A 57671-nucleotide genomic window follows, 5' to 3' on the forward strand; every position below is an offset into this window, starting at 1 on the left:
GTTTATTAAACCGTATTCTCAGTGATAATGGTATTAAAATCAGTATCAATAAAATGCTGTCAATGTTATCTAATATAAAACAGGTAATTACAATTTACCCCAAGAAAGGCAAGTCAAAAAAGGATCGAGAATGTTTTTCATTAACCAAATTAACGCCTGAGGAAAAAAGGGTTTTAGAGATTTTAGACATCAAAAAGTATGCCCTCGGGGGGTAATACGTTTCTATCCCCTGAAAGTCTTGTGGTTACTGGCTGAGGGGTTATTGTAATCGTTATTTCGTAAACTCACGCTAGACCTAAGGAGGGAATGAAACTTGAGCAAAAAACTAGTCTTACTGCTGGCACTGGTGATGTCCTTTAGTTTAGTGGCCTTTGGCTGCGGCGGGGGCAAGACTAAGATTGAGGTTAAAACCCCGGAGCAGGCGGCCAAGATGGAAGGAGACCCGGTACAAAACCTGGCTGTTAAAGAGAAGGAATGGCTCGGCCGGTTGGATGCCGTCCGTGGGGACATCAGCAAGTCTTATAGCGAATGGGAGCAGGGTAAAACCACCAAAGAGGACTTTATGAACCAATTGAAAAAGTCCAACGGTACCGTCAGGGGAATGAGCAAAGAATATGATCTACATATGGAGGCCAACCCCTTTCCCGCTGACAGGAAGAACGAAGAATTTTACAAAGACGGGTTAGCCTACGGGAATAAATTAAGGAAAACGGCCAATGATTTTATCTTTATGGCCACCGAAGGTATCTTGGACACCCAGACCAAAAAACTGAAACCCCTTACCGATGAGCAAATAAAGGGTTTATATCAGAACTATATGGTAAACAAATATGACGAATACCGGGCCAAGCTGGTTCCGGCGCTGGACAAGGTAAATAAGAAGTAACGGGCGTGGGTGCCATGGGTGCCAGGCACCTAACTTATTAACTTTCTGTGGGGTATCTACTTACCTGGTGTATAGCCTCCCGGTAGGCCCTCCCGCAGGAGTACGGCCCGCGCACTCTGGAAACGGAGTGCTCGAGGAAATCCCTGGCAAAAAACCGCTGCCATGGCGAACCAAAGGGACGGTCCCTCTGGTTTACCCAACCCTGGCCCTCTGCTCTCAGTTACTACGCTCGGAGTAGAGGGCCTAATTTTCCGTGAACTAAGAAAAAAATAAGGAGGGGGTAATGGGTGTCAGGCACTAAACTTATTAACTTATTGTAAATTGTGCTAAGTTGGGTATGGGTTGACAAAATGGAATAGGCTGGGAAATAAATCAACCACCCGGGCTTGCCCCAGATGGTTGAGTATCCACAGTGCTCCCCTTATAATGGTAATTGCTACATCAACATAATAAGGGGGAACTGCTGTGTATACTCATCCTACCGTAATTACGCTGCAGAAGGCAAGCAATGAAACTCGACCAGAGAAAAGTTTATACGCGCAGAGAAATAGCCGCCAAATGTCAGATGTCTCACACCACCTTTTACAAGTTTTTGGAAAGGTACAAGGAACAAGGCGAGAACGGATTGCACGATAAAGAACGTGTACCAGGTATCCGGCCTAATCAAACGCCGCCGGATATAGAAGAAGCTATCCTGCTATCCTGGCTTTTGTCCAGGAACACCCAGCTTATGGACCCAAAAGGATCAGCGCCGAACTGAGAAAATCAGAAAACGGCGGAATTAAAATCGGCGAAACCGCTGTATACGGGGTACTTAGACGCAATGGCCTCAATACCAGGCGAGAACGCCTTAAATGGATTGATTCCCTGCAACCTCCGCAGGAGAAAACAGCCTGGGAGCTGGACAAAGGGGCCAGCCAACACAGGCAGGGGTAATGGGTGTCAGGCACTAAACTTATTAACTTATTGTAAATTATAACACCTCCTGGTATAATTTGGCCGGGAGGTGTTTTTTGGGTAGAGATTTAAGGGTGGAACATCCCGGCACGGTTTATCATGTAATTCAAAGGGGAAATAACCGGGAATTTATATTTGACAAGTATGATGACAAGGCATTCTTGTTGGACAAGATTCGTTTCTATAAACAAAGGGTAGGGTTCACTTTATTCGGTTATGTGATAATGGGCAACCACTATCATTTGATTATTCAGATGCATCATAGCCCCCTGCAGAAGGTTATGCAAATGTTAAACAACTGCTACAGTAAATACTACAACTCGGTTCGTAAAAGAACAGGGCACGTTTTTGGGGGTAGGTATAAGGCCATCCCGGTTCAGGAAGATAGGTATATGTTAACGCTCCTGAGGTATGTTCACCAGAATCCTATTAGGGCCAATATTTGCAAACATCCTTGGGAATATTACTGGAGCAGTGACAACGCATATCGAAGAAGTATTAACGATCTAGTTGACGTAGATATTATGCTTAATTTTCTATCACCAAACCGTCGAAAGGCGGTAGAAAAATATGTGCAATTTATGAGTCTCGAGGAATCAGACGACTTTGAATCTTTAGACCTAATTGGTGACGAAAGTTATGCTCTGGCAGTTAAACCTAAGCGAGAGGTACTTCAACGAAAGAGGTTGGATGAAATTCTTATTGAAACCGGCCTTACCTTAGAGGAATTTAACCTGGTAAAAAGCGGTTCCAGGAAACGAAGCTTGACCTCATGCAAGGAAACATACGCCAAAGAAGCTTTAAAAAACGGTTATACGTTAAAGGAAATTGCCGGAAATATTTCCCTTACAGATGTGGCAATTCATAAACTGCTGCAGAAGGAAAGACATTCGGTATCGACTGATAATTTTGCTGATTAATTGTGAAGATATGTACAAATCTCTATTGTACTATTCCTGTTAGCCCTTGTTTTTAAAACCAATTCCATGGTTAAGATAGTAAAAATATTTATTGCCATAAATTACTAACCATTACTCGACTGAAAACTATCAATAACATTAACTTATAACATGGGTTAAAATAAAGGTGAAAAACATGAAAGCAATCAGAGACCCTGTACATAACATTATTCTATTCCAGGAGTTATGCACTTGATGGGAATAAATGGAAATTCATAACCCCAAAAAGTTTTTTTTAAAAAGACTCTGATAACTGGCAAAAAGACTTGACATTTCTGGAAGTCCCCCATAATCGCTTTGGATGGTACTTTCTACCATCACTCTGGTGATATGGGTGATACGAATGAAGGAACTATGTAAACCGACTTTCGAGAAAAAGGATCATGGTCAAGGTGCCGGAATACCGGTCCTTAAGTCAATCTGGGATTTGTTTGACCTGTCTCTGCTGTTTTCCCAGTCCGGAATACGCAAACACTCCGGGACTCCAGCCTGGCTTCTAGCTTTTGCCTACATTTGTGGTCTGGTTAATCATGCAAGTTCCGCAAATCAAAATGCTAAGTTTTCAACGGAAACACCATTTTTACAACAGCTACTTTCCGGAGGAATAATCTCCCAAAGTGCCTTTAGCCGGTTTCTTTCTAAACCCTTTCAGTGGCTCCGGTTCTCTTTGGGTAGACTTGCTAGGTTACAGGAAAACAACGATAGCCGATTGACCGACGGAGATATCATTGCCTTAGACGATACCAAAGTTGAACATCCTTACGGTAAAAAAATCCCCTTTCTCTGTTGGCTCTTTGACAGTTCGGATAAGCGCCATGTATGGTGCATTAATCTTGTGTCAACCCTGGCTGTCTTAAAAAATGGCCTCGAATATCCCATGCTGTGGCGCTTCTGGGTTAAAACCGACCAAGAGAATGAAAAACAAACCAAGCTCGATCTTGCTAAACAGATGCTCTCAGAGGTGCGTCAACTGAACAAGGCCAGACTCTGGGTTGCCATGGATCGATGGTTTCTATGTAAGAAGTTCCTGAACTGGCTTATGGATGAGAATTTTGACTGGGTTACCAAGGCCAAACGTAACACGGTGCTATTCAGGAAAATCTACGATCCTGTACTAGGAAAGGAACACTACATCAAGCTCAATCCAAAGCAACTACTGCGAGAAGTTTATCCCAGGGTTCGGGTTCTTGGAAGAGGTTCCGTCCTTAGTATTCCCGACATTTACATCAAAGTGCCTACGAGACCTTGACCCGTAAGGGAAAACCCATCACTAGGCAACGGTTTTTACCCATAGCTGCCATTGCAGCCACTTATGAGAAGCCAGCGGCTGAAAGCAGTGTGATTCTTCCAGAGGAAGAATGTCCGGCAACCTTCAAGGATGCGTACCTCTTGATAAGCAACCGAGTCGATGCACCGGAAGAAGCGGCCAGTGTCTATGCCAAACGGTGGAGAATAGAAGTTTTTTATCGCATGGTGAAACAGAATCTTGGATTAACTTCGTGCTATGCTCATTCTGAAACTGCCCATTTCGCACATGTGGAACTCTTGTTCACGGCGAAGACCCTTCTTTGTTACGCTACTTGGGAGTGCAATAAAGAAGGCGCCGAACAAGCCCCATCCCTCTGCGAAGTGGTAAGGTACTTTTTCAACGCCAGCTGTCGGATCAGCTGTTGCGAGCAGTTGATCCAAGTCTATTTTGACACGGCAACCGAGCGTTTTTCAAGGCTTATTGATAAATTTTGGCCGCAATCTTTAGAACTTAGGTTATGGATCTGGGAATATTATCCTGGAACTGCATAACTACTGTTAATAATTGATTGTATAATTGCTTGGTTTTTTCAACCATCATGCTGACAGTAAACTTTTCCTTAACATGTTTCTGACCGTTCGCTCCCATTCTGATCAAACGGTCCCTTTCCCCGATCAATCCGGCCAAAGCCACCGCGAGGGCTTCGGGATCCCTGGACGGCACCACCAGGCCTGTTTTTCCTTCCGCAATGGCTTCCGGGACGCCGCCAACCCTGGTGGCCACCACCGGTTTCCCCGCAGCCATCGCTTCCAAGATGGTCAACGGCAGACCTTCGGTGACCGAGGGCAGCACATAAATATCCAGAACGGACAGGATCTCCGCAATATTTTCCCGCTGCCCGGCAAAGATCACCCTGTTTTGCAGGCCCAACTCAGTGGCTTCCTGTTCCAGGGTTTCCCTGAGGGGGCCGTCCCCTACCACCAGGAAATTTACCTGGTACTCCTTGAGGAGAGAGGCTGCCTTGAGAAAGTAACTGACACCCTTTTGGGGGGCCAGGCGGGCAATGGTTCCAACCACCGGGCCCAATTCCGGAATGTTGAGGCTGCGTCTGACAGACTTGGCATCGACTTTGGCGGCAAACTTTTCTACCTCAATGCCGTTATAAATGGTGGTTAACTGTTTGGCAGGCAGGCCTTCCCGTTCCATTAATTCCTGTTTTAAGGCATCGGATACGGTAATAATTTTATCGGTGAACCGGGCCAAAAACCGTTCCACCGTTGCGAACAGTTTTTTCTTCCACTCCGGCCATTCTTCATAGAAGATACTGTTATGAGCCGTAAATATGACCACCGGTGTTCTGGCCATCAGGGCAGCCAAACGACCCACCAGGGCTCCTTTGGAACTATGGGCATGTAAAATGGTGGTGCCCGATTGATTGAGGTATTTAACTAAACTGTGTACCGCTGCATAATCCCTGGTTGGTGAAAGTTCTCCCACCAGGGGAATGGGGAACGTCTGAACTCTCAGGGCGGTAAGCTCGTCCCACAAAGCCGTATTGGGAGGACAGGCCACCGTTACGTCAAACCTTTTTTTATCCGTATATCGTACCAAATTAATCAGGTGGTTTTTCATACCCCCTGCGGCGGGTCTTACCACGTGCAATAGTTTTATTCTGGACAAACGGTTTCACCCCTGCAACTGTATATCTTTTCCAAAACTACCCATCTCTATGCATCAACCTTTATTCGCCACTTTCTACCGTTTCACCTGCCCATAAAAAACAAAAAGCAGTGACACCACCGCCATTATATGCAAAGGGCCGCCTAAAAAACTTGGCGGCCGGGTAATCAGCTGATTTTGATTGCTTCGGTGGGGCAGCCTTCGGTAGCTTCTCTGGCCTGGTCTTCCTGCCCGTCCGGCACTTCATCTACAATAGCATGGGCCTTTTCCTCATCGTTCCAATCAAAAACCTCCGGACAAACATCAATACAGGCACCGCAGCTAATGCAAAGGTCCTGGTCTACCACTGCTTTCATGGTGACACCTCCATTCAATTTAAACAACCTTATTTTGGCTGTCAATACCGGAAATTATGCCCGTTTTAGGAGAAAGTTAACCGTGAATTAATGCCGGCGGGCAGCGGGTGCAGGTGCGGTTGGTTGTTCAGAAAAAGCTGCTTGATGGCCGCACAACTCAAATATTTTTCTTGTTGTATGGGAATCTTAATGATTATGAGTTTATTTTTTCTAGCAAAATTTGTTTTTCTAGCAAAAATAGAAGAAGAACGGAAGCTCCGCTCTTCTTCAAGAGTGTTACTATCGGCAGTCAGTGGACATACTGCCGCAGCCGTCGGAAGCGGCGCTGCAGGTTTCAGGACACTCAGCGGCGCAATCGGAAGTTATTTCTTCCAATTTTTCCACAGCCCTGGCAGTCCGTTTTTCTTTCGCCATTGATGTAACACCTCCCGTAACATAGGTTATCCGAAACAGGGTCTTAAAAATCCTGGTATTATTACCCAATATTTCAAAAGATCTCTAAAAGATAAAAAGGACCGGATGATTATCTCCGGTCCTTTTTGCTCCCTTTATTTTTTAGCTTTTTATTATCCCGGCTTCCCGTCATGTATCTTACGATAATAAAGCCGGTTAACAGAGAGATGAAGGTTTTTATGAGCAGGTCCCTGGTCAAAACTGCCTTGGCATATTCAATATACCAAAGTCCGCCCACCTCTTTGGTTAATTCTATCTCTACCGTAAATGCCTGCAGGGCGGTTATGGTAAGAAAGATACCAAGAGCGTGGATGAAAAATTTCTTTTTATTCATGGCCTACACCCCGCACTCTTTGTCCGGAAAATTCAATTGATTGATAAAGACTTCCCGGTACCGTTCATCATTGGCCAACTCCAGGTGTCTGAAACGCCTGCTTAGGGCTTCCGCCCTTTCTCTGGCGGTAAAGGAAAGCAGCATCATAATGGCTCCCGATCCTGCAGCATTTCCCACCTGGTGGATCTTCGAACAGTCAACCTCCCCTAACAGGCCGATCCGTAAAGCATTGGCCGGGTTAAGATAATTGCCGAAGCCACCGGCCAGCGATAAGGCTTCCAGGGCAGCGGCCCCAAGGCCGGCCTCTGTTAAAACCACCTGAATACCGGCGGCAACCGCCGCCTTGGCCAGCTGAACTTCCCGAATATCCTTTTGGTCAAGGTAAACACCACCGGACAAAATAAACCGGTTATGGCCATGCTTTTGTTGAAGCCTCTGTTTAATTTTAAAAGAAATCACCGGCGGCAGTTCCGAGGACTTTACCAGGCGCCCGCTGCTGTCGATCATGTGCAGCCGGAGCATTTCCGCAATGGCATCCACCAAGCCGGAGCCGCAAATGCCCACCGGTTTACTGTCCCCAATGACCACCGGGTGAACGTCATAATCCATGGTGACTTTACTGATGGCCCCCGTCCCCGCAAGCATGCCGCAATGAATGTTGCCGCCCTCCAGGGCGGGCCCTGCCGGGGCCGAGGCGGCCAGCAGCTGCTCACCGGCCTGTAAGAGAATTTCTCCGTTGGTGCCTATATCCACCAGCAGTTGCGTAGTGGCGGACAGGCCAAACCCCTGGGCTAAAGCGGCAGCCAGGGCATCCGATCCCACGAAGCCGCCGATCAGGGGCGGCAAATAGCACACAGCCCCCTTAAGGGAAGTGAGTCCCAGTTCAGAAGCACTGCTGTAAAAGGGTCCCCTGGCCGCAGGCTGGAAAGGGGCGGCGGCCAGTCCCAGGACCGGCAGGTTTAATAACAGGTGGACCATGGGCGTGTTGCCCACAATAACAATTTCTCTAACCGAGCAGAGATTCACCCCGGCCTGCCGGCAGCAGTCAAGAAAAAGTTTGTCCAGGCTTTCCGCCAGGGCCTGCCACAGTTCCCTGTAATGCGCATCCCCCTTCAGGGCGTAGGCCAGGCGGGAGATCACATCCGCCCCGTAGGAGAGCTGCCCGTTTTCCCTGGAAGCAACCGCCAGGGGTTGCCCGTTGGTAAGGTCATAAAGATAACCCACCAGGGTTGTGGTGCCCAGGTCCACCGCCAGCCCCGGCAGAGGCCCTTCCGTATCAGCAAGGTTTTCCACAGGAATGCCGGCCCGGTGTTTGACCGCTCCGCGATCATCCAGGAAAACCGCCGGGTCCAGGTCAACCGGTTGGACCTGCCCTTTTTCCAGGATCAGCAAAGGGCTTCCCGGCAGTTCAACGGTCAGGGAGTTCGTTACGGTTGTTTGACAGGCCAAAACCCACTGCTGTGAATGGTCCCCCTGTGTGGACATCACTTTAACCAGGCATTTGCCGCAGCGGCCCGTCCCGCCGCAGGGGGCGGCCAGATTCAAGCCCGCCAGCCTGGCTGCCTCGAGAATGGTTATGCCCGGGGGCACTTCGACACTGCGAGGACCCGGGGCGAAGGTTATGGTAACTTTGTCGTAAGCCAATGGATCATCCCCGTACCGCTAGATTAACTCACCAGTTTCTTGGCTACACTTACCGCTTCAACCGCATCAACGGCATAGCCGTCGGCACCGATTTCCCTGGCATACTGGGCGGTGACCGCCGCTCCTCCCACCATGACTTTGCAGTTGAGCCCATGTTCTTTCACCATGTTGATCAATTCCGGCATGTGAACCATGGTGGTGGTCATTAAGGCGCTTAGGCCGATAATCTCCGCCCGGTGTTCCCTGGCTGCCTGAAGGATTGCTTCATTATCCACGTTTTTGCCCAGGTCAATGACTTCAAAACCATGGTTGGCCAGCATGACGGATACAATGTTTTTGCCTATATCATGAATGTCGCCCTTGACGGTGGCCAGCACGACGGTGCCGACCTTTTTCGAGGGTCCCTTGGCCAGTTCCGGGCGCAGCCGTTCAAAACTCCTGCCCATGGTCTCACCGGCCATCATTAACTGGGGTAGGAAATAAATCCCCGCTCCATACCGGCGGCCTACCTCTTCAATCCCCGGAATCAGAGCCTTATCCAGCAATTCCATAGGACTAAGCCCCTCCGCCAGGGCCGTTTCAATATAGGAGACAATATTATCTTTATCTCCGGAAAGCACCGCCTGGTAGAGAATCTCCAAGGGGGTGGCAGCCACCCGCTCCACTGGCCTGGGGGCTACCTGAACTCCCCCGGCTTGCTGCTCCTGGGCAATGTACTTTGCCGCCCGGATATCCCGGCCTGTCAGCACCGCCGAGGCCCGCAGGGTTTCCATCATGCGCTGCTCCTGGGGATTTAAAATAGCGGCATCCAGCCTGCGGCCAGGGCCATGGCAAAAAAGGCGGCATTGATCAGCCCCCGGTTGGGCAGGCCGAAGGATACGTTGCTGACCCCCAGGCTAGTGGTCAGACCAAGTTCCTTTTTCACCAGGCCAATGGCCCTAAGGGTTTCCGGCACCCCTTCGGGCTGGGCGCTGACGGTCAGCACCAGGCAGTCAATCATCAGGTCCTGCCTGGGGATGCCCAGGGCCTCGGCCCTCTCCACCAGCTTGCGGGCCACCGCCAGGCGCTCCTCCGCCGTGGGCGGGATACCCTCATCATCCAGGGTAAGGCCAATTAGGGCCGCCCCGTAGCGTTTGGCCAGGGGTAAGATGGTTTTCAGGCTTTTTTCCTCACCGTTCACCGAGTTGATAATGGCTTTTCCATGATAGAGTTTCAGCGCATGCTCGATAACCTTGGGATCGGTGCTGTCGATGCACAGGGGCGCATCCACCAGGACCTGGACCGCATGGACGGCCCGCTCCATGGCTGCCACCTGGTCGACGCCCCCGACCCCTACATTGACGTCCAAAATGGCTGCTCCGGCTTCCACCTGGGCCAGGGCATCCCGGCGGGTAATTTCCGTCTTGCCTTCTTTGATTTCTGCCTGCAGGGCCTTTTTACCGGTGGGGTTCAGCCGTTCCCCAATGGCCACCGGCATTCCCCGGGGTTCAATGGCAACGGTTTTCACCCGGCTGGCCACCCGGAGGCCGAATTGCTTGGACCGAACCCTGGGCGGCAATCCCTTGACACTTTGATAAATGGCCCCAATATGCTCCGGGGTTGTGCCGCAGCAGCCGCCCAGGATGGAAGCGCCATATTCCACAAAACGTGCGGCGTAGTCTGCCATAGCCGACGGCGTTTCCCGGAAGACCGTGCGGCCGTCCACCATTTCCGGCATGCCGGCATTGGGGGAGACCAAAACGGGCAGGTTGGTGCTTTGGGTGAGGCCTTGTACCACTTGCACCAGCTCACCGGGACCCACCGAGCAGTTGACGCCGATGGCTGTCACGCCCAACCGCTCCGCCACCACTGCCGCGGTTTCAGGATCGGTCCCCGTGAAGGTACGGCCGGTTTCATCAAAGGTAAAGCTGGCCACCACCGGCACATCGCCGGCATCCGCCGCCGCAATAAGGGCCGCCCGCATTTCACCGATATCACCAAAGGTCTCAAAGAGGATGAGATCAACCCCCGCTTCCACCAGGGCGCAGCATTGTTCGAAAAATTGCCCGTAGGCCTCGTCAAAGGTCATGGAACCAAGGGGCTGCAGAAACTTACCCAGCGGCCCCACCGACCCCGCCACCAGTCCTCTGTAGGGACGGGCCGCTTCTTTGGCCAAACGAACCGCCGCCAGGTTGATCTCCCTGACCCGGTCACCCAGGCCGTAATCCGCCAATTTTAATTGAATGGCGCCGAATGTATTGGTGGTAATAATGTCCGCACCGGCCTCCAAGTACAGTTTATGAACTTCTTTCACGGATTCCGGATGGCTCAGATTCCATTCCTCCGGGCACCAGCCCGCAGGCAAGCCCCTCTGCTGCAGCAAAGTTCCCATGGCCCCGTCGATGACCAGTATTTCGTTCTTTACCCTTTCCCTAAAAGACAACTCCATTCTCTCCTTCCGTCCTGACTGCCCGATATGGACAATTCCCTTGCTGGCAAAAGTTACACTTTTCCGTATCCTTCTGCTGTACCGGGCTCCATCCCACTGCAAAACAAAGGGATTTCACCGGGTTCATTTGAAAATACTCGTTGCAGGTAACAGAAATTTGTTCGCTATCTGCCAGCCGCAGGAACAGCGGTAAACAGTCCATTTTTACACCCCGGTAGCCCGGTCCAAGCCTGGGCGTAGGGTAGAGCCCCTTGACTTTTTGCTGCCCGGACAAAAGCTTAATAACCTGGTTGGCTGCCTCCTCCGCGGCCACCGTTCCCACGGCATCAAGGATCACGGCACGGGTGGCCTGGCCCGTTTGAAACAATTGCTCAACCTCTCTGTCAATAGTTTCTCCAACCGTGACCGCTGCCACACTGACAGCGGTACAACCTTTTAATGTTTTGTTCAACTCCGGCAGGTCAAAAGCAACTCCCCCCAGAGACAGGCGTTCACCTTCCAGGACAACCGGCACCTGGGCCAGGGTCGCGGCAGGATGACACAAGGATTTCCCCAGGAGGATCATTTGATTAATTTGATCCTGCAGGTCCGGGTGCACCCTTTGCTTCTCTGTTGTTCCCAGGCTTCTAAGGACCTGCCGGTATGAAATTTCTACAGGAACCCGAGGCAGCAGCATGAATACCTCCCGGTGCTTAAAATAAAAACGCCCAATAAGGGCGTAGGTGGTTAAAAAACTCCGGCGCACCCTTATCTCTCAGGAACTCTTTCCTGCAGGAGTTGGCACCGCCGCCATCACTTGGCCGGTTGCCGGGCTTCATTGGGCCAGTCCCTCCACCACTCTTGATAAGTTATCGCAGCAATTTTATATTAATGGTAATGTACAACAAAGAAGCTCTTTCGTCAAGAGTCTCCCTTGACGAAGGCGGCAGCAGACTCGCCCGCCAGAAATCCAGTGCTGAAAGCCACCTGCATGTTAAACCCGCCGGTGTGCGCATCCACATCCAACACTTCGCCCGCGAAAAAGAGTCCTTTAACAATCTTGGAGCCCATTGTCCGCGGGTCGACCTCCTTGCTGTTGATGCCACCGCCTGTGACCGTGGCTTCTTCAATGGGCCTGGTACCCGTTATTTGAACGGGCAGACCCTTCATCAAAGCAGCCAAATCCTGAAGGGCTTTTTTATTGAGTTGAACCGCAGGCGCCTCCGGACGGATGCCGGCCAGTGTCACCAGCACCCTGGTCATACGTTCCGGCAGCAGGTCGGCCAAAAGGTTTTTCACGGACCGCCGGTCCCCGGCCTGTACCTTTTTAGCAAGGTCGTGTTCCAGGTCCTCCCGGGGTTGCCCGGGGAGCAAGTCAATTGCCCCTTTCAGGGCAGCCGCAGGCACCTTTTGCCGCTCCAGGGCAACCGTGCGCCCCACCCGCAGGACCCCGGGACCCGACAGGCCCCAATGGGTGAAGATGACATCCCCCGCTTCTGCGGCGATCACTTTACCCCTCTGGTTATAAACGCTGACCGTAACGCCGGGCAGAGAGACTCCCTGCACCTCCCGGTTGATAATCCAGGGGTCGTTACAGGTGACGGCCACCGCCGAGGGAAAAAGCCTGGTGATGCTGTGCCCCACTTCTTTGGCCATTTTATACCCCTCACCGGTACTACCGGTCCTGGGGTAAGACATTCCCCCGGTGGCCACCACCACCGCCCCGGCCAGGCATTTTTTATCACCGGCCCTTACGCCGAGGCAGCGGTTGTCCTGCACCAGCAGCGCGTCCACCCGGGTCTGGTACCGGACTGTCACTGCCATTTGCTGCAGGTGTTTTCCCAGCGCCTGTACCACATCGCTCGCCCGGTCACTGGCCGGAAAGACGCGGCCCCTTTCCTCCACCTTGGTCGGAATGCCCAGTTGGTGCAGAAAAGACCGTAAATCCTGCCCGGAAAACCGGTGCAAGGCACCGTAAACAAACTTCCCGTTGCCGGGTATGTTGGCGATCATTTCATGGATACCGGCATCGTTGGTCAGGTTGCAGCGCCCCCCGCCAGTGATTAACATTTTTCTTCCCAGTGCTTCGTTTTTATCCAGCAGCAGAACCTGCACCCCCCGGGCCGCTGCCCTGGCGGCTGCCATCATGCCCGCAGGGCCGCCCCCTATTACTATAACATCATAGCGATTATTCATTTTTATGCATCCCTACTATCATCTGCCAACTACAAACAATCCCTGCTATATTTTCACACCGCCAGGGTGCCGGTTGTGAATTCAACACAGATGTTGAATTCAACAACCGGCACCTGGAAACAACCTTACACGTTAAATCTGAAGTTAATAATGTCGCCGTCCTTCACGATGTATTCCTTGCCTTCCAGGCGGAATAAACCCTTTTCTTTGGCCTTGGCCATGGAACCGGCTGCCACCAGGTCGTCAAAGGCTACCACCTCGGCCCGGATAAAACCGCGTTCGATGTCGGAGTGAATCTTGCCCGCTGCCTTTTTGGCGTCGGTGTTGCGCTTGATGGTCCAGGCCCGGACCTCGTCTTCACCGGCGGTCAGGAAGGAAATCAGGCCCAGGTAATTGTAAACGGCCCTGGCCAGGCGGTCGATCCCCGGCTCGGTAATCCCCAGGTCCTCCATAAACAGTTGCCGGTCCTCTTCCGGCAGCTGGCTGATTTCCATTTCCATACGGCCGCAAATTTCGATAACCGCAATTCCTTTGGCGGCGGCGTACTTTTCAACCTCTTCTTTGCCGGGATAGCTTCCCTCCCGGAACTGGTCTTCGTCGATATTAATCACCAGCATCATGGGTTTTTCGGTTAAAAAGGCATAGTTTCTCAGGGTCAGTTTTTCCTCATCCGAGAGGCCCAGCTGGCTGATAAGAGATTCCTCTTCCAGGGCTGCCAGGCATTTTTTTAATACTTCCAGCTCAAAGGCATTTTCTTTGGTCACTTTTTTGCCGGACTGAATTCTTTCTATCCTTTTTTCTACCAGATCCATATCTGCCAGCAAAACTTCCACGGCAATGGTTTCGATATCCCGCAGGGGGTTAATGTCGTCCTCCACATGGGGGACATCGGGGTTTTTGAAGGCCCTTACCACATGCACCAGCAAGTCAGCATTGCGGATGGCGCTTAAAAATTGGTTGCCGACGCCTTTCCCTTCGCTGGCCCCCCGGACCAGGCCGGGGACTTCACTGAACTGGATTTGCGCGTAGGTGGTTTTACGGGGTTTATACATGTCGGCCAAAAAGTCTATCCTTTTATCCGGTACTTTGGCGGAAGCGGTAATGGTTTCAGTTTTGCCGCTCAAGAAATTGGAGGTTTCTTGATTGGAATTTGTCAATAAATTAAAAATTGTGGTTTTTCCCACCATGGCAGCCCAATAATACCACTTGTCAGGTTTGTTGACACGATTTGATCACCTCTGTTATTTCGTTACGAAAGGATTTTATCATATATGGCTGTGCTTTACCACTCCGCAATAAAAAAGGGTACGGAGGGGAATCTAAACCGGACAAATGATGGTCTAAAAAATGGCGACCGTTTGCATCCTGCCTGCGGGCGTCACAGAGAAAGACAAAACCCTGTACCCGACCTGGTACAGGGTTTGGCAATTTCCTTTAGTAATTCTCACAATGCAGTTCGTAATGGGCTTGGGCGTGGGCACAGGCTGGGCAGATCTCAGGAGCTTCTGTTCCTTTGTGTACATAGCCACAGTTGCGGCACTTCCACTTTACCTCTTCATCCCGTTTAAATACTTTGCCCTCTTCGATGTTCTTGAGCAGGGCCAGGTAGCGCTTTTCATGTTCTTCTTCCACTTCACCGATTTCCCGGAATACGTCGGCAATTTCATTAAAACCTTCTTCCCGGGCTACTTTTTCAAATTCTTTGTACATACTGGTATATTCGTAATTTTCTCCGGCAGCTGCCTCTTTGAGATGGGTCTTGGTATCAGTGATGCCGTTTAAGAATTTAAAGAGTCTTTTGGCATGTTCCTTTTCATTGTCGGCAGTTTCCAGAAAAATAGCGGCAATTTGCTCATACCCTTCTTTCTTGGCTACACTGGCCCAGTAAGTGTATTTATTGCGTGCTTGGCTCTCCCCTGCAAAAGCTGCCTTTAAATTTTCTTCAGTTTTGGTTCCTTTCAAAGTCATGTTAATCCTCCTTTATAACTTTTATACTAGTAATCTTTAGTCCAGAATTCTCTGGTCAATCCTATATTTCCTTTAATTTTATGTGGATTTAAGGATTTGTTAATTGTTTTGTTATGTTTTATCAGGAGGAATTAAAAAAGATGCTGAGTGAATAATAAAATCAGACTCTTCGAAAAGGGGGAATTAAAATGACAGTACGCGAAGGTATGATACCCACTGTTTTAGGTACTGCCGTAACCGCCGCAGGACTTGCGATCCGTGCTGTTAATCCCGTTCTAGGAGCGGGCGTACTCGGCTTTGGCCTGGCCCACATTGTGTTGGGCGCCATCGACCTGGTTGAACATGAACCCCGGAACATGCGAGAAGAGTTCTAGTGTAATGGGAAGAGGAACATCCTCTTCCCATTGCCTCTAGCTGCTTTTAGGGCTGAAATGCGAACCTTTGCTTACGTTATCTTTATTTAAAATGTAATGTTGTATTTGTCAACATAAAAGATACTCGATAAATGTTATTGTTGTATCATTCTCTGGTTGGATCCAGGACATCAGGTCGGGTTTCAGGCCGTTGGAAATCATCTGCGACAAAGGTTTTTCCACAGGGCCTGTAACAAACTGAGTATTGGACAGACCGTTTAACTTGGAATTACCGGAACAATTTGAGAATGGCTACCCTAATTATTCCGTAAAAAAGGTATTCTAATTTGAGAAACCAGCCGATTTAATTTAAGAATTGGCATTATACCTTACCCCCTACTACTGGCTTCCAAATCGCCTTTGCCTCTTTAATTTCTTCTTAAAAATGTCAATAACAGTAGTTATGCACTTAAAGGAAATAGTTGGTAGTAAGAAAATTAAAAACTCTTTGCATAGATACCACCGATCCATTGCGATCCATAAACGGCAAGTAACCGACTTCCTTTGCGATTATGGGGCCAATCTTGATTTATCAAGGGGTTTATGAGATTTTCTGTAATGATAAAAAATAAATAAATTCCTGCAACTAAAGACATTTACCAGTATGCTGGACACAATTCCGTCCTGAAGACTTCGCTTCGTACAGCATATTGTCAGCGCGCATAATGAGGGTATCAGCCGTATCCGACGGGCAGTACCCAGCCACTCCGAAACTGGCAGTCACACTACCTACGCCCGGAATATTCATGCTGCTCAACTGCCCTCGAAGCTCTTCCGCTAAACCGGCGGCCTTATCCACCGGGGTATTTGGTAAAAGTATTACAAATTCTTCTCCGCCCCAGCGGGCCAGGCAATCTATTTTGCGGATCCTCCCGTTGATCAAGTCTACTAAACTTTTAAGAACCAGATCGCCGGCAGCGTGTCCGAAGCGGTCGTTTATGCTCTTAAAGTGGTCCAGGTCCAGCATTATGAGGGAAAAGGGGCTGCCTGTCCGCCGCGCGCGTTCATTCTCCTGCTCCAAAACCTGCTCAAAATAACGGCGGTTATATGCCCCCGTCAGGGCATCAGTAACAGACAAACGGCGCAGCTCCTCCTCCAGCTTTTTGTACCGGGTAACATCGGCAGCATAATGCAGAAAGGTATCCTCCCCCAAGGGAATCCACCAGGTATCCCAGATGCCCCCTGCAAACTCCACTTCGCTGTTTATTGGTTCATTTTTATCCAATGCCTCGTCTCCACGACAGAAATAACATTTCGTGCCGGGTAAAGGGGTGCCGGATTTTTCAATTGCCTCCCGACACTCGTCTGGATGGGATTTCGTACCATGTAAGCTCCCCCAACAATAATTTCCTACTTTTGTTCCCACCATTTCCGCCGCTTTATTCTGCGCCAGAATACGGCGCTCCCTGTTAATCAACCAGGCCGGGCTGGGAATGCCCTCCAGCATCAAACGGAGCTGCCTTTCTTTATTTCGCAATGTCTTCTCAAACCGTTTGCGCTCGCTGATGTCGCGCACAATCCCCACCGCATGCCAGGCGTCCCTAATCCTCAAAGCAGACAGTGAGAGCTTCACATCAAGCTCCCGCCCGTCTTTATGTTTAGCTTTCAACTCAATTGTTTTCCCTATGACATTCCCTTCCCCGGTTAACTGAAAGTGCTTGAAAGCCTCTTGATAGGTCTGGTAAAAACTTTCATCAGGCACCACCAGCCGGTGCAGGTCCTTCCCCAGGATTTCTTCCCGGGAGTAGCCGAAGAGCTGTTCCCCCGCCGGGTTCCAAAAAGTGACGTTCCCCTGCCCGTCAAGCATGACGATGGCCTCCCGGGCCGAGCCCATAATGGCACTTAAAGTCGCCTCCCTTGCCCGCAGCTCTTCTTCCATCTTCCTGCGCTCTGTCAGGTCGATAATCAGTGCCACGCATACTTTTTCTCCGCTGTGTCCAAACAGCTGCAAGTGTATTTCCGCAGGGTAAAGGGAGCCGTCTTTCCGCCGGTGCACCGTGTTAAACAGGAGCTGTTCCTGCATCCCCCCAACCAGAGGTTCAAGCAGTGCCCTGAAGCTCTCAGGATCAAGTTCTGGCTCCAGGTCAAGGGGCGTCATGGTGCTCAGTTCTTCGATTGTATAACCCAGATTTTTTCTGGCGCCGCGGTTCACCGCAATAAATTTTAAGGTCGCAGGGTGAAAAATATAGATCTCATTTAATGAATTTTCAAATATCTGCCGGTACATGTTCGCATGGGCATTGGCTTCATAAAGATGCAGTGCCATTTCAACTGTGGATACCAGCACATGTTCGCCGGCACCTTTCAGCACATACCCGTAGCCCGTAATCGTACGGATTTTCTCCACAATTTCCTTTTCAGTATGGGCGGTAAGAAATACCACAGGTACGTCTCTGAACTGCTGTATTGTCCGGGCAGCCAGCACCCCGTCCATTCCTTTTCCCAGTTCTATATCCATCAGGATGAGGTCGGGGCACCGGCTGCCAGAGACTTTCTCCACAGCTTCTTCCCCCGTCAGGGCAATTTCGGTCATATACCCGTACTTATTCAGGATATTTGCCGTTATTTGTGCCTGAAACCTGCTGTCTTCTACAATAAGAATCCTCTTGCCTTTAAATGCGTTCACCGATAAACCAACCCCTAAGCATTTATTTCTGAAAATTTTCATCACTGTAGCAGCAGCTTTCAATAAAAGCACTTACTACCTCCGGGTCAAACTGCGTCCCCGCATTCCTTTCAAGTTCAGCTAAAGCTTCTTCCCTGCTCATTGCTTTCCGATAGGGCCTGTCATTGGTCATTGCATCAAAGGCGTCAGCAACTGCCAGGATACGGGATAAAAGAGGGATTTCTTCACCTTTTAACCCACTGGGATAACCCCTGCCGTCCCACCGTTCATGGTGGCACAGGATGTATTCAGCAATGAAAGCCAGCTCTGGCGTATTCTGGGCAATGCGGCAGCCGATTTCCGGGTGTTTCTTCATCTCCTCCCATTCTTTCTCTGTCAAAGGGCCGGGTTTTAGCAGAATACTTTCTTTGATGGCCACCTTCCCGATATCGTGGAGCACTGCCAGCAGCTCCAGTTCGTCCATTTGTTTAGCGGAAAGGCCCAGCCCTTTCGCTATTTTCAGGCTCATTTCCTTTAACCTTTCTGCATGCTCTTCCGTTTCCATGCTTTTTTCAAAAAGGGTGGCCTTCAGGGAGGAAATAACGGCATTTCTGTAACTTTTGCTCTGCAAAAGCTTATTACGGTACATCCATTCCTCGGCTTCCTTCAGTACCTGCCAGATATTTTCTTCGGCTTTATTTTTTGTGGCATAGCCAGGGCAATACTCACCTGAACAGGCCCCTCACTGTCCAAAGCACACTTGTTTTTACTCCTCCTGACAATTTCTTCCGCTGCTTTCATATCGGTCCGGGGCAGCAAAACAACAAATTCGTCCCCGCCCCAGCGGGCGATGATATCCTCCCGGCGGCAGCTTTCCTTTATTATCTCTGCCGCTTTCTTTAAAAGAAGATCCGCTGCCCTATGGCCGAAGACGTCATTGGTCAGCTTCAATCCGTTGACATCACCCATGATGACCGATACAGGCAGCTGACGCGGCGTATCCAGCCGCCTTATTTCTTCTTCCATGAACCTGCGGTTGTAAAGCCCTGTCAGCTGGTCATGATAGCACAAAAAGAGGATTTTTTCTTCAAATTTCTTGCGCAGAATATATTCGGAAATAATCCTTGCGGCAAGCTGCAGCAAATTGATGTCAGCTTCAGACCATTCCCTGTTTTTCAGGCAGTCGTCAAAACCGATAAAGCCGTATAAATCACCTTCCACATAGAGGGACAGCACCAGCAGGGACTTGATCTCCTGGGGTCTTAAGATTTCTTTTGTCTTTTCGTCGGGGATGTCTTCAATGTCCCTGTAGTTTATCACTTCCCTGTTTTTCAGCCTGTCCACCCACCAGGTAAATTCAGCCACAGGGATTTCCTGAAGGTTTTCTTTCTGGGGCGTTATACCGGGTGCCGTCCACTCAAAAGTGTTGCTCGCGGTCTCTTTTCCCCAGTCCGCTTCAAAGAGGTAGGCCCGGCTTACCCCCATGCCCTCGCCCATAAGCCGCAGGGATTCTGTCAGAAAAACTTCAATGCTTCCTTCCTGTAAAGCCAGCTGGGAAACACTGCTGATTATTTTTTCGTATTTCAGCCTCTTTTTGAGTTCTTCTTCGGCCTTCTTTTGCAGGGTAATATCCTTGCCGGAGCCAACCAGGTATTTTACCTTCCCCTTTTCCAGCACCGGCGTCAGGGTGGTCAGCCAGGTCCTTTTTCCGGCGGGGAGGATCAGTGTCTCTTCATAGGTCACGGGCTTTTTACTGTCCACGCACCTTTGACAATTGGTGCTGACGGCTTCACCAATTTCTTTTCCGGCCAGCTCAACGGGGGTTTTGTCTTTTATATCCTCCAGGCTGAACCCTGTCAATTTCCGGTGGGCGGCATTGTTCCTCATGTACCGGAATTCTCCGTCTTCCACCCTGACCAGGAACATGGCATCCTGGGTACCGTTGAACACCATTTCCAGTTCTTTGGACAGCTCCTCGATTTTTTCTTTCTGGGCCTCAAGGTTTTCGATCTGCCGGATTTCTTCGGTGATTTCCTTAAACAAGGTGACAAAATACCCTTTTTCAGGAGAAAAGGCGGTTATTTTGTACCAGCGCTGCAGAGGTTCTGCATACTGGCTGAACTCCTGCCTTTTGCCGGTCAGGGCCACCTTGCCGTAGAAGGCCACCCAGTCAAAGCTGCCCTTCCTGATGCCGGGCAGCACTTCCGTCACCCTTTTCCCAAGGACAGCTTCTCTTTTTAACCCGGTCATTTCTTGAAAGGCGGGATTAACTTCCAAAAAGATATAGTCTTCCGGTTCGCCTTCACTCCCCGTCAGTAATTTGTGAAAGGCGTAACCAAAGGGTGATTTCATTAGAATTTCTCGAAAAAGTTTTTCTTTCATCTTCCCCCACCTTTTCGCATAAAACTACAAAGTGCCAAAGCACAGATCGTCACGCCCCAGGATTTTGCTGCAAACGGCTGCCATAGAATTCGTTGCCCCTTGGGCCTTCTTGGGCCCTTGGCTTTGCGCCCCTGCCTTTCGGCAGGTTTGCCACTAATTTTCATAGCATGTTATAGGATTATGGCTTATACTTTTTTAAAACAAGTTGTTTGGATTTTTTCATCTTTCTCGTTTAATCTACACTATATCCTTTCTTACTAAGCTTATCAATAAATTGTTGCCAGTCATCTTCAGTCGCTACATCTTTGGCTTTACGCAAAGCTACTCTCACAACCTCGTTTGACATGATATATTCCGGGAGATCCGGGGAAACTTCACATCTGCCTTTGCCTGCCAGGTCAAACATGAGGTTTTTATCATCTTCTGTAAGTTTCAGTATTGTGGCAATCTTTTCTAATAGAGGCTTATCCGGTGGGTTTCTCCGGCTTTTCTCAATGTCGCTGAGGTAAGCAGGAGTAATCTCAAGCATATCTGCCATACCGCGTAATGTAATGCCCTGATCAATTCTCTTTTTCGCAATAAATTCTCCAAATCTTATTAATTGTTTATTATCCATGATTCACACCTTCCTAAACACACAAGCATGTAAGCATGTTTGCTAATATAATTGTAATATAAGTAATATATCTTTAGAAGAAGCACGAGAGGAGCGGCTTAAAAAGTATGAAGGTGTTGATTGATACAAATGTTGTATTGGACGTTCTCGGCAAGCGCGAGCCTTTTGTCGAACACTCTACGGCAATATTGATGCTTGCCGGAAGTCAGAAAATCTCAGCTTCTATCACTGCCAATACCGTAACGGACATTTATTATCTGCTCAGGAAACATATTTCAAGCAAAGAAGCTGTCAAAGAGGCGATGCTCGGTTTGATGGATGTTCTGGATGTTGTCGATGTTACCAGGAATGACTATATTAAAGCCTTTGACCTGCTGATAGCCGACTATGAAGATGCTCTGCTGGTGCATTGCGCCAAACGCACCAAGGCTGAATACATCATCACGCGCAACACAAAGGACTTTGTTAATTCTCCGGTAGAAGCCATTGCGCCGGAGGATTTTCTCATTCGCTTTTTCAATGAATAGTCTATCACCAGCGCCCATTTTCACGCACAGTCTTTGTATTGATGCGCCAGATTCGACAAACTTTTTATTTCTCCTGTTCATGTAATACATATTTCATGTTTCTTAATAAAGTTTACTAAGCAGTTGTTTCCGGCGCTCACTCTTGCTGCTCTGGTAAAGTTTCCTCGCCTCGCCGGGTACACCACTCTCGTAGCCATACCTGGCCAGTTCGTTTTCGGCGTAGGCAATCTTGCGGCTGCATCCGAGGACGCGGTCTTATTTATTGACTATATGACAAATCCTCCATTCGGGCTTAATACTTGTCCGGTAATAAAATTTGAATCTTCAGATGCCAAAAAAATATACACTTTGCTACTTCTTGTACTGTACCAAACCTTTGTAAAGGTGTATTTTTTTGAAGCTGTTTGATTTCTTCATCGCTAAGAAAGACATTCATGTCTGTATCGATAATACCCGGAGCAACGCAGTTTACTTGTATATTTGAAGGCCCCAGTTCCTTTGCCAGCGCCTTTGTAAACCCAATTACGGCAGCCTTTGCTGCTGAATAATGAACCTCACAGGATGCCCCTGTGATACCCCAAATTGATGAAACATTGATTATTTTCCCTTTTTTATTTTCTATCATATATGGCAGAACGCATTGACAGCAGTTAAAGATCCCTTTCACATTTATATTTATCATGCTGTCCCAGTCATCCTCCGTGATTTCGGTAAACAGCTTTTGCTGTGCAATACCTGCATTGTTAACCAGGACATCAATCCTTCCAAAATCGTTAGTGCTTTGTTCGATAAGCTTTTCAACTTGCCCTCTATCGGAAACATCAGCTCTATATGCTTTGGCGCTATAGCTCTTTCCTTTAGTTCAGTTAATAATGAGATGGCTTCTTTTTCTGAATGGAAATAGTTAATAATTATATTATAATCATTTTGTGCCAATAGTTCTGCCGTAGCTCGCCCTATTCCTCTTGAACTGCCCGTTATAAGCGCTGTTTTTTTCATAACTTAACCTCCCCTTAGAAGCAAGGTACATTGCACAGAATCGGCGACAATTCTATCAGTAAATTAATAAAGGGATTCAAGAATATGTAACCCCATTCATGAATCCCTTTTGTAATTTATACCGGATTATTTCTCAGCTCTTCGACTGCGGCAACCATATTCTTAAGACTTTGCACTGTTTCTTCCATTCCTCTTGTTTTTAGCCCGCAATCCGGATTTATCCACAGCTTATTTTTATCTAATTTACCCACCATTTTAATAATTGCTTGCCGGATTTCTTCTTTGCTTGGCACCCTTGGGGAATGGATATCATAAACACCGGGGCCAACCTCAGTCCTAAAATTATTCCTCTTCAGTACATCAATAATTGAAAGATCCGACCTTGCGGCTTCAAAAGAAATGACATCCGCATCCATATCGTCAATTTCCTTTATTATATCTTCAAATTCGCTATAGCACATATGCGTATGAATCTGCGTATAATGCTTTACGCCCGAATGCACCAATCTGAAGGCTTTTATTGCCCAGTCCAGATAATGGCTGTTCCAATCCTGCCTTCTTAGAGGCAGCTTTTCCCTTAACGCCGCTTCATCGATCTGAATAATTCTTATGCCACGGTTTTCGAGATCGGTCACTTCTTCTTTGATAGCCAGCGCAATCTGAAAGGCCATTTCTCTTAATGAAATATCCTCTCGCGGAAAAGACCAGTTCAAAATGGTGACCGGACCGGTTAACATACCTTTGACCGGTTTACTTGTTAGACTTTGCGCATACGCAATATATTCGACCGTGATTGGTTTTGTTCTTTTTATATCCCCCCATATAATCGGAGGCTTGACGCATCGTGTTCCGTAAGACTGAACCCATGCTTTTTCAGTGAATAAAAAACCTGATAGGTTTTCCCCAAAATACTCTACCATATCGTTTCTTTCAAACTCGCCATGAACAAGAACATCCAGTCCGATTTCTTCTTGAAGCCGTATGATCTGTGCAATTTTTTCCTTTATCTTATCGTTGTATTGTTCAAAGCTTAAGCTCTTATTCTTATACTGCTTTCGGATTTCTTTAATTTCCGCCGTTTGGGGAAATGAGCCTATTGTTGTCGTAGGCAGTACAGGAAGCTTTAATCTTTCTTTTTGAAGCCCGGTTCTTTCCTCAAAGCGATTGCTCCTTGAAAAATCACTTTCCTTAAGATTTGCAATACGCTGGCGGATTTGCAAATCGATATACGCAGTATCTTCAGCTTTTTCCTTTATGAGTGAAACATTTTGGATATATTTTTTGTTTTGCTCGTAGGAAGCATCGTTAAACAGTTCTCCCAATTCCACGAGCTCATCAAGCTTTTCTTCCGCAAAAGCGAAATGCTTCTTGAATTTTTCGTCCATATTTATCTCGTTTTTCACGGTATAAGGGACATGCAAAAGGGAGCACGATGTATTTAAAACAATCCTTTCCTTATCGATAGAAGCGGCAAGGCTGTTCAAAATACCGATTGTTTTTTCATAACTGTTTCTCCAGATGTTTTTGCCATTCACGACGCCCGCAAACAGAATGACGTCCTTCGGAAATCCATATTTCTTAATTAGTTCAAGATTCTTTTCCCCTTCAATAAAATCCAAACCCAAGGCATCAATTCTTAAGGATATAACTTTTTCATATACATCCCTGATATCGCCAAAATAAGTCTGCAATAACACCTTAAGAGCTTCTTTACTGCTTAACAGTTCCTGATATAGAGAGATGAAAAATTCAATATCCTGTTTATCCAGATCCGTTACAAGTGCAGGCTCGTCAATTTGAATCCATTCAACCTGCATAGCATTAAACTTCCCAAGGATTTGCTTATAAACCTTCAAAATATCAGCGCCACAATCAAAATAGGTTTTATTTGAAGCTGTGACCTTTGACAGTTTCAGGAAAGTAAAGGGACCAATTATCACGGGTTTTGTCCTGATACCTAATTCAAGCGCCTCTGAATATTCGTCAAATGGCTTGCTACTATTCAGCTTAAACTCGGTATTATCATCAATCACAGGAACCATGTAATGATAGTTTGTATTGAACCATTTTCTCATTGCAAGGGCTTTTACATCCCGTCTTTCATCCTGATAGCCTCTGGCCATGGCAAAATAAGTGTCCAGCTCATTGAGGTTTAATGTGCGATAGCTGTCAGGAATGACATTCAACAAAAAGGCTGTATCTAAAAAGCCATCATAAAGGGAAAAATCATTAGAGGGAATAAAATCAATACCTTTTTCGGCTTGAAAAGCCCATTGCAGCTTTTTTAGCTCCGCAGATCGTGACAACAGGTCGTCCTTGGTCGTCTTCCTGTTAAAATAGTCCTCGACCCATCGTTTTAATTCTCTTTGCGCTCCAATTCTAGGATAACTTACAATTGACAGACGTTGCATTTTTGTTTCCTCCTTTAATTTTTTGGAGGAAATAGACACAATTACTGAATAAATCGTCTCTATCTCCATTCCCAAAGATTGAGTTTCCTAGCTTTAAGGCAGGTCTCCTGGCTTCTCATCATCCTACTCTCCTAACCTTCCCACCTTTAAACGGCAGTGGCAATCAAAGATTTCGTCCGAGTTACAGTAGTGGGTGCTGCTCGGGATTTTAACCCGATTCCCTATTATCCCTTCTGCTATCAGAGGGCACCTTATAGCATTATCGACAAATAAGTGTATCCTATATTTTTAAGAATGTCAATCAAATCTTCTGTAAACGATACAGTAAACGATGTTCCGTGTTCACTTATTTACTTTTCCATCAAATCCTTAACCTCAACCCCGGTCTTGAACACGAACACCGCCTCAACCAAGGAACACACGCTGACTTTTTCGATAAGCCCGCGTAACAGAATTGCTTTTGAACCTTTGCTTGATATCAAACGATTACTGAATCAGTTCCTGGTTTCTAAATATTCCAAATCACCGGCTCTACATAGCCGAATTCCTCAATACTCCTACGCAACTTTTCGTATTCTGCATCACCTGGCTTGAGGTCTTTACGAGGATTATATTTTGCCGCCTTTAATTTATCTGTGGATATTTTTTGAATGTCCATGCTCTTTCCTCCAATAAAAAAACGCCCGCATAACAGACGTTTGAGAATCGCTGTGGTTGAGTTGATTATATCAGCCAGACATAATCCTGACGGCAATCCACCATGTAGTCGATGTATACTGTATCATCCTTGATTTGATAGATGAGCAAATACCGCTTATCCACAAGCAGTTTTCTGTATTTGCTTGCGGGCAATACCGGATCGGCAAGCCAGGAACCACGCTCCGGAAACTCCTGCAGGGATTTTGCAGCCTCGACTACATCTATCCTGAGCTTGTCAGCCGCCTGGGTACTGACCTGGGCTAAAAAGCGGGCGTGCTGCACGAGCATTTCTCCCGCTCTTTCCGAGATAATGACATGATACCGTTTATCCGCGCTGCTCATCGGCAGCCTCCTTAATTGCTTTTTTCATCATCTCGTCCACTTCACCGATTGAAAAGCCCTTTTTACCCGTCAATCTGTCCTCCTCGACCGCAACAAGCTGTTCCCGCAGCCTCAGCATGCTTTCACGCCGGGAAAACGTGGCGATATCCATGACCACTAAATCGCCCTCGCCGTTTTTCGTTAGAAAAACAGGCTCTTTGGTGGTCTTGCAGAGCGCGGATATTTCGTTGTAGTTTTTGCGTATTGCCGCAGACGGTTTTATATTCATCACAAACACCTCCTGTAGTAGTAAAATATTACGCTTATCATTTGCTTATTTTACTACGACTATTCCCAAAAAGTCAAGATCACTCCTGTCCCATCAGAAGCTTTCAATTCAATTTGACCGCTTTTTGTCCCGTAAACGCCTCCCAGCGTTTCACCGCCAAGTCGCAGTAAACAGGAGACAGTTCCATCGCATGTCCAAAACAATGCTATTGTTATCCGTCCTGTGCGCGAGGGCGGTGGGGAGTTTGATGAACAAATTCTCGCCGATTTAATCTCTCAGGGACTTTCCGGGCAGGAGCTTCTCGCCAAGTTCAAGGAAACACGCCGTCAAATCCGTCCTGCTGTGGAGCGCTTGCTTGATGAAGCTCGTCTTGCCGCAGATGGTAAAGCACTATTTTCCACATACGAGGATGTTTTTGGTACGGAGGACAAATGATGTATAAGCTAATCATTTTACCTCCTGCTGCTCGCTTTCTAAAAAGCTCAAAGAAAAGCCACTCAAGGCAGCATTTCAAAAAGCTGTTGATGAAATACTCGAAAACCCGTATATTGGCTACCTAAAACGGGCGACCTGTCCGGCGTTTACTCTTGTGATATTTTCTACAACAAAACAAACTACGAGCTTGCCTATACCATCATTGAAGAGAACGACGAAACCGTTGTTTTTTTATACCCAGCGGCCATCCTCTTTTAAGGATAACGGAAGCGGCGGTCTTTGGGGGCATTGAATTCGGCCCGGCAATTTTAATGTGTTTAGCTAGCTGTTCCATTTCTTTTCACCAACCAGTCATACCAGGATTCCATCCCCTGACCGGTCAGGGCACTGACCTCTATTACAGGGAGATGTGGTTTTATCTTTTGCAGATCCTGGTAGAATTCTTGCAAATTAAAATTGGTATGGGCCAAAAGATCTATTTTGTTTAATAAACAAAGGGATGCCCTTTCAAAAGTTGTAGGATATTTGGCGGGTTTATCGCTCCCTTCCGTTACGGAGATGATTACCACTTTTTCATCCTCACCCAGGTCAAAAGCGGCGGGACAGACCAGGTTTCCTACGTTTTCGATAACCAGCAATTCCAGAGGAGTCTCAGGGGGAAACTCGTTCCAGGCCTTATTAACCATGTTGGCATCGAGATGACAGCCGCCCCTGGTATTGATCTGCACCACGGGAACTTCCAGGCGGGCGATGCGTTCCGCATCCCGGGCTGTCATCAGGTCTCCCTCTATGACACCGAGGGCGACCTTATCCTTCAAGTTGCGGATGGTTGTTTCCAATAAGGTAGTCTTACCGGCTCCGGGCGAGCTAATCAGGTTGATGACCCGCAGACCCTTATTATTAAAGAGGGTCCGGTTCTTGCTCGCCATATCTTCATTGGCTCTCAGGACATTTGTTACTACTTTTACCTGCATGTCAATCCACCTCTTCACCTTCAAAATAATCAATCAGGAGATGTCTTCCCTGGACTAGCTCCCCTCCGGTAAATCCGCAGGAGGGCAGTTATAGCCATGCTGGGACCAGGCATATTCCTTTGAACAGCGGGGGCACCTGACCAGGGCTTTCACTTCTTCAATCAGGAGGGTGGCACCGTCAGCCTTGGTATCCTGGCTGATTACCCGGAAAGCAAACTCCAGGGCATCCGGTACCACCGCCATCATTTCACCGGCCAGGATTTTGACGAGGGCGATTTTTTTTATCTCATTTTCCTGCGCTGTTTTTAATAAAACATTAAGCATTTGCTGGGCCAGAGCTAATTCATGCATATTACCCACCTCACCGGGAACGTATATCGTTTCTTATGGCCTGAACGGCCCTTGGTACAGCCCCGGCCACCGGGGGACTTAAGGTTTCGCTGAAAGTAAGGGTATCCATGGCTTCGATGGCATAGATGACGATTTTGTCCGGCAGTTGGATACCCATATTTTTACCAAATTCCATAGCTGTAATCAGGTTGATGTCGTGGACGGAAGCCAGGCGCCGGAAAAACTAGATCTTCTTCCCGGGGTATTTTATTTCCAACTCACTCTTAATATAGTTCAGAATAAACATTCATTTTATTTCCTCTAGCAAAACCAATTAACGTCAAGTCCGCTAACCTTCTGAATGGCTTTCATTTGAGCAACTAATGATGGCACATTATTGGGGTCCGTACGTTTCCATGAGGTTCTTCTAGGGTCAGCATGTGTATTATCTTATCTCCCGGTTGTCTTCAAGAGCCGGAAAGTCCAAACTTCCGGCTTGTAATTTTTGATATATAATTTCAACTGCCCGCTTAACTTCAGTTGATAAAGGAAAACCAAATGCAACCACCCGGGGCTGGATACCTATAAAATAAACTGTCGGAACAATTTCTTTAAGAGCACCAATGAAAAATGAGAGCGGTAAATTGTGCGTAGTCAAAATAAACTGCCCGGCAATATCCTTTTCGGAAAGGAGCCGAATGGTACCCGGCTCAAGCCCCATTTCAGCAGCATCCACAACCACTACCACATCTGGCTTGAGTTCGTTAACCACATGCAGGTAATTCTCGGGGACCGACCCACCATTGATGATCTGCCAGCCCTGAAGCGGCGATTGCTCCAGAGTCCGGGCTAATAATGGCCCGGCCCCATCATCCCCCATCATGTCGTTACCCACCGTGATAATAAGTCGCGTCATAATGACCGCACCACCAGATAGATAGCCGGCTCCCTTTGTATGGACCGCAGCAGCTGCAGCAAGCATTCAGCCCATTTCTTCTCTTCCGGAAGAAATGTTGGAGTAGCATCGGTCAAGGCTTTAATTAACGGCCGTACATGTTCTTTAGTTATTTCCACCTCTCCCCATTTAACTACGCCTTCCATCTTACGCCTGGCCTCTGTTTGAGGAAGCTTCGCTATCCATTTTAAATACTCCTCCCGCGCCATATTCATAACGGGAGAAAAGCAGTCTACCACTCCCACATGATGACCGATGGCCAAGGCATAATATTCTAACTGCTTAACTTGGGGAGGGGCTTCCTTTTCGTCAACAAACTTTTTACTCAGCCGGTAAAATTCAACTTTACCCGACATTACCAGTCACCCTCTCCATTCTAGCCGTAAAAATCCGGTGTAACTTCAAATAAACCTCTACCAGTCGCGGATCTTTTTCTTTCTTTAAAAAACCCTTAACCTTCCGGTCAACCGCCTGTAGATCACCTTCTTCAAGGAACTGCAGGTACTTATCCGCTATCTGCTTGCCGTGCAAGTACCCGCTCAAACGGCGAGCTTCCCGCTCAATGTCTTTACGCAAGTCAGGATGGATATCCGGGTGCCCGGGTTGAACCCGGCTAACCTCGTCTTCCACATGGTGCTCACCTTTAATCGTTTGCTGGAGAAGGTCGAGGGCAACTCCCAGCCCGTAGAGCGTCGCAGCGGGTGTTGGGGGACAGCCGGGAATATAAACATCAACCGGAAAAATACTGTCAGTTCCACCCCAGACGGAGTAAGCATCGTGAAAAATACCACCACTACAACCACAGGTTCCGTAAGCGATTACAATTTTGGGATCGGGAGTCGCCTGGTAGGCCCGCAACGCCGGCAGGCGCATAGGCCTGGTCATAGGTCCGGTAAAAAGTAGCACGTCGGCATGCCGCGGTGAAGCAACCACTTTAATACCCAACCTTTCCGGGTCATAGACCGGCGAGATAGAAGCAAAGATCTCGATTTCGCAACCGTTACATCCTCCACAATCGACCCGGTATACATTCACCGACCGCTTGATAACCTTCTTAAGCTTTTCCTTAAGTTCTGCCAGCTTTGTATCCCGATTGTCATTAAAATCTCCTTTAACGGTTATCATTTTATCCCCTCCCCTGCTGTTGGCCAACCGCCCCGGCAGGGATTTAACAGCTGTCTTAATTCCCTGCCGGCGCTTGCACTGAGGGCATACTTCCATAATCTGCCTGGTGATATGGGAAGCTGAACCCGGTTGCCCAGCCTGTTCCAGAGCTGCCAGTATATATTCCAGTTCCTTTGGCGGGGCGAAGAATTCACCGCATGAACGGCATCGAATCAGTTGAAAGTCCGCCTGGCAACAAAGATCTTCCTTGGCCGTAGCCGCCAGTTCAAAATCCGGAGACAGGGTAATGGCGCCAGGCGGGCAAACTTCCTCACAACGGCCGCAGAAAATACAACGACCGTAAAAAATCTTCCAGGATTTAATGCCTTTTTCTAAATTATAATCCATAGTAATAGCGTTGGCGGGACAGGCAATCGCACACGCACCGCAGGCTATACATTGCTGAAAGTTGTAAACGGGTTTACCGCGAAAGCCAGGAGCAACTTCCAGCGGCTTGAAAGGGTATTCAACAGTAGCCTCCCCCACCTGCAGCGCTTTCTTAAGCAGTTTAAACATCCTCTGACCCCCTTTCAGCAATTAAACTAAAGTTTAAGCGGCGAATACTTCCGCTCCCGGCAGTAGTTTTCCAGTTCATTGTAAGAAACGGTTTTTACATTCTTTTTCCGTACATCTACCACGGTAACCCGTTCGGTACAGGAATAGCACGGGTCAAGACTGGCCACAATGAGTGGTGCGTCAGAGATGGCATTGCCTCTAAACATATACCTGAGGGACGGCCAGTTGTTATAAGTAGCAGCCCTGCATCTCCAGCGGTACAGTTTCTGGTTATCCCCGGTCATTACCCAGTGAACATTTTCACCCCGGGGAGCTTCGGTAGCGCCGAGGGCATAAGTGAAGGGTTTATAGGAGAACCCTTCAACCAGGATAGGCCCGGGAGGCATATCCTGGAGACACCTCTCGATGATATTGAAAGCTTGATAGAGTTCCCCTGCCCGAACCAATTCCCGGGAAAGTACATCACAGCCGTCTTTACTAATTACCTCCCAGGGTACCCGGTCATAGGCAGCAAAAGGATGATCCGCCCGGTTATCCCTGGCATATCCGGAACCCCGCATGTTGGGACCCACCGGACTGAAGTCACGGGCTACGTCCCGTTCCAGCTTGCCCACACCACGGGTCCGCATTAAAAAGTTAGGAGTATTTATCAGGATATCCAACAGTTCATCCAACTCTTTACGCAGTTCTGTAATCAATCGTAGAATTTGATCTCTCTCTTCTTTTAAAATATCCCTGCGTACCCCGCCGACCAAGTTCATACCATAGGTTTTCCGGCCGCCTGTAAGGATCTCGGCCATCTTCATTGCTTTTTCCCTCACTCGGAAGAAGTGCATAAAACCGGAATCAAAGCCCACCAGGTGAGCAGCCAACCCGAGATTTAAAAGGTTGCTGTGCAACCTCTCCGATTCCAGCAGGATAGTCCGGATGTACTGTGCCCGCAGCGGAACTTGAATGCCATTTGCATTTTCTACCGCCTCAGCGTACGCTGTACTATGATTAAATCCGCAGATACCGCAAACCCGCTCGGCCAAAAAGTTAACCTGATCGTAATCCATACGGTTCTCCGCTGTCTTTTCCATACCACGGTGAATGTAGAAAAGGCGGTAATCAGCATCCACAATATACTCGCCGTCCACAAAAAGGCGGAAGTGCCCGGGCTCATCAGAGGTAATATGAAGCGGCCCCAGGGGAACCTCCACAATTCCCTCCCCTTCTACCTCGATGAAATCGTACTTTTCTTCCACAGGCTCAGGACGGTAGCGATAATCCATGGCATCCTTACGAAGAGGATACAGGTTATCCGGCCAATCATCAGGCAGCACCAACCTCCGGGCATCAGGGATTCCCTCTGGCTCCAGGCCGAACATATCACGGACTTCCCGTTCGTACCATACGGCAGCCGGAACCCGTGGGGTGACCGATGGAAACTGGGGATCGTTTTCAGGAATTAATGTCTTGACGGTAATCCACAGATTATCCTGGGGATTTTTATTACCCTCCATGGAAAGAATATAGTACAGGGCAAAACACCCGTTAATACTGCGCTCATCATTCCCAACCATGTTGGAAAGCCAGCCATTGTGGCCGTAATAGAGCTCGGCTACTACCTCCGGAAGATTGTTACGGTCAACAGTAATTGTCAGCTGTTCGGGCGTTTGGTGGGTCACTTCCTGAAGTACTCCGGTACTAAATTTCGCTCGTAAAGCGTCCAGGTATTTCTGCCCTCGTTTATTCTGGCTGCTAAACGACATATTCATCAACCTCCCAAGATAATTTCAACAGATCGCTCCAGTAGCTGGTTCAGGAATTCAGGAATACCGATACCCAAGGTTAATACAATTACCAATAGTGCTACCAGAGGCGCCAACATCAGTAAATTAAGATCCCCTTTTTCTTTTCCTTCCAAAGGAGCCCCAAAAACTGACTTAACAATGAAGTTTAGCATAGCACCAAAAACAACAGCCAGTGCAGCCAGAAAGATGATGGCCACTACCAAATATCCTTCCTTGAGAGCCGCCGCCACTGTCAGGAATTCACTAACGAAAATAGCAAAGGGTGGAGAACCTCCCAGCGATAGAGCACCGGCAATTAGGAGGACACCAGTAACCGGGGCAATCTTCAGCACTCCTTTAATCTTATCCGTATTCCGGGTACCGAACTTATGGACTATGTTTCCTGCCGCACCAAACATAAGAGCCTTGGTAGCGCTGTGATTGACCGTATGGATAAGGGCAGCCATTATGCCCGCCGGGCCGCCTATTCCCAGACCAAATGCAATAATACCCATATTTTCAATACTACTGTAGGCCAGCATCCGCTTGAGGTCCTTCTGCACCAGGATAAAGAAGGCCGCAATCACAACAGAAGCCAGACCCAGGAACAGCAATAAAGTACGCGGGAAATCAAATCCAATAGCCTGCCCGGTCAAAGTATAATACCGGATCACCAGCAAGAGACCGCAATTGAGCAGAACCCCCGAAAGGAGTGCACTGGCAGGGCTCGGCGCTTCGCTGTGAGCATCGGGAAGCCAAGTATGCATAGGTACCAGACCGGCTTTAGTACCAAATCCGATTAAAATAAACACGAAGGCCATCTTTAGAGCGACCGGATCCAGTTCCCCGGCAACCTTGAGTACCTCGGTCCATAAGACGGCTTCGTGCACCTGCCCGGTAAGCTGATACGCATTGGAAAAGATGAGTACCGTACCGAACAGCGCGAAAGCAATTCCGGCACTGCAGATCAAGACATACTTCCAGGCGCCTTCAGCGGACGAACGATGCCGGTAGAAGCCTACCAAAAAAGCAGAAGCAAGGGTAGTAGCTTCTACTGCCGCCCACATTATAAAGATGTTATTGGACAGCACCGTAAGTAACATGGTAAAGATAAACAAATGATATAAACCGTAGTAAAGCCCTAAGTCACCGGGCCTGATCTCGCCCTCCCTGATATCATAACCTAAATAGGCGATAGAGTATGCACCAAGTATAAATCCCAAACCGCCGATAATCATAATCAGGATGGACGAAAGTTCATCCAGGTAAAGGTTTCCTCCCAGGGCGCTAACCGGCCCGCCCACAAGTACCTCTTTGATCAAAAGAGAAGCAACAAGCAGAATCCCGGCAGTAGCGGCAACTTGAATAAACTCCAGGGGACGTCGTAACCGAAAGGTAAAAGAAGCCAACGACGCCACCAGAGGTATAGCTAGAATAATTAGGAGCAATGCTTCCCGGGACATGAAATCACCTACCCTTTCAGCATTTTTAGCTGACCAGCATCCATAGTACCGAAAGCTTTATAAAGTTTTACGGCTATCAGGGACATAATCAGCACAGCAAATACGGCATCGGTAAGAATACCTATTTCCGCAAGTTCGGGCACATTATAGGCCATAATGGCAAGCGTCAGGTGTGAACCGTTCTCCATTAAACAAAATCCCAGCAGCTGTTTCAAGGCATTTCTTCTCGTAATCATGCAGTGAAGTCCCAGTAGAAAATGGGCCAGGGAAACTGCCATAGCCGTTTTGTACTTGAGTATTGCCAGCATATGAAACGGCTGTACCAAAATAAAGGCAAGTCCGACCATTAATGCTGCCAAAATCACCGACCAGGTGGTTCCAACAAGCGGAGGTTCTTCTTCAACTACACCGGTAGTCTTGATTACCCGGAGCAAGATAAACGGCACCAGAAAGGCCTTGGTTATTAGTGTAGTAATACACCAGAGGTAAAGTTGCTCGGCCTCATTTATCACTGCAATTGACAGGAAGATGCTAATTAACACCAGTGATTGTAGACTGTAAAAATAAGCCGAAACCTTCAGCCGGCGGCTTTCTACCACCAAAAGGGAGGTCAGAATAAGCAACACCGCCAGGCTGTTTACAGTTGCTGCAGCAGTCATCTTAAAACACCTCCATCTTTACTCAACTTAACGCCAGATAAAATACAAAGGAAATCAAGGCGATGCCAAATGATAACGATGTAATAACCGTCACATCAGTAATTCGGTACCTGGCTACAGCATTTTCTATCAGCGCAGCCAAAGTATAAAACACCAGCAGCTTACCCAGGAAGATGATGCTCCCCAGTATCAATGAGCCTGAGGTAATATCAACCGCGCCGCCAAACGGCAGGAAAAGGGCTAAAAACAGTGCAACCACAATCACTTGTTTCATTAACAGGGCAAGTTTCATAAGAGCCATGCCGCGCCCTGAATACTCAGTCAGAGGCCCTTCCTGCAGTTCCTGTTCTGCTTCGGCCAAGTCAAAGGGAAGTTTTCCCGTCTCGACAGCAGTAGCAATAAGAAACGCGAGTAAGCCGATGATAAATGCGGGATGCAAAAAGGATATTTGTCCGGAGGCCACCTGAACACTAATTGACCCCAGATTGGTTGACCCGGCTAACAAAGCCAGTGTAAGCAAAACCACTACCATGCAGGCTCAATAAGCACAGCCAGCATCATTTCCCGGCTGCTTCCTGCTGCAGCAAAGGTACTTCCGGAATCCAGCCCCGATAGCGAGAAGAAAAATCGCACTAAAGCCATCAGATATATTACCGCAAATAAGTCGCCAACTAATCCTAGCGGCGACATTAGCGTAATGGATGGAATTATCATAGCCAGCAGCAGAAGAGTTGCGACCAGGATATACGGAGTAGCAGTAAACACCCAACTGGCTTGGGGCGGAACGGTTTCCTCCCGTTTCAAAAATTTAAAAAGGTCGTAATAAGTTTGGAAAATACTGCCCCCTCGACGGCTGTGAATTCTAGCCCGGAGCCGTCGGGATATGCCGTCCAACAGCGGGGCGGCCAGCATAATCAAGGCTGCCTGCAGCAGCCCTACAAGGATTAATTTGCCGTAATCCATATCTGACACCCCTCTTATCTCGTGGCAATGAGCAAGAAGCTCACCAGAATAATGATGATGTAGAGCAAATACAGGTGAATACTGCCAGCCTGAAGCTTCTGGATATAAGTTCCCGTTCTCATGACGGCAGCCACCAGTGGCTTGTAAAGGTAGTCCTCCCATAGCGATGAGGCATGAGACTCGTAATGTACAGGCCCTTCAAAGTAAGACTTAGAAGTAAAACGCGGCCCCTTAACATGAGTTTGAGGCCGGTAAAGAGCCCGGAAAATTACTCTAAGGGGTTGGGCAAAAGATGAAGCGGTATAACCCATACGGGGGTTGTAGGCATAACCGCACGCCCACGGCGCTTCATCCACCCGCCTACCTATGCCAAACCCGCCTCCGAGGGCCACCAGCAGCAAAGGTAAAGTAACTAGACCTACCAGCAGGATGGCCATCAACGGAGTAGAGAGGGTACCTTGAATTAAAAAGCCAGGATACATAATCATCCCTGCAGCGGCCGGTACCGCCGGTTGGTTCAGCAAAGACGCTGCCACGGAAGTAAAAGCAGGAACCAGCCAGGGTGCGCCCACCCCTAAAATAACGATGGCGACCACCAGAACAAACATGCCTGCCACCATGGTTGGCGGAACCTCTCTGGCAGTCTCGGCATGGTGACTGCGGGCCGCACCGGCGAAGGTCACGCCATAAGCCTTAACAAAGCACATGGCAGCCAGAGCGCCTGTAATAGCGAGCATTACGATAACAACAGAAGCAACCAGGGTCACCCACCAGCTGCCTGACTTAGCAGCCAGGAACAGTGAATGATAGGTATACCATTCACTGACAAAGCCGTTAAGCGGAGGCAAAGCTGAAATAGCTGCCGCACCAATAAGAAAAGCAAATGCTGTAAAGGGCATCCTTTTTACCAATCCGCCCAGTTCCTCCATATTTTTGCTATGTGTACGGTAGAGGACCGAACCTGCCCCCAGGAAGAGCAGCCCTTTAAAAGTAGCGTGATTAATCAGGTGGTAAAGACCGGCCATTAATCCGAGCACGGCCAGCATCGGTTGCTCTAAAGCAGCGCCCAACATGCCAACCCCTACCCCCATTAAAATGATGCCGATGTTTTCCACGCTGTGAAAAGCCAGCAACCGTTTTAAGTCATGCTGTGCCAGCGCGTACATTACACCCAAAACAGCCGAGACGGCGCCAGCCAGAAGAACTATCACACCCCACCAGTAGTTGGTAGCGCCCAAAAAGTCCACTCCTACACGGATGATGCCGTAAATTGCCGTTTTGATCATGACACCGGACATCAAAGCGGAAATGTTTGAGGGAGCAGCCGGGTGAGCCTGGGGTAACCAGATATGCAAAGGAATAATACCTGCTTTAGCCCCGAAACCTAAAAATGCCAGAATGAAGGCCGTCGTTTTTAAACCCTCGGAAAGAGGCGCCTCACTGAAGGTTGCAAAGTCAAAACTACCGGTCTTGCTGACGAAAAGGAGAAATGATAGCATAATCAAAGCCGTACCTACGTGGGCCATGATCAGGTAAACCAAACCGGCACCGGTAGATTCCTTTTTCTCCTGCTCAAAACTTACCAGGAAAAACGAAGCAAGAGTCATGAGCTCCCAGAAGATCAGAAAATAAAAGGCATCTCCTACAGTAACTACCAGGATCATAGAACCGATAAAAATATTCATAAAAAATCCCAGCAGGCCCTTACCCTTCCCGCTGTACTCTTCCAGGTAAGACAACGAATAAAGGGCTGTAGCAGCAGTCAGCAGTGAAATGACCAGTGCCATAAAGGCAGACAGCTGATCTACTCGGATAACAAATTGTGTAAAGGGAATAAATCCGGTGAAATTCAGCGTAAAGCCCGCCCCGCCGGCCAATACCGGGATGGCCCACGCCATCCCGGTAACAGCCGCAAGGAAAGCAGTTATAGCAGCAACGTAGTTGGCATGCCTGTCCATTTTACCTAATAGCAGCGAGGCACCGGCCCCAGCCGCATAAAGGAGTATGGACATTATAAAAAGCTGTTCAGCAACCATAGGATTTACCTCCCACTTCTAAGGATGGAAACCGCTCTAATGGTGTTAGCGCCCCTCTTAAGCTTACTGAGCCGCTCTATCTCCTCACCTTTAACCTCTTTCAGCGCTTTGGTCGGGCAGACTTGGACACAAGTGGGGCCACCCTCTGTGAAAGAACAAAGATCGCATTTAGTGGCAATGGTTTTCTGTCCGATTTCCCCGGCTAGCAGAGGAATCAGGTGAGAGTTAACCAGACCGACTTCTTCAACCGAGGGAGCTCGGGTGCCCTGAATCTCAATACAACCGAAGGGGCAGGCCAGAGCACACATCTTACAGCCAATACAGAGACCTTCGTTTATTTGCACCATCTGGTCCTTGATCTCGATGGCTTTAACGGGACAAACTTTTGCACAGGGAGCATCCTCGCAGTGCCGGCACTGAATGGGCATCGTTCCTTCAGAAGTATGGGTAACAAAAAGTCGTGGGAAAGGCTGCAGCCCGTAATTTTTATGGATAAGGCACAGCCGGCCATACAAGTATAGCAGCCCAGGCACCGGTCAGGATCAGCAATTACAAAACGATTAGGCATCTGCTTTTCCTCCCTTCCCCATCGCCGGTCCGGTAATCTCCTTTTCCAAGCCGACCAGGTACTTTTCTTTTTTCTCCTGGCGGATGGCCCGGGCTTCTGTTGGTGATATTTTTTCCACTTTGGCAGCCGCAACTTTTAATTCTGGCGTACCGGCAATATTGTCGGTGGCTGTATTGGTCAGCTCATTACTGCAAGCCTCCCAGTAGTGGAATGTCATAAAGACGGTGTTTTCCGGAACCCGCTCGGTTACCCAGGCCCGGGCCACCACAGAACCCCGTCGTGGATACTTTAATATACTCACCGTCGTTTACGCCCAGCTTCTTAGCATCGCAGGGATTTATCTCTATCATTTCCCCCGGCGCAACCTGGTTAATAGCCCATGATTTACGGGTCATAGTACTGGTATGGTAATGATATACCCGCCTACCGGTGGTAAGGGTAAAGGGATATTCTTGGTCGGGTAGTTCGGCAATACTGCCCACAATTACCTTTGCCGCGCCTTTCACATTATTGGGCTGTTTGGAATCATGCTTACCGGGATCAAACAGCACCGGATGAAGGTTAGCCTTGCCGGACGGTGTCAGGAACTTACCTCCCCGGTACAGGATTGGCGTCCCCGGGTGGTCCTCAGACGGACAGGGCCACACAATCCCCCGTTCCTTTTCCAGACGCGCGTAGCTGATACCGCCAAATTTTTCCGGAACCAGCTTCCGCAATTCATCCCAGATTTCCTGGGGATGGCGGTAATTCATCCCGGTATAACCCATTTTCTGGGCCAGCATCCCGAAAATCTGCCAGTCGGGACGTGCCTCACCCGGCGGGTCAACAGCCTTGCGCACCAGCTGTACCCGGCGTTCGGTGTTGTTAAAAGTACCATCTTTTTCTCCCCAGCAAGCGGCAGGCAATACCACGTCAGCCAAGCKTGCAGTCTCAGTAAGGAAGATATCCTGGACCACCAGCAGATCTAAGTGCTCCAGAGCGTGGCGCAGGTGCTCCGAATCCGGATCACTCATAACAGGGTTTTCTCCGAAGACATACAGGGCACGAACACGATGCTTCAAAATAGCGTCGGGAACCTCTGTCAGCTTGAGTCCGGGGGTTGACGGCAACTTGACCCCCCATACTTTCTCAAACCGAGCACGGTTATCTTCTTTTGTTACATCCAGGTAGCCAGGCAGGACAGTAGGCAGGCCACCCATGTCACAAGCCCCCTGAACGTTATTTTGACCTCTCAGCGGACATAACCCGGCCCCGGCGCGGCCCAGGTTACCGGTAATCACAGCCAGGTTGGACAGGCTTACCACATTGCCTGTACCGTGGCTGAACTGGGTAATTCCCATGCAGTACAAAATAGCCGCTGCCTGCGCCCGGCCGTAAATGCGGGCCGCCTCGACCAAATCTTTTTGGGGAATCCCCGTAAGCTCCTCAACATAGTCCGGAGTATACTCTTCCACCGCTTTAGCCAGTTCATCAAATCCCTCAGTATGCTCCCGGATAAAGTCGGTCTTGGCAAGTCCTTCCTTGATAATTACGTTAATCATCCCGTTAATGAGCGGAATGTTATATCCGGCAGGTACCCTCAGCCAGATATCTGCTTTGTTGGCCATCTCTGTCATCCGCGGATCTGCCACAATCAGCCTGGCGCCGCGTTCCTTGGCCTTCAAAACATGCCGGGCTATCAAAGGATGGCACTCGGCAGTATTAGAGCCAATTATAAAGATAACGTCTGAATGGGCACTAAGTTCAGGAATTGAATTCGTCATTGCCCCGCTGCCCAATGTCATCGCCAGACCGGCGACAGTGGGCGCGTGTCAGAGGCGAGCGCAGTGGTCCACATTATTGGTCCCCATTACCGCTCTGGCAAACTTTTGAGCTATATAGTTGTCTTCACTAATAGACCTGGCTGAAGTAAACAATGCAAAGGCGTCCGGCCCGGACTCCTGCTTGATCGTCTTTAACCGCTCGGCAACGTAGTCCAGCGCCTCATCCCAGGAAACGGAAACAAAACTTCCCTCTTTTTTAACTAAGGGCGAGGTCAAACGGCGGGAATCCTGGACATATTCATATCCGTAGTAGCCCTTGACACACAATTCCCCTTCATTGACAGGGTGAAGCTTGTCCGGCTCGGTACCGGTGATTTTTCCATCCTCGATATTCAGGTAGATGCCGCAACCACCACCGCAGAAAGGACATATTGTCAAAACTTTTTCAGGTTTCTCATGTTTCATAACTAAACCTCCTTAAACTTATTAAGGTTGTAACAACTAGGATCAGGTTGCATCTGCAACGTTTGCGTTCGATTTCACCTTCACTTATAATGGCCCATCTTAGTGAAAATTTTTGAATATCAAAATACAAAACCTTTAAAACTGTTCGACTTACTTAACCGGAGTTACAACTCTAAAGCAACCTTTAGGCAGCACCCCAACTTCATAGAAAACCATACAAAGCTTGAGATGGTAAGGCTAAGAAACTAACTCATCTAGTTGCCTTTCTTGATGATGCTTTGCGTCTTGTGCCTTAGAACCCATACGAGCAGTTTTATCATGTCTATTTTGGATAGTTTTGTCGCTATGAGTATCCCGGCCATGACAAATCCAGTTCAGCCAACCCACAAACAATGCTCCCCCGATAATGTTACCTATAGTTACCGGAATCTCATTTGTTACTAAAAATCCATACCAATTTAGATTCTTTAAAGCCTCTACACTCACATGTGTAAGATGTGCCACTTCCGCCAGTCCCATACCTCCGTCAAGATAATACTGTAAGTGCATTATGCCTGATGGAATAATATACATGTTAGCTATACTATGTTCAAAACCAATAGCAACAAATGCGGCAACTGGCATCATGATACTAAGTACCTTTCCTGCACCATCTTCGGCTGCTACCGCCATATAAACAGCCATACATACCAAAATGTTTGTTCCAATACCACTTAGCAGAGCAGCAAGGAAATCTAAATTTGTCTTTGCGGTACCCGCAGCAATAAAGTGATTTGCTATCCAGGCTTCATTTTTAAATGTTAACCCAGTTTTAATAGTAAACCAGGCGAAAAAAAGTGATCCTGCAAAGTTTGCTATATAGACCAATATCCAGTTAAACATCATATCCTTAAAAGTTAACCTTTTTGCGCCCCACGGAACAGCCGCTAATACATTAGAAGTAAATAACTGAGCCCCATAATAAACCACTAACAGCAATCCGACAGAGAAAGAAATTCCACCTATAAGAGCTGCAACTCCAGGTCCCAAAAACTCTTTCGTACCTACTGCAGTCGTCATCATGAAAAGGTCACCAAGAGAAATAAATATTCCGGCCATAAATCCTAGTATAAGTACATCCTTAATAGGGGATGGACCTTATGCAAAGAAATATCATTTAAAGTTTTAATTGTTTCACTCGCTGATTTAGCCATTTTTTGACTTTTTCCTCCTATTACCTTTTTTATGCGGACGGATTTGGGGTTAATTTAACTCTTATACCCCCAAATCACACGGGTTAGAAATCGTCCCCCCTTTTTTCGAGGATAATCGACATTTATCGCCAAAAACTAACAGCAACCAATATAACATGCAAATCTCATGCCAAATTTCATAGCAATAACTGTGTTCCTGAATATACAATGGTTTTCGCATTTACTTTAGCACCAAACTTCAGTTTATGCGTTCGTATTTTTGAACACATAAAAACAAAAAAGCTACGGCAATCTTATCCGTAGCAGCAATCTTCGATGTTCGTTTTTTGAACACATTCGTTTTTTTGTGCTTCAAGCTTTATACATCTATATTAAGCTTTTTAATTATTTCATTTAACGTGCTTCGCCCTATTCCCAACATCTCGGCAGCCCTCGCCTGTACTCCACCCGCCTGCTTTATAGCTTTTCTTACTAATTTTTTCTTATATTCTTCCACTGCCTGCTTGTAATTTAAATTGTTTAAATTGGTTTCATCTTGAATACTTTCCCCATTACGGTACTCTTTTCTTATATAAGGAGGCAGGTCTTCATTTTTAATCTCTGTCCCTTCACAAAGGATTACAGCCCTCTCAATGGCATTTTCAAGTTCTCGCACGTTCCCGGGCCAGTCAGCTGCAGTCAGGCTCGTCATAGCCTCCTTATCAATTGAAATTATTTTTTTAGAATGTTTCTTGTAAAACTTATCCAGAAAATATTTAGTAAGGACAGGTATGTCCTCTTTTCTATCCCTCAAAGTAGGCAAATTGATGGTCACTACATTTAATCTATAATACAAGTCTTCCCTGAATTTCTTCTTTTCAATAAGTTCCTCAAGGTTCTGGTTAGTTGCAGCAATTATCCTGACATCACACTTACGGGGTACAGTTTCCCCTATTCTTATGAATTCGCCCTGTTGGAGTATGCGCAGTAATTTCGCCTGTAAATTCGGACTAAGGTCCCCTATTTCATCCAAAAAAAGGTGCCTCCGTTTGCTTCTTCAAATAGTCCTTTTTTAGCGCTCACCGCTCCTGTAAAGGCTCCCCTTGCATGTCCAAAGAGTTCACTTTCCAAAAGATTTTCGGGTATCGCTGCACAATTTATGCTTACAAAAGTTTTTTCATTGCGAAGGCTTTTGTGGTGTAAAGCCTGTGCAACCAAATCCTTTCCGGTTCCACTCTCACCCCTTATCAATACAGTACTGTCTGTAGGTGCCACTTTGTCTATTATTTGATAGACCTGCTGCATGGCAGAAGAATTTCCTATCATATTTTCCATTCCAAGGCAATTTTTTAATTGTTTTTTGAGATGTATATTACTGAATTCCAGGCTTGATACCAAAAATGGCAGGCACATTTTGCTCTCTGCCAAACCCCGAAAGATGGCTATTGCTTTTTTACGGCAGCTGTCATACCCGCAAGCGCCGCAATTTAATTCATCTTCAGGGATAAATTTGCCCAGTTCTGCAAGAACAGCCCTGATTTGTGCTTCAGTTGGTTCAGGTAATCTTTTGCTGCGATTTCTGAATCCCCGGGTAAGATCAAGTTCGGCAGGAATTTCAACCGGACATTCCTCCGCAGCTTGTAAATTTTCCCTGGTATATTTAGTTACCAATTGCTGCCTTTCAAACCTGTTCTCTTCAGACTTTAACATGGGACCGTTGATACAGCCTTCGCAAAACAAAATATCAACAAACTTAGCTTGAATTTTACCGCTGGCAAGGCCCTCCAAAACATCAATACAATTCTTCCTTCCCTCAACGGTCATTACCTCCCAATTTAGAGGGTCAATTTTAAAACCGGCAGTCCTCAGAAGCCCTCCTGTCACCGGGAATAATCTTCCCAAACGGGAAGGAGGACTGTCCCAATCTTCAGGAGCCAACTTACCGGGTTCGATATTTGCCTCCTGTAACATCATGTCCAACTCCGGAAATGTTAATACCCCATCTATAGCTCCCTGTACCATGGGATCCTGTGCTTCTGCCTTCTTGGCAATACAGGGGCCGATAAATACAACCCTGCATTCTTTGCCGTAACGCAATTTAAGATATCGCCCGAGGGCAATCATAGGAGAAATTATGGGAACCAGAAACTGAATTAACTCCGGATAGTATTTTTCCACCATGTTTACTACAGCCGGACAGGGAGTAGCAATATAATGTTTTTTCTCTTTGGTAGTCAAAACATTTTTTTCGTACTCCCTGGCAACTAAGAGGGCTCCATATGCTACCTCCCAAACTTCGTCAAAACCCAGCTTTTTTATGGCGCTCACAACCTGGCCCGGGGCAAACCTGTTATACTGAGCTATAAAAGATGGCGCCAGGCACGCAATTGCTTTATCTGATTTTAGCGCATCAATAGTGTTTTCCCTTCCATTTGCAATCTTTTTGGCGTTTTGCGAACAGACTACCACACAGTGCCCGCAACTGATACACAGTTCGTGCACCACCATGGCCTGTTCGTTCTCAACCTTTATTGCCTTTGCAGGACAATTTCTAATACATGAATAACATCTTTTGCATAGCCCGTTAATGGTGGTTACTATGTTCATAGGCACTTTAATCACCTCTGTTTTGAATATTTTTCCAGGAATCTGCTATAATATGTATCATTAATTAGAGATCAATGAGGCAGTCCTATTGGTTCCAGTTCCTGTTGGCATATCCCCATGTCGCCAAAGGCCTCTGGAATTTGTTGTATCTTTTGAATAATGGATGCCAAATTCATGATAGACGTCCCCTTCGCCAAAACAATATACGGCCAAGGGATTCGACAGCAAAAGAAAAAGTCCTTTATACTTATTTTAGTGATAATAGAATAAATTGCCAATTATGCAAAAGTCAGTTTGTTTTCAAGATTTCGTTCACCAACCAGTGCTTTTATTTTTCTTTTAATACAATGTTGGCCCCATTTAAATGAGCGCAAAAAGAAAAAGGACCCAAGGTTGGTCCCCTTTTTTATGAGCGTTGGGTGCCATTTTGGTATCCTTTGATTTGAGCGAATCCACCTAAAGCCTCTTTGAAACGGTTAAAGTCAATCTTACCCTGGTTTCTGAAAGCTAAACATATCTGATTTATACAGGATAATCCAGATTCATTTAGTTTTCTCTCCCGCCGACTAACGAGAGGCAGTRTCACAGGATTCAACTGCTAGGCCATAAGCTCTCGCTTATGTTCCGGGTGGATCACCCCGCAGGTTCCCCGCCGCTGCCTAAAGCAAACGTACTGCCCGGAGAAGGTGTTACCTCCACCTGGATTGATAGTATTCCATGCCCGACTTTCACAGCGTGTCTTTGCGACATGGAAATATTTACATCATTATTCTAGCAGTCTTTATGATTAATTACAACTGTGAAACCGCAAGAAACAGGTTTTTTCACCTCCTGTTTTATTGCTTTTTTAGCAGATTTAAATAGCTATTTAGTAACTGCTTCAAACCTCCGTAAAGACTTCGGGAAACAGTTCTTTAAGTTTTTTAATCCTCTCCCCCAGCACATCCTGGCAGCGCAGGTCCATTTTCAGCGGGTCAGTCAAAACCTTTTCCCCTTTTAATCTCATTGGCGATTACCAAAGAATTTCGTAAAAGAGTGTGGAAAATCCTCTTTTATGCTCATACCATCCGTCAAAGGACAGAAAAAAAAGCGGCTACCGCGCCGCTGCCAAACATCATACTTGTTTCCCATAAAGGCATCCATCACCATATAAATGATACATATAATAAAGATGCTAAGCCAAAGCCATACAGGTCCCCCGATAAGGCTGTGTAAAAGACCTGCCATTAGGTAGGCAAAAATTCCCCCAATGGTCAACCAAAATAGGCCGCTGCCCAGAGAGACAATAAATATCACCAGGCCGTAAACAATTGCACCAAGCAAATATATTAACCCAAACAAGGCTGCAAAGAAATCCTTCATTCACTTCACCCCCGGGGACAGGGCTATTTTTGATTTTTTATTCAATATGTTATTCAAAATACCTCTTGTCAGATACCTTTTTTAGTAAATCTTTAGTAAAAATAAAAAGACCCTTGAGGGTCCGTTGCTAAGGGAGATTATTTGGTGTGGGGTGACAAGTCCCACATCTCTTTACTAAACAAATTTTCATCTAAAAAACAGCACCTGGCCCGGCAAGCAATAAAAGTTGACTTTCAAAAGCAATAGCAATAAATTATCGGATAAACTTTTCAATATTCATTTTTGCATAAAGGATTCTGTGTATTTCTACTTCATGTTCAGCGACTACATAGAACACCAGATAGTTTTTTAAATCGTTTTGTGCCAAAGGCAGGTATTTCACTTTATACATTATCACCATCTACTTTATTAGCAAGCCTTGACCTTAAATTAGAAAACACTTCTTCATGGGAAAAACGTTTATCAGTGGATTTTGCTTCCAACTCTGCTTCCTTAAGCTTGAAATAGATTTCACTTTCAAATAGTTTGCGCTCATAGGTTTCAATACTCATTACAACCATATCACCATAACCATTCTTGGTCAAAAACACTGGTTCTGCTGTTTCATGTACCAGCCTTGAAATATCAGCAAAATTGTTTCGCAAATCTGAAACTGGTCTAATATGTGGCATATAATCACCCCTTTATTATTATAGCATAATATTATCATGATTATGATAATTAATCAAAAATGTTTATTGCATAATAAAAATGGGCAGAGTTGCAAAAGAAAATCCCCACTTTTGCAACTCAAATCCCCTCAGCCTTGCTCACACGCTTTCTTCTATGGTTATTGTTGGGTCATATTACATTACATCCAGCAACTTCTGGTTCTTTTACAACCACTTACGCTGCTTTTCAAAGTCGGGCATTAATAGTCCTACTTTTGCCCAGTATTTTGCCTTTATCCCGCCCGACTGTATACACTCTGCCCAGCACCATAATAACAATCATAAATGTGCTGATACACCAGATCGCACTTTTGGTTGAATATTTCGGGAGTATATGCTCTCGGCAGTTCCCGGTCAAGAGAATCCTGTATTGTAATCAGTACCGCTGCCCTGGTCTGCTGGCGTTTGCGCCAGTCAAGAACCAGCTTCTCCCTCTTGAGCGTATCCAGCAGTTCCCTGATTACTTTCTTTACCTGAGCCTTATCTTTAGCTGTCAATTTCGGTTCAGGTTTGGTAAGGATATCAAACAGGGCAAGCTCTTCCTCAGTAAGCTGTTCCGCCATACTGCGCTTTTCTTCTTCGGTGAGTTCTCTGGCGAAGGCAAGCAATTTGTCAAACATCAGTTCCACATTCAGGGCGCCGCTGTTGTACTCGTCAATCAGTTTCTGGAACCTCTCGGCAAAATCAACCCTGCTTTTGTTAAGGCGCACCATCTTGTTCAGTTTGGCGTTGATTAAACCTTTCAGTTTCTCCACCTCTGTGTGTTTCTTAGATTTGTCAAAGAACTTTCGCAAGGCCTCAAAATCAATCCGGCTCAAATCAACTTTCGCATTGTACCCGGCAGGGGCTTCGTGGATGATATAACCTTCACTGGCAATAGACTGGTCAAGAACTTCTTCAATATCAACCATAATTTCAGAGATGTCGGCCGGGGGTGTCAGCGCCCTGATTTTATCGGAAATACAGGTAAAAAGATTCTTCTGCTTGGCAAATTCAGAAGCTTTTGGGTCAGGCAAAATAGCTTTATAGAGTTTAACTATATTCCCCGCCATGGATTGAAACCGCCGCTTGGTTTCGTCATTGACCACCAGGAACTCCACAGCATCATCCAAAAGGCCGACAAGTTCAAGACCTGATGTGTTAAGAAGCCGGCCTACGTCAATGCCTTTTTCATTACAGAAAGCAGTTGTTTCGGCAATAGCTTTCTTAAGCTCATCAATCAATGCTGCCTTGTCTTTCACCGGTGTATCAACTGAGCCGCCCGCTGCAGGAGTAGCGTATATGGCAAGAGCTTTTTGAAGATTGCGGAATACGCCGATATAGTCGACGATGGTGCCGCAGGTCTTATCCTTGAATACCCGGTTCGCCCTGGCGATAGTCTGCATCAGGGTATGGTTCTTCATCGGCTTGTCCAAATAAATTGTATTAACGGCAGGAGCGTCGAAGCCTGTCAGCCACATGGCACAGACAAACACGATTCTGAAAGGATCATTGGGGTCTTTGAACTTTTTATCCAGGTCTTCGGTTACCATGCTTTTGCGGTGAGGCAGGATATCCAATCCCTTCTTCTGAAAGGCTTCAACCTCGTTCTGACCGGAAGATATGACCACCGCCATATCGGTTTCCTGCATGTAACCCAGTTTCTTTTTTATTTCTGCTGCTTCTTCAGGATGACATTGGGCAAGCTGCCTGCTCAGTTCCTCCATGTACTTTTGCCAATATTTCCGAACCTTGTCATACATCTTGACGGCAGTATACCTGTCGATGCTCACCACCATGGCCTTGCCCATCTCGCCCCGGGTCATGAAATGCTTGACGATGTCCCCGGCAATTGTCTCCAGCCGGTCGTCACGGGTAATCAGGTGATATTCCCGGGCAAATTCCCGTTCCAGCTTCTTCTCCTCTTCTTCGCTTAACTCGGCGTTGTCGATGATGTCCTGAATTTCATCGTTAAGGTTCTCGTTGATGAGCTGGAGTTCAGGAATACGGTTCTCATAATAGAGGGGCACAGTGCTCTATCCTCAACGGACTGGCGGAAGTTATAGATGGAAACATAATCCCCGAACACTTCCCTGGTTTTTTCCTCGCCGGCCATCAGAGGGGTTCCCGTAAAGGCAATGAAAGAGGCATTGGGCATGGCAGAGCGCATGTTGGCAGCAAGGGTATCATACTGGCTGCGGTGGGCTTCATCCACCAATACAATGATATCGTCCCGGTCGGTTATTTTCGGATATCTGCCATCGCTATCACTTTGGAATTTATAGATGAGGGTAAACACCATCCGGTGGTCCTCGGCCAAAAGCTCCTTTAAGTGCTGGCAACTTTCGGCCTGCACCCTTTCCTCGATAACGGCGCCAACCGCCGCAAAGTTTTTGTAGATCTGTTCGTCCAGTTCCGCCCGGTCAGTGACGATAACAAAGGTCCAGTTGCCGGGTATTTTGCGCAGGATCTTCTGGCAGAAGAACACCATGGAATAAGATTTCCCTGAACCTGGGTGTGCCAGAATACGCCGAGGCGTCCTTTGTTTTCCCGTATCTTTTTCACTGCTTCAATGGCGTTGTTGACCCCCAGGTACTGGTGGTTCTTGGCTACCAGCTTTACCAGAGAGCCGCCGGCATCGCTGAACAGGGTAAAGTTCTCTACGATGTCCAAAAGTTTGGCCTTATCACAGGTTCCGCGAATCATGGTTTCGAGAGATACAACGCCTTCTTCACCCTCATTGTTGACCTTCTTCCATTCGGCAAAGTGCTCCCAGGACGCGCTCATACTGCCGATACGGCTCTGACTGCCGTTGGAAAGAATGATGAAGCCGTTGTACCAGAACAGCTGGGGGATGGTATTTTTATAGTCCCGCAGGTTGTCGTAATAGGCGTGTTCCAGCCTGCGGGCGGTGGATTTGAGCTCGATAAACACAAGGGGAATGCCGTTGACAAAGCCGACAAGGTCAGCGCGGCGCTTGTAGATTTCGCCGGATATCCACAGCTGGGACGCCAGCAGGAAGTGGTTGTTCTCCGGACAGTTCCAGTCAATGACCTTCACAACCTCGTCGGTTTCCTCATCATCGGCGTTCTTATATGTAACCTTGACCCCGTCCTTGAGGAGTTTGTAAACCTCCCGATTGGCCTGGACAGGGCTCAAACTGCTGCGGTCTTTAACGATTTCCTCAATGGCCAGGTTGATGGCCTCACTGTCCATACCGGGATTGAGCTTCTCCAGAGCATTACGGAGATACCGGGTCAGCACCACCTCGGCAGTGGTCTCCCGGCCGAGGGTTCCTGCTGTGCCAAGGGTTTCATGGAAGCAGTTGACGGTTTCATATCCGAGTTGGGCAAACAGGTCGATGGCCGGCTGTTCTATCAATGCATCTTCGCTGTAGTCGTTCATTTAATCACCTCCCACGGCAATATCCAGGTCCTCCACATCCAGTTCGCCGGAGATAAGCTTGGGCAGCAATAGGTCGCGGGTGCGGCGGAGGTTACGATTCTTAGCTCCGAGCTTCTGAATCATATCGAATATAGGGATAATATGATCAGCAAAATTCTGCTGAATTTCCCTGTCTGGTACTAATATTTGGTCATTTTTAAGGAAAAACTCATACTTGAAATTAGTTATACCAGTTGACTGAACCTGATACTTTTCAATAACTCCATTTGCATATATCTCAAGAAGGTGAAGATATATAAGTTCAGGAAGTATGGTTTCCTTATCAGGTCTAATGAGTTTACAAAAGCTGGCACATATCACATCGTTGTCGTAAGAGTTAAGTAACGACTGATTTATTAGTAAAGCTCTTCCTACTGGTTGTCCTTTGCTGCCACCAGATACCTCAAATACTATATCCCCAGCTTTAAGCTTACGGGAACGGAAGTTAGATTCTGTATGGTAACGTAACGGGCATGACTCTATGGAACCTTGTCTCACATTAGGTATATCTGTTCCTCGAATAACATAAGCCGGGACAGTATATTTATCACTTCGGGATACTTCTCCCCAACCGCCTCCAATGGTATGTGCCAAAAGAGAACCTATATTTTTAACCTCCCACCCCTCGGGTATCGGCCCCAGCTCCGACTCCACCATCTTGACCTTCTCATGGCCCGAGAACCTGAACTTCACAAACCACTCCCGGTAAATGAGCTGCGCCATTTCCTCCAGTATCTTAATGCGGCGGGTGTTGTTTTCAATCAGGTCATCGTAAGTAGAGAGGATGGCGGCAATTTTGCGTTGGGTGGGGAGAGATGGAAGATTAATCTCAGCTTTTTCGAAAGTCTCAACATCAACGGCTGGATATGCAGCTCCCTTAACTCGTGATACTAAATAATCGGTAAATGCTTGGTTTGTAACAGTATAATATAGGAATCTTGAATCAATGTTTTCTCTGGGTCTTAATACAGCAAATCCAGTTGAGACTACCAAGTTTGGTTTTGGGTTCTTTATGTATAGGAATGAACGTAAATTAGGTCTTACAGTAGCAACTATAGTGTCTCCGTCTTTGACTAGCCTCTTTGCTCTCCCAGGTGCATCTTTAAGTTCATACTGTGTTGTTCCTGATAAAGTACCTGTACCAACAGAAGATATATCAATATACTCGATTTGGTTGTATTGATATCCTTTAGAGATCGATTCAGGATTAACTTTAATAACATCTCCTAATAACACCATTATTACATTCCTCACATTCCAAACAGTAATTAGCTCAATATCTGCTCCACATTCTCCCTTATCCTCTCCTCCAACTCCGCTGCCTCAGCATTAAGCCGTTCCAATTCCTCGTTCAGTTCCTGCAGCCTTTCCATGAAGTCGAAGTCTTCCTCGTCCTTCTGGGCTACTCCCACATACCTGCCTGGATTGAGGCTCCAGCCTGAGCCTCGATTTCATCAATCGTTACCACCTTGCACAGGCCGGGCACATCTACATATTTACCTTCGGGAAAATGCTCTTTCTGCATTTCACCCGTCCCAGTAACGGTTTCCACCGGTTCGCCGCGGTACAGCCGCACGATATTGGCGATAAATTCAATCTGCTCCGGCGTGAATTCCCGGTGGGCCCGGTCCACCTGGCGGTAGATGTTCCGCGCGTCGATGAACAGCACCTTGTTCCCCCGGTCGGTCTGCCGCTTGCCCTTGTCAAAAAACCAGAGGGTGCAGGGCAGGGTAACGGTGTAGAAGAAGTTTGGCCCGATGGCGATCATCACATCGACGACCCTGTCCTGGATGAGCTTCCTTCTTATCTCCAATTCGGAACCCCTGGCATCGCTGGCGGAATTGGCCATGACAAAGCCGGCCCGTCCCTTGTCATTAAGGGCGCTGTAAAACTCCTGTATCCAGATGTAGTTGGCGTTGTCATTGGTAGGCAGTCCGAAGGGATACCTCGGATCGTCTTTGATTTTCTCCTTGTCCACACCGTCCACATTAAAGGGGGGATTGGCCATAACAAAGTCAAAGCGGTTTAAGCAGTTATGCACATTTTCGTAATAGGTGTTAGCCTGCCGGATGTCGCCCGAGAGGCCGTGCGCCGCCAGGTTCATTTTACACAGCCTTACGGTTTCGGCAACTTCTCCTGGCCGTAGATGGATATTTCACTGCCAGGGTTTTTCTTATGGTTATGGACAAACCGGGCCGACTGGACAAACATACCGCCCGACCCGCAGGCCGGGTCCAGGATACGGCCTTGGTACGGCTCGATCACCTGGACAATGAGTTTAACCAGGGATGTGGGCGTATAGAACTCGCCGCCCCGCTGCCCTTCCGAACGGGCAAACTCGCCGAGGAAGTATTCATAGATATTTCCGAAGACATCACCTTCCACATCCATGGGAATTTCAGAAAATATTTTAAGCAGCGCAATCAGTGTATCATTGTCCAGCCGGGTATAAGTTTTGGGGAGTACATCCTTCAGGTCTTCGTTTTCCGCTTCAATGGCTTTCATGGCCTCGTTGACGGCCTTTCCGATATTCTCGCCTTCCGGCAGCTTCAGGAGATAAGAATATCTCGCCTGTTCCGGCAGGTACATAACCCCTCTGGCCTGATAGTCGGCCTTACCGATGGCACGCCTGGAACCTGATGCCCTTGCTTTTTCGGCAAGCTCCTTTGCGGCCACACTGAATCTTTGGTCGGCAAACCTGAGGAAGATAAGCCCGAGGACGGGCACAGAATACTCGGAAGCCTTGAGCTTTGAATTTGCCCTCAATTGGTCTGCGGCAGTCCATAGTTTTTTTCTATTTCATTGTTAATTGACGGCATTGTCTGCACCTCTCTAAGCTTTTAGCTCGTTTACTGTCAGAATTTTTTTATTTTGGTAAATCCTGCATGAATATTTTGTACTTGTAAAATTGGTAGGTGTTTCCTCCCCTCGTCCACGGGAACATATACAATTCTTCCCAAAAGCCCATAAAGCCTTGCACAGCAAGGCTTTATGGGCGCAGAGTAGAAGGGTGGGGCTGCCACCCTCCCCTCATCAAACCGTACGTGCGGTTTTCCCGCATACGGCTTTCCGATACTCTTCTTCCTTCAGCATTCAGCTTCAGGTTGCCAGCTTCATAATTCCCTTTATCTTCAAAATTTCATACATCTGCTTAATCCCGCCGCGGCGGTAGCGCTTCTGCCTTTTCGCATTGCTCCACAGCGCAAAGCGTTTTAAGCCCTTTTATTCTATTTCGTAATTCTTCAATTGTAAGACTAGCTTTATGCAGCATAGCGTGGCAATTTGGGCATACAGGTCTTAAATCATTTACTGGGTCTATTTGATATTCCTTATTTATTTCATGTAGTGGTCTTAAGTGGTGTACTTCTATGTATTGAAATCCAATATCACCATAAACCTTTTCAAAATCAAATTCACATACACAGCATTTATACCCATATTTTTCAAGACATAGTTTTCTTGCTTTTGGGTTACGTTCATACGCATTTACTGTGATCTTTTTCATCGCACCTTCAAAAAGACTTTCTTCTTGCTGTTTATTTATCTCGTACGGCATTTTAACATATTCATCCATAGTGTCTAAAATACTTAACCTTTTTTCAATAATTAGTTCATCTATTGCTTCTTTTAATTCAGGTCTTAAAATCCAAAGAAAATTTTTCCCATTTTTATGTCTCGCACCTAAAAACATTATATGCCAGTAATTAAACTTTGTACTATCATGTTTTTGCCGAGGAGCTTCTATTCCTAAATACTTTGCGATCCTCTTCCCTAATTGCCCAACATTCGAATTATATGATTTTGGCGATTGACCATTTTTTATTGCTATGTCTGTCGCTGTCGCCATATGATTTGGCTCGTTGTAAACCATTAGAATTAAATCTAAATTATATGGTTTAACAAGTCTTTCATCAACGAGTATATTCTTCCATTGTTCTTTCGTAATATCAACTTTATCATTCCATTCAATCTTATTGTAATCCATTTTTTAACTCCTTTTAAGCAATCAACTTTTTTCGTAAAAGTTAACAAGTTTTTCTATATTTATTACTTACCTTATTATCTATTTGGTAACAATCGTGTTTTCTGCCCACGTCCACGGAAACATATCCCATTTCCTCCCAAAAGACATAAAGCCTTGCGCAGCATGGCTTTATCGCCTGTGTTTTCTTTTGATGGAAACTACTCACTCCACGTGCGTTGAGCGGCGAAAAGCAAGCAAAAGAAAACACTGAATATGTTTCCACAATTCATTCCAGTGTATTTGCATCCTTGTTTTTTAATTTTAAGCAGAATTAATAATCATTTCATTGCTAATCCTTTGTTTATTGCTTCCTGAATGATCTTATGGCAGCAAACGCCCATTGGATTATTCTCTTTGCAATTGGAATTTTTCATTGCACCGGTAATAGCATTCACTTGTTGTACCGTTTTCGATCCATGCTTAACCACAGCGTCAATAACTTGTTCTTCTGTAACTTTGCTGCAATAACATGCGTACTTGGGATTCGCATTTTTCTTAAACCAGACAAGAACTTTGATTTGATCCTTCAAGAATTTAACGCCATTATCTAAATTATAGTAGACAACATCACATTCCTCATTTATACAGATTCTATATTGGTCTCCCTCTACTGCGCTTGGAATCTATCAATTCAATTTTTATTTGATAAGCTTTCATAAGCTTCACCTAAATTCCTTTCCAGTTATTCTTTTAATCATTTTGCAGAACTGCTTCCATTCTTCTGGAAACTTATTGTCACCATACTTTCTGACGGTTCTCCCGTCAGTAATTATTTCAACGCTCCATTGAGTCCCGTCACAGACTCCGGGTTACCATTTTACCACAGCCCTGAGACATTAATTTGAAAAGGCCAGCATCCCCCGTACCATATACTTCCTTTATCATAAACCAATGATAGCATTTGAGTATAGCCTATTTCACCAATTTTCAGTGAATTTTTTGGATGCGCTAAGCTTAACGGGAACCAGAAGAAGTGATGGACCAAACCCTTCATGCTCAGTAAAAATATACCACACTTGAGCCTTTAAGAAATCTGGGCCGGATAATGAGGTGGTTTAGGTAAGGCTGTGAACAATATTTTCCTCTATTTAACATGAGTTATGCACTTGTAGTAAATTAATGCCAAAAAATAATTTTGAAAAATATCCAAAAAACGATTGATATTTTCAAAATCGCCCAATAATCGAAATGGATGGTATTATTTGCCATTACATTATCGATACGGGTGATACAAAAGATGAACTTGCAAAAACCGATCTTTGAAAACAAACAACATGGTCCTGGTGGCGGTATTCCACTCCTGAAAAGTCTTTGGGAGAAATTTGACCTCTCACTGCTCTTTTTACAGACGGGGATTGTCAAGCATTCCGGTGTCTCCGGCTGGTTGATGGCTTTTGCTATATTTGTGGCTTGATTGCTCAAAAGCCCTCGATAAACCAGAATGCAGATTTTACCTCGGATTCTCCCATTCTGAAGGTTTTGTTAAAAGGGGAATCCATCAGCCAGTCCGCTTTCAGCCGGTTTTTCTCGAAACCATTTGATTGGCTCCAGTTTGCGGTAGGCCGTATCCAAAGGCTTCAGGAACATCCGGAATCCCGGTTATCCGAAGGGGATGTGATTGCTTTGGATGACACCAAAGTGGCCCACCCGTTTGGGAAAAAACTTCCCTTCCTGTGCTGGCTGTTTGATAGTTCTACCCGGAATCATATCTGGTGTATGAACTTGACCGTTTTGAAAAACGGCTTGGAATATCCCCTCTTCTGGCGATTCTGGCGTAAAAACGAAAGCCAGGATGACAAACAAACCAAGCTGGAATTGGCACGGAAAATGCTCCTGGATCTCCGCAGTACCTGTCGTGAACGGCTATGGGTAGCTATGGACCGCTGGTTCATATGCAAGAATTTCTTCAACTGGGTGACCAAGGCCAAGAAAAACACCGTTTTGTATTGCAAGTACTCTGATCCGGTATCCCGGAAAGAGCAATACAAGAAGGTCAATCCAAAGAAACCTTATTGTGCTATGCAAGATGGGAATGCAATAAAGAAGGCGCTGAAGAAGCCCTCTCCCACTGCGAAATGGTCAGGTACTTATTCAACGCCAGTCATCGAATTTGCTGTTATGAGCAACAAATCTAAGTATATTTTGACACAACTGGCGATAGGTTTTCAAAGTTCATCGAAAAATTTTGGCTCCACATCCATTCTTGTGGCTGTGGAATTGGTACTATTTACCTATAACTGCATAACTCATGAAAGTGATTAGTTCAAAATATTCCTGAATTGTTCTACTACATTCTTACCTGTTTTTTTATCTTGTGGGATTGGAATATCAAATTCACCTTCCCCATCATTATCAAAACCTCCGTATTTTTCCCATACTGCATATAAAGTTCTGTAATCCCCATTCATAAGCTGCTGACGCACTTGAACAAGCAAATTCAGCAATTCATCTTCAGCAACAAAGCCTACGCCTTCTTCCCCATCGCCTTCGTCTTCCTCATTCTCGTCACCGTAATAATCTTCATATTCATCATATGAATCATCAATATATGCCATATCAACCCTGCAATATATGGCTACCACTGCCCGGTTGCCAATGCTTTCTACGGTAATTCCCAAATCATCGTCTCCACTGAATTCATATTTATATAAATCCTCCAACTGTTCTTGCGTGGTGTTAAATGCAAGTGCAAAAGTCCACCAGTCATAGTCTTCCCGGTACATCACGTCATAATATTTTGCCATCAGATTCTCCCATCCGCCGGGTATGTCATACCCGTCAACATGGTAAGTAAAACTGACTCTTCTTGATGTAGGGTCAGCCCTTCTGGAAAGAGAAGCGACCTCTGCTTTCTCTTTCTTACCAAGCGTCTTATCTAAGGCTAAGAATTCATAGGATGTGGAACTATGGTCTGAAGTAAATCCTTTTCTGATGCTTATTATCCTCATTTCAGTTACCTCCAGTTAGTTCGTGTTTATCTATTATTGATCCAAGATGGATAATCCTTATTATTATCCTCCTCAAGCCATTTCTCAATTTCTTCACGGGTTGCATATGGAAATCCTGCGTCAGTACAACCTATAGTATCCTGTATATCAGCTATGACATCATATTCATCATCAGTATAGTTACTCCCACATAAAGGTCCAGGACATCCCGGATCAGAACCGATTGCATCCTCTGCAAAGACTCTGCACCCACCACAAAAGACTTTTGCCTGACATTTTCCACAGCTACTGTTTTTAAAACACTTTTTTTCTCTAAAGCTCCTGTATTTTTTAACTACATTGCTCCTATTCCAAATACATTCAAAATCCTCATTCAGCAAGTTACCTGCCTTAAAAATATCCCCAACAAGCTGCGAACAAGGATAAACAGAACCATCAGGCGCGACAGATATTATCCTATCTCCTGCAACACATCCTCTTATTCCTGAATATAAGGCTGTTTGCGGATTCAATCTCCGTTCCAGAAAAGAGAGGGCACAATCAATCCGGAAAAGTATATCTGTATGCATTTCCTGCATCACCGTCAATCTTTCCTCTAAAAGGTCTAGATCATGCTTATTCGGCTTTTCTTGAAGCCACCGTTTCACATTTTTAGGAGGCTTGTACCTAAGCAGGGTATACCGCTTAAAACCGCTGCTTATAAGCATTTCAATTACTCTATCAAAATTATGTATGGAGGACCTTGTCATAATTAAATTTGCGCCAGCAATTATGCCGCGTTCATTCAACTGTGTTATTAATACTCTAAGCTTTTCTGCAGCACTGATGTCTCCATTTATAAGCTCATCCGTTCTTATTCCGATTTGAAGAGTTTTTATGTGTTTTGCCAATGCATCAAGTCGTTCGCGTTCAATTTCATATTTTCCTGTAGTAATATGAACTGCCAAACCTTTTTCCGATGCTCTATGCACAATGTCCTCCAAGTCATTTCTTATCAAGGGTTCTCCG

49 protein-coding genes, 11 pseudogenes and 3 riboswitches (1 of these 63 running past the window's edge) are annotated in these 57671 nt (G+C 46.7%); of the genes and pseudogenes, 12 read left to right on the forward strand and 48 right to left on the reverse strand.

The annotated features are described in order from the left end of the window. The 6 genes and pseudogenes from P378_RS20145 to P378_RS21860 all read left to right on the forward strand — a co-directional run. Window positions 1-215: pseudogene (locus P378_RS20145) on the forward strand (IS1634 family transposase); the annotation flags it as partial. A gap of 98 nt (window positions 216-313) precedes the next feature. Next, window positions 314-886 (forward strand): hypothetical protein, encoded by a 573-nt coding sequence (locus tag P378_RS12765; protein WP_099083520.1) that lies wholly within the window; start codon window positions 314-316, stop codon window positions 884-886. Between the two features lie 508 nt (window positions 887-1394). Further along, window positions 1395-1646 (forward strand): helix-turn-helix domain-containing protein, encoded by a 252-nt coding sequence (locus tag P378_RS21845; RefSeq protein WP_238473197.1) that lies wholly within the window; start codon window positions 1395-1397, stop codon window positions 1644-1646. 271 nt (window positions 1647-1917) lie between these two features. Beyond that, window positions 1918-2763 carry a transposase gene (locus P378_RS12775; RefSeq protein WP_207654039.1) on the forward strand — a complete coding sequence of 282 codons (846 nt, stop codon included), beginning with the start codon at window positions 1918-1920 and terminating at the stop codon, window positions 2761-2763. 382 nt (window positions 2764-3145) lie between these two features. Next, window positions 3146-4051 (forward strand): transposase, encoded by a 906-nt coding sequence (locus P378_RS21855; RefSeq protein WP_238473198.1) that lies wholly within the window; start codon window positions 3146-3148, stop codon window positions 4049-4051. Continuing rightward, on the forward strand, window positions 4048-4602 hold the full coding sequence (locus tag P378_RS21860) for a transposase (protein ID WP_238473199.1): 555 nt from the start codon (window positions 4048-4050) through the stop codon (window positions 4600-4602). The genes P378_RS21855 and P378_RS21860 overlap by 4 nt, the downstream gene beginning before the upstream one ends. On the opposite strand, the gene P378_RS12785 is transcribed toward P378_RS21860, so the two are convergent. The 10 genes and pseudogenes from P378_RS12785 to rbr form a co-directional block, all read right to left on the reverse strand. Beyond that, window positions 4562-5731 carry a glycosyltransferase family 4 protein gene (locus P378_RS12785; protein WP_099083522.1) on the reverse strand — a complete coding sequence of 390 codons (1170 nt, stop codon included), beginning with the start codon at window positions 5729-5731 and terminating at the stop codon, window positions 4562-4564. The two genes, P378_RS21860 and P378_RS12785, sit on opposite strands and share 41 nt — an antisense overlap. A gap of 167 nt (window positions 5732-5898) precedes the next feature. Next, the gene (locus P378_RS12790) at window positions 5899-6087 is read right to left on the reverse strand and encodes a ferredoxin (RefSeq protein ID WP_099083523.1); all 189 of its coding nucleotides are present in this window, start codon (window positions 6085-6087) and stop codon (window positions 5899-5901) included. A 279-nt stretch (window positions 6088-6366) separates the two neighbouring features. After that, window positions 6367-6501, reverse strand: a complete 135-nt coding sequence (locus tag P378_RS23065) for a hypothetical protein (protein WP_274378721.1) — start codon at window positions 6499-6501, stop codon at window positions 6367-6369. Between the two features lie 109 nt (window positions 6502-6610). Continuing rightward, entirely contained in the window at window positions 6611-6874 is a 264-nt protein-coding gene (locus P378_RS12795; protein WP_099083524.1) for a hypothetical protein, read from the reverse strand. Between the two features lie 3 nt (window positions 6875-6877). After that, window positions 6878-8518, reverse strand: coding sequence for an ASKHA domain-containing protein (locus P378_RS12800; RefSeq protein ID WP_099083525.1), 1641 nt, complete (start codon window positions 8516-8518; stop codon window positions 6878-6880). A gap of 23 nt (window positions 8519-8541) precedes the next feature. Beyond that, a pseudogene (locus P378_RS12805) lies at window positions 8542-10940 on the reverse strand (homocysteine S-methyltransferase family protein). Next, window positions 10930-11622 carry a Vitamin B12 dependent methionine synthase activation subunit gene (locus P378_RS12810; protein WP_143338487.1) on the reverse strand — a complete coding sequence of 231 codons (693 nt, stop codon included), beginning with the start codon at window positions 11620-11622 and terminating at the stop codon, window positions 10930-10932. The pseudogene P378_RS12805 and the gene P378_RS12810 overlap by 11 nt, the downstream one beginning before the upstream one ends. A 68-nt stretch (window positions 11623-11690) precedes the next feature. Further along, a riboswitch (SAM riboswitch) is annotated at window positions 11691-11796 on the reverse strand. A 50-nt stretch (window positions 11797-11846) separates the two neighbouring features. Continuing rightward, window positions 11847-13121, reverse strand: a complete 1275-nt coding sequence (locus P378_RS12815; protein WP_099083527.1) for a BaiN/RdsA family NAD(P)/FAD-dependent oxidoreductase — start codon at window positions 13119-13121, stop codon at window positions 11847-11849. Window positions 13122-13246: 125 nt separating this feature from the next. Next, a pseudogene (gene ychF / locus P378_RS12820) lies at window positions 13247-14346 on the reverse strand (redox-regulated ATPase YchF). A gap of 209 nt (window positions 14347-14555) precedes the next feature. Beyond that, window positions 14556-15089, reverse strand: coding sequence for a rubrerythrin (rbr, locus tag P378_RS12825; RefSeq protein ID WP_099083528.1), 534 nt, complete (start codon window positions 15087-15089; stop codon window positions 14556-14558). Between the two features lie 188 nt (window positions 15090-15277). Between rbr and P378_RS12830 the strand changes: the two genes are divergently transcribed. Then, a complete protein-coding gene (locus tag P378_RS12830; protein ID WP_099083529.1) occupies window positions 15278-15463 on the forward strand; it encodes an asparagine synthase in 186 nt (61 codons plus the stop codon). Between the two features lie 625 nt (window positions 15464-16088). On the opposite strand, the gene P378_RS12835 is transcribed toward P378_RS12830, so the two are convergent. From P378_RS12835 to P378_RS12855, 4 genes are all read right to left on the reverse strand, one after another. Then, complete coding sequence (locus P378_RS12835) at window positions 16089-18128, reverse strand: diguanylate cyclase (RefSeq protein WP_099083553.1); 2040 nt, start codon at window positions 18126-18128, stop codon at window positions 16089-16091. Window positions 18129-18150: 22 nt separating this feature from the next. Continuing rightward, the gene (locus tag P378_RS21870) at window positions 18151-18756 is read right to left on the reverse strand and encodes an HD-GYP domain-containing protein (protein WP_238473202.1); all 606 of its coding nucleotides are present in this window, start codon (window positions 18754-18756) and stop codon (window positions 18151-18153) included. 17 nt (window positions 18757-18773) lie between these two features. Next, complete coding sequence (locus P378_RS21875) at window positions 18774-20489, reverse strand: sensor domain-containing diguanylate cyclase (protein ID WP_238473203.1); 1716 nt, start codon at window positions 20487-20489, stop codon at window positions 18774-18776. Window positions 20490-20554: 65 nt separating this feature from the next. Next, a riboswitch (cyclic di-GMP riboswitch) is annotated at window positions 20555-20651 on the reverse strand. Window positions 20652-20721: 70 nt separating this feature from the next. Further along, window positions 20722-21105: a helix-turn-helix domain-containing protein gene (locus tag P378_RS12855; RefSeq protein ID WP_099083530.1), complete on the reverse strand. Its 384-nt coding sequence runs from the start codon at window positions 21103-21105 to the stop codon at window positions 20722-20724. A 107-nt stretch (window positions 21106-21212) separates the two neighbouring features. On the opposite strand from P378_RS12855, the gene P378_RS12860 reads away from it, so the two are divergent. Further along, the gene (locus P378_RS12860; protein WP_099083531.1) at window positions 21213-21632 is read left to right on the forward strand and encodes a PIN domain-containing protein; all 420 of its coding nucleotides are present in this window, start codon (window positions 21213-21215) and stop codon (window positions 21630-21632) included. Between the two features lie 266 nt (window positions 21633-21898). Here the strand turns inward: P378_RS12860 and ymfI are convergent. From ymfI to P378_RS12885, 5 genes and pseudogenes are all read right to left on the reverse strand, one after another. Continuing rightward, a pseudogene (gene ymfI, locus P378_RS12865) lies at window positions 21899-22631 on the reverse strand (elongation factor P 5-aminopentanone reductase). Window positions 22632-22747: 116 nt separating this feature from the next. Beyond that, window positions 22748-25042, reverse strand: a complete 2295-nt coding sequence (metE, locus tag P378_RS12870; protein WP_099083532.1) for a 5-methyltetrahydropteroyltriglutamate--homocysteine S-methyltransferase — start codon at window positions 25040-25042, stop codon at window positions 22748-22750. Between the two features lie 80 nt (window positions 25043-25122). Then, window positions 25123-25311, reverse strand: a riboswitch (cobalamin riboswitch). 245 nt (window positions 25312-25556) lie between these two features. Further along, window positions 25557-25700 (reverse strand): annotated as a pseudogene (locus P378_RS12875) (ParB N-terminal domain-containing protein); the annotation flags it as partial. A gap of 65 nt (window positions 25701-25765) precedes the next feature. Continuing rightward, entirely contained in the window at window positions 25766-26083 is a 318-nt protein-coding gene (locus tag P378_RS12880; RefSeq protein WP_099083533.1) for a type II toxin-antitoxin system RelE/ParE family toxin, read from the reverse strand. Beyond that, window positions 26067-26351: a type II toxin-antitoxin system Phd/YefM family antitoxin gene (locus P378_RS12885; RefSeq protein WP_180261098.1), complete on the reverse strand. Its 285-nt coding sequence runs from the start codon at window positions 26349-26351 to the stop codon at window positions 26067-26069. The genes P378_RS12880 and P378_RS12885 overlap by 17 nt, the downstream gene beginning before the upstream one ends. A 222-nt stretch (window positions 26352-26573) precedes the next feature. Here P378_RS12885 and P378_RS12890 point away from each other — a divergent pair, with 222 nt between their 5' ends. Together P378_RS12890 and P378_RS24540 are read left to right on the forward strand one after the other, a co-directional pair. Further along, the gene (locus P378_RS12890; protein WP_238473204.1) at window positions 26574-26786 is read left to right on the forward strand and encodes a hypothetical protein; all 213 of its coding nucleotides are present in this window, start codon (window positions 26574-26576) and stop codon (window positions 26784-26786) included. A 159-nt stretch (window positions 26787-26945) separates the two neighbouring features. Further along, window positions 26946-27044: a hypothetical protein gene (locus P378_RS24540; protein WP_476588328.1), complete on the forward strand. Its 99-nt coding sequence runs from the start codon at window positions 26946-26948 to the stop codon at window positions 27042-27044. Here the strand turns inward: P378_RS24540 and P378_RS24225 are convergent. The 27 genes and pseudogenes from P378_RS24225 to P378_RS13000 form a co-directional block, all read right to left on the reverse strand. Then, window positions 27041-27094 (reverse strand): annotated as a pseudogene (locus tag P378_RS24225) (hypothetical protein); the annotation flags it as partial. The gene P378_RS24540 and the pseudogene P378_RS24225 overlap by 4 nt on opposite strands. 9 nt (window positions 27095-27103) lie before the next feature. Then, a complete protein-coding gene (gene hypB / locus P378_RS12900; protein ID WP_099083535.1) occupies window positions 27104-27760 on the reverse strand; it encodes a hydrogenase nickel incorporation protein HypB in 657 nt (218 codons plus the stop codon). 54 nt (window positions 27761-27814) lie between these two features. After that, window positions 27815-28111 carry a hydrogenase maturation nickel metallochaperone HypA/HybF gene (locus P378_RS12905; RefSeq protein ID WP_099083536.1) on the reverse strand — a complete coding sequence of 99 codons (297 nt, stop codon included), beginning with the start codon at window positions 28109-28111 and terminating at the stop codon, window positions 27815-27817. A 10-nt stretch (window positions 28112-28121) separates the two neighbouring features. After that, entirely contained in the window at window positions 28122-28286 is a 165-nt protein-coding gene (locus tag P378_RS19725) for a hypothetical protein (protein WP_180261099.1), read from the reverse strand. A gap of 249 nt (window positions 28287-28535) precedes the next feature. Beyond that, window positions 28536-29072, reverse strand: coding sequence for a hydrogenase maturation peptidase HycI (gene hycI / locus P378_RS12910; RefSeq protein ID WP_338013917.1), 537 nt, complete (start codon window positions 29070-29072; stop codon window positions 28536-28538). Further along, entirely contained in the window at window positions 29003-29401 is a 399-nt protein-coding gene (locus P378_RS12915) for a formate hydrogenlyase maturation HycH family protein (protein ID WP_099083538.1), read from the reverse strand. The genes hycI and P378_RS12915 overlap by 70 nt, the downstream gene beginning before the upstream one ends. Then, entirely contained in the window at window positions 29391-30725 is a 1335-nt protein-coding gene (locus P378_RS23070; RefSeq protein ID WP_099083539.1) for an NADH-quinone oxidoreductase subunit B family protein, read from the reverse strand. The genes P378_RS12915 and P378_RS23070 overlap by 11 nt, the downstream gene beginning before the upstream one ends. Window positions 30726-30751: 26 nt before the next feature. After that, window positions 30752-32479 carry a hydrogenase large subunit gene (locus P378_RS12925; protein ID WP_099083540.1) on the reverse strand — a complete coding sequence of 576 codons (1728 nt, stop codon included), beginning with the start codon at window positions 32477-32479 and terminating at the stop codon, window positions 30752-30754. A gap of 5 nt (window positions 32480-32484) precedes the next feature. Further along, window positions 32485-33963 carry a hydrogenase 4 subunit F gene (locus P378_RS12930; protein ID WP_099083541.1) on the reverse strand — a complete coding sequence of 493 codons (1479 nt, stop codon included), beginning with the start codon at window positions 33961-33963 and terminating at the stop codon, window positions 32485-32487. An 8-nt stretch (window positions 33964-33971) separates the two neighbouring features. Beyond that, the gene (hyfE, locus tag P378_RS12935; protein ID WP_099083542.1) at window positions 33972-34622 is read right to left on the reverse strand and encodes a hydrogenase 4 membrane subunit; all 651 of its coding nucleotides are present in this window, start codon (window positions 34620-34622) and stop codon (window positions 33972-33974) included. Window positions 34623-34644: 22 nt separating this feature from the next. Beyond that, window positions 34645-35585 (reverse strand): annotated as a pseudogene (locus P378_RS24230) (respiratory chain complex I subunit 1 family protein). 14 nt (window positions 35586-35599) lie between these two features. Then, window positions 35600-37621 carry a hydrogenase 4 subunit B gene (gene hyfB, locus P378_RS12945; protein WP_099083543.1) on the reverse strand — a complete coding sequence of 674 codons (2022 nt, stop codon included), beginning with the start codon at window positions 37619-37621 and terminating at the stop codon, window positions 35600-35602. Window positions 37622-37626: 5 nt separating this feature from the next. Beyond that, entirely contained in the window at window positions 37627-38049 is a 423-nt protein-coding gene (locus tag P378_RS12950; protein ID WP_238473205.1) for a 4Fe-4S dicluster domain-containing protein, read from the reverse strand. A gap of 132 nt (window positions 38050-38181) precedes the next feature. Further along, window positions 38182-40417: pseudogene (gene fdhF / locus P378_RS12955) on the reverse strand (formate dehydrogenase subunit alpha). A 237-nt stretch (window positions 40418-40654) separates the two neighbouring features. Continuing rightward, window positions 40655-41542 (reverse strand): formate/nitrite transporter family protein, encoded by an 888-nt coding sequence (locus tag P378_RS12960; protein ID WP_274378722.1) that lies wholly within the window; start codon window positions 41540-41542, stop codon window positions 40655-40657. A gap of 426 nt (window positions 41543-41968) precedes the next feature. After that, entirely contained in the window at window positions 41969-42424 is a 456-nt protein-coding gene (locus tag P378_RS24235) for an AAA-type ATPase lid domain-containing protein (RefSeq protein WP_476588329.1), read from the reverse strand. An 8-nt stretch (window positions 42425-42432) separates the two neighbouring features. Next, window positions 42433-44196 (reverse strand): annotated as a pseudogene (locus P378_RS12965) (sigma 54-interacting transcriptional regulator); the annotation flags it as partial. A gap of 1002 nt (window positions 44197-45198) precedes the next feature. Then, window positions 45199-45558: a hypothetical protein gene (locus P378_RS12970; RefSeq protein ID WP_099083545.1), complete on the reverse strand. Its 360-nt coding sequence runs from the start codon at window positions 45556-45558 to the stop codon at window positions 45199-45201. Between the two features lie 383 nt (window positions 45559-45941). Further along, window positions 45942-46229 carry a type II toxin-antitoxin system Phd/YefM family antitoxin gene (locus P378_RS12975; RefSeq protein ID WP_099083546.1) on the reverse strand — a complete coding sequence of 96 codons (288 nt, stop codon included), beginning with the start codon at window positions 46227-46229 and terminating at the stop codon, window positions 45942-45944. Between the two features lie 272 nt (window positions 46230-46501). Then, window positions 46502-48277 (reverse strand): type I restriction enzyme endonuclease domain-containing protein, encoded by a 1776-nt coding sequence (locus tag P378_RS21900; RefSeq protein WP_238473206.1) that lies wholly within the window; start codon window positions 48275-48277, stop codon window positions 46502-46504. Then, window positions 48181-48738, reverse strand: a complete 558-nt coding sequence (locus tag P378_RS21905; protein ID WP_238473207.1) for a DEAD/DEAH box helicase family protein — start codon at window positions 48736-48738, stop codon at window positions 48181-48183. Before P378_RS21905 ends, P378_RS21900 begins: the two co-directional genes overlap by 97 nt. Before the next feature lie 341 nt (window positions 48739-49079). Then, a pseudogene (locus P378_RS21910) lies at window positions 49080-49652 on the reverse strand (type I restriction endonuclease); the annotation flags it as partial. After that, the gene (locus P378_RS12985) at window positions 49653-50930 is read right to left on the reverse strand and encodes a restriction endonuclease subunit S (protein ID WP_099083547.1); all 1278 of its coding nucleotides are present in this window, start codon (window positions 50928-50930) and stop codon (window positions 49653-49655) included. 29 nt (window positions 50931-50959) lie between these two features. Then, window positions 50960-51103 carry a hypothetical protein gene (locus P378_RS21915; RefSeq protein ID WP_238473208.1) on the reverse strand — a complete coding sequence of 48 codons (144 nt, stop codon included), beginning with the start codon at window positions 51101-51103 and terminating at the stop codon, window positions 50960-50962. Beyond that, window positions 51094-52457, reverse strand: a pseudogene (locus tag P378_RS24240) (type I restriction-modification system subunit M). Before P378_RS24240 ends, P378_RS21915 begins: the two are co-directional and overlap by 10 nt. 385 nt (window positions 52458-52842) lie before the next feature. Further along, window positions 52843-53676, reverse strand: coding sequence for an HNH endonuclease (locus P378_RS12995; RefSeq protein ID WP_099083548.1), 834 nt, complete (start codon window positions 53674-53676; stop codon window positions 52843-52845). Between the two features lie 317 nt (window positions 53677-53993). Then, entirely contained in the window at window positions 53994-54338 is a 345-nt protein-coding gene (locus tag P378_RS13000) for a (2Fe-2S)-binding protein (protein WP_143338488.1), read from the reverse strand. A 614-nt stretch (window positions 54339-54952) separates the two neighbouring features. On the opposite strand from P378_RS13000, the gene P378_RS19735 reads away from it, so the two are divergent. Continuing rightward, window positions 54953-55129: a hypothetical protein gene (locus tag P378_RS19735; RefSeq protein WP_180261102.1), complete on the forward strand. Its 177-nt coding sequence runs from the start codon at window positions 54953-54955 to the stop codon at window positions 55127-55129. A 209-nt stretch (window positions 55130-55338) separates the two neighbouring features. Further along, entirely contained in the window at window positions 55339-55977 is a 639-nt protein-coding gene (locus P378_RS13005) for a hypothetical protein (protein WP_338013919.1), read from the forward strand. On the opposite strand, the gene P378_RS13010 is transcribed toward P378_RS13005, so the two are convergent. Next, window positions 55974-56663 carry a hypothetical protein gene (locus tag P378_RS13010; RefSeq protein ID WP_099083549.1) on the reverse strand — a complete coding sequence of 230 codons (690 nt, stop codon included), beginning with the start codon at window positions 56661-56663 and terminating at the stop codon, window positions 55974-55976. The two genes, P378_RS13005 and P378_RS13010, sit on opposite strands and share 4 nt — an antisense overlap. Window positions 56664-56689: 26 nt before the next feature. Further along, window positions 56690-57671 carry the 3' portion of a radical SAM/SPASM domain-containing protein gene (locus P378_RS13015; RefSeq protein ID WP_099083550.1) on the reverse strand. 527 nt of this gene lie beyond the right edge of the window, so only the last 982 of its 1509 coding nucleotides appear in the window; its start codon lies off the right edge, out of view; it ends in the stop codon at window positions 56690-56692.

It is taken from the genome of Desulforamulus profundi, assembly GCF_002607855.1.

Bases quoted from the DNA above. Each gene is read 5' to 3' on its own strand.
- hyfB (WP_099083543.1), bottom strand. From the start codon at position 37,621: ATGGTTGCTGAACAGCTTTTTATAATGTCCATACTCCTTTATGCGGCT.
- P378_RS21845 (WP_238473197.1), top strand. From the start codon at position 1,395: ATGAAACTCGACCAGAGAAAAGTTTATACGCGCAGAGAAATAGCCGCC.
- hycI (WP_338013917.1), bottom strand. From the start codon at position 29,072: ATGCTTGCTGCAGCTGCTGCGGTCCATACAAAGGGAGCCGGCTATCTA.
- P378_RS12830 (WP_099083529.1), top strand. From the start codon at position 15,278: ATGACAGTACGCGAAGGTATGATACCCACTGTTTTAGGTACTGCCGTA.
- P378_RS12975 (WP_099083546.1), bottom strand. From the start codon at position 46,229: ATGCCACATATTAGACCAGTTTCAGATTTGCGAAACAATTTTGCTGAT.
- P378_RS12985 (WP_099083547.1), bottom strand. From the start codon at position 50,930: ATGGTGTTATTAGGAGATGTTATTAAAGTTAATCCTGAATCGATCTCT.
- P378_RS12930 (WP_099083541.1), bottom strand. From the start codon at position 33,963: ATGTCCCGGGAAGCATTGCTCCTAATTATTCTAGCTATACCTCTGGTG.
- P378_RS21905 (WP_238473207.1), bottom strand. From the start codon at position 48,738: ATGGTGTTCTTCTGCCAGAAGATCCTGCGCAAAATACCCGGCAACTGG.
- P378_RS19725 (WP_180261099.1), bottom strand. From the start codon at position 28,286: ATGGAATTTGGTAAAAATATGGGTATCCAACTGCCGGACAAAATCGTC.
- P378_RS12790 (WP_099083523.1), bottom strand. From the start codon at position 6,087: ATGAAAGCAGTGGTAGACCAGGACCTTTGCATTAGCTGCGGTGCCTGT.
- P378_RS12815 (WP_099083527.1), bottom strand. From the start codon at position 13,121: ATGAATAATCGCTATGATGTTATAGTAATAGGGGGCGGCCCTGCGGGC.
- P378_RS12885 (WP_180261098.1), bottom strand. From the start codon at position 26,351: ATGAATATAAAACCGTCTGCGGCAATACGCAAAAACTACAACGAAATA.
- P378_RS12925 (WP_099083540.1), bottom strand. From the start codon at position 32,479: ATGTCGTTTAGCAGCCAGAATAAACGAGGGCAGAAATACCTGGACGCT.
- P378_RS12810 (WP_143338487.1), bottom strand. From the start codon at position 11,622: ATGCTGCTGCCTCGGGTTCCTGTAGAAATTTCATACCGGCAGGTCCTT.
- P378_RS12855 (WP_099083530.1), bottom strand. From the start codon at position 21,105: ATGGATAATAAACAATTAATAAGATTTGGAGAATTTATTGCGAAAAAG.
- P378_RS23070 (WP_099083539.1), bottom strand. From the start codon at position 30,725: ATGTTTAAACTGCTTAAGAAAGCGCTGCAGGTGGGGGAGGCTACTGTT.
- P378_RS21875 (WP_238473203.1), bottom strand. From the start codon at position 20,489: ATGAAAGAAAAACTTTTTCGAGAAATTCTAATGAAATCACCCTTTGGT.
- P378_RS21855 (WP_238473198.1), top strand. From the start codon at position 3,146: ATGAAGGAACTATGTAAACCGACTTTCGAGAAAAAGGATCATGGTCAA.
- P378_RS21870 (WP_238473202.1), bottom strand. From the start codon at position 18,756: ATGTACCGTAATAAGCTTTTGCAGAGCAAAAGTTACAGAAATGCCGTT.
- rbr (WP_099083528.1), bottom strand. From the start codon at position 15,089: ATGACTTTGAAAGGAACCAAAACTGAAGAAAATTTAAAGGCAGCTTTT.
- hyfE (WP_099083542.1), bottom strand. From the start codon at position 34,622: ATGACTGCTGCAGCAACTGTAAACAGCCTGGCGGTGTTGCTTATTCTG.
- P378_RS13010 (WP_099083549.1), bottom strand. From the start codon at position 56,663: ATGAGGATAATAAGCATCAGAAAAGGATTTACTTCAGACCATAGTTCC.
- P378_RS12915 (WP_099083538.1), bottom strand. From the start codon at position 29,401: ATGTCGGGTAAAGTTGAATTTTACCGGCTGAGTAAAAAGTTTGTTGAC.
- P378_RS12860 (WP_099083531.1), top strand. From the start codon at position 21,213: ATGAAGGTGTTGATTGATACAAATGTTGTATTGGACGTTCTCGGCAAG.
- P378_RS19735 (WP_180261102.1), top strand. From the start codon at position 54,953: ATGAACTTGCAAAAACCGATCTTTGAAAACAAACAACATGGTCCTGGT.
- hypB (WP_099083535.1), bottom strand. From the start codon at position 27,760: ATGCAGGTAAAAGTAGTAACAAATGTCCTGAGAGCCAATGAAGATATG.
- metE (WP_099083532.1), bottom strand. From the start codon at position 25,042: ATGCAACGTCTGTCAATTGTAAGTTATCCTAGAATTGGAGCGCAAAGA.
- P378_RS23065 (WP_274378721.1), bottom strand. From the start codon at position 6,501: ATGGCGAAAGAAAAACGGACTGCCAGGGCTGTGGAAAAATTGGAAGAA.
- P378_RS12795 (WP_099083524.1), bottom strand. From the start codon at position 6,874: ATGAATAAAAAGAAATTTTTCATCCACGCTCTTGGTATCTTTCTTACC.
- P378_RS12995 (WP_099083548.1), bottom strand. From the start codon at position 53,676: ATGGATTACAATAAGATTGAATGGAATGATAAAGTTGATATTACGAAA.
- P378_RS12950 (WP_238473205.1), bottom strand. From the start codon at position 38,049: ATGCCCATTCAGTGCCGGCACTGCGAGGATGCTCCCTGTGCAAAAGTT.
- P378_RS12970 (WP_099083545.1), bottom strand. From the start codon at position 45,558: ATGAAGGATTTCTTTGCAGCCTTGTTTGGGTTAATATATTTGCTTGGT.
- P378_RS12880 (WP_099083533.1), bottom strand. From the start codon at position 26,083: ATGAGCAGCGCGGATAAACGGTATCATGTCATTATCTCGGAAAGAGCG.
- P378_RS12905 (WP_099083536.1), bottom strand. From the start codon at position 28,111: ATGCATGAATTAGCTCTGGCCCAGCAAATGCTTAATGTTTTATTAAAA.